This is a genomic window from Prevotella sp. P5-108 (genome assembly GCF_002251385.1).
Lineage (GTDB): Bacteria > Bacteroidota > Bacteroidia > Bacteroidales > Bacteroidaceae > Prevotella.
This window is the reverse complement of sequence record NZ_NPJJ01000063.1, coordinates 1-57,671: the sequence shown is the minus strand read 5'-3', so window position 1 is coordinate 57,671 and position 57,671 is coordinate 1. Positions and strand designations below refer to the sequence as shown.

The 57,671-nt window shown below is 49.8% G+C and carries 45 protein-coding genes (1 of these 45 running past the window's edge); 24 read left to right on the top strand and 21 right to left on the bottom strand.

The window, feature by feature from the left end:
- A protein-coding gene (gene rpmI / locus CIK95_RS12380; protein WP_022311145.1) for a 50S ribosomal protein L35 crosses the window boundary here: on the top strand, positions 1 to 125 show its 3' portion. 73 nt of this gene lie to the left of the window's left edge; the window shows 125 of its 198 coding nt (coding positions 74-198); the start codon falls outside the window, past its left edge; the stop codon is at positions 123 to 125.
- Between the two features lie 38 nt (positions 126 to 163).
- Positions 164 to 508: a 50S ribosomal protein L20 gene (gene rplT / locus CIK95_RS12375; protein ID WP_022311144.1), complete on the top strand. Its 345-nt coding sequence runs from the start codon at positions 164 to 166 to the stop codon at positions 506 to 508.
- Positions 509 to 981: 473 nt separating this feature from the next.
- On the opposite strand, the gene CIK95_RS13250 is transcribed toward rplT, so the two are convergent.
- The 15 genes from CIK95_RS13250 to CIK95_RS12305 all read right to left on the bottom strand — a co-directional run bounded on the left by CIK95_RS13250 (position 982) and on the right by CIK95_RS12305 (position 26,175).
- Positions 982 to 1,158 carry a hypothetical protein gene (locus CIK95_RS13250; RefSeq protein WP_158215140.1) on the bottom strand — a complete coding sequence of 59 codons (177 nt, stop codon included), beginning with the start codon at positions 1,156 to 1,158 and terminating at the stop codon, positions 982 to 984.
- Positions 1,151 to 3,277, bottom strand: coding sequence for a Tex family protein (locus CIK95_RS12370; RefSeq protein ID WP_094467146.1), 2,127 nt, complete (start codon positions 3,275 to 3,277; stop codon positions 1,151 to 1,153). The genes CIK95_RS13250 and CIK95_RS12370 overlap by 8 nt, the downstream gene beginning before the upstream one ends.
- Positions 3,278 to 3,293: 16 nt before the next feature.
- Positions 3,294 to 4,862, bottom strand: a complete 1,569-nt coding sequence (locus CIK95_RS13520) for a DNA/RNA non-specific endonuclease (RefSeq protein WP_254045994.1) — start codon at positions 4,860 to 4,862, stop codon at positions 3,294 to 3,296.
- Between the two features lie 81 nt (positions 4,863 to 4,943).
- Entirely contained in the window at positions 4,944 to 6,263 is a 1,320-nt protein-coding gene (locus tag CIK95_RS12360; protein WP_094388244.1) for an MATE family efflux transporter, read from the bottom strand.
- 6 nt (positions 6,264 to 6,269) lie between these two features.
- Positions 6,270 to 8,702, bottom strand: coding sequence for a TonB-dependent receptor (locus tag CIK95_RS12355; RefSeq protein WP_254046471.1), 2,433 nt, complete (start codon positions 8,700 to 8,702; stop codon positions 6,270 to 6,272).
- Positions 8,703 to 8,794: 92 nt separating this feature from the next.
- On the bottom strand, positions 8,795 to 9,790 hold the full coding sequence (locus CIK95_RS12350) for a beta-carotene 15,15'-monooxygenase (protein WP_094467169.1): 996 nt from the start codon (positions 9,788 to 9,790) through the stop codon (positions 8,795 to 8,797).
- A gap of 7 nt (positions 9,791 to 9,797) precedes the next feature.
- On the bottom strand, positions 9,798 to 11,627 hold the full coding sequence (locus tag CIK95_RS12345) for a U32 family peptidase (protein ID WP_094467145.1): 1,830 nt from the start codon (positions 11,625 to 11,627) through the stop codon (positions 9,798 to 9,800).
- Positions 11,624 to 12,541, bottom strand: coding sequence for a homoserine O-succinyltransferase (locus CIK95_RS12340; protein ID WP_094388246.1), 918 nt, complete (start codon positions 12,539 to 12,541; stop codon positions 11,624 to 11,626). The genes CIK95_RS12345 and CIK95_RS12340 overlap by 4 nt, the downstream gene beginning before the upstream one ends.
- Positions 12,542 to 12,677: 136 nt before the next feature.
- Positions 12,678 to 14,711, bottom strand: a complete 2,034-nt coding sequence (locus CIK95_RS12335) for a M13 family metallopeptidase (protein WP_094388247.1) — start codon at positions 14,709 to 14,711, stop codon at positions 12,678 to 12,680.
- Between the two features lie 22 nt (positions 14,712 to 14,733).
- Positions 14,734 to 16,671 carry an ABC-F family ATP-binding cassette domain-containing protein gene (locus tag CIK95_RS12330; protein WP_094467144.1) on the bottom strand — a complete coding sequence of 646 codons (1,938 nt, stop codon included), beginning with the start codon at positions 16,669 to 16,671 and terminating at the stop codon, positions 14,734 to 14,736.
- Positions 16,672 to 17,269: 598 nt separating this feature from the next.
- Positions 17,270 to 18,727 (bottom strand): DASS family sodium-coupled anion symporter, encoded by a 1,458-nt coding sequence (locus CIK95_RS12325; RefSeq protein ID WP_094467143.1) that lies wholly within the window; start codon positions 18,725 to 18,727, stop codon positions 17,270 to 17,272.
- Positions 18,728 to 18,869: 142 nt separating this feature from the next.
- Positions 18,870 to 20,486, bottom strand: a complete 1,617-nt coding sequence (locus tag CIK95_RS12320; protein ID WP_094467142.1) for an MFS transporter — start codon at positions 20,484 to 20,486, stop codon at positions 18,870 to 18,872.
- 20 nt (positions 20,487 to 20,506) lie between these two features.
- A complete protein-coding gene (locus CIK95_RS12315) occupies positions 20,507 to 22,657 on the bottom strand; it encodes a S9 family peptidase (protein ID WP_094467168.1) in 2,151 nt (716 codons plus the stop codon).
- A 5-nt stretch (positions 22,658 to 22,662) separates the two neighbouring features.
- Complete coding sequence (yidC, locus tag CIK95_RS12310) at positions 22,663 to 24,567, bottom strand: membrane protein insertase YidC (protein ID WP_022311130.1); 1,905 nt, start codon at positions 24,565 to 24,567, stop codon at positions 22,663 to 22,665.
- 3 nt (positions 24,568 to 24,570) lie between these two features.
- Complete coding sequence (locus CIK95_RS12305; protein WP_094467141.1) at positions 24,571 to 26,175, bottom strand: CTP synthase; 1,605 nt, start codon at positions 26,173 to 26,175, stop codon at positions 24,571 to 24,573.
- A 211-nt stretch (positions 26,176 to 26,386) separates the two neighbouring features.
- Here CIK95_RS12305 and CIK95_RS12300 point away from each other — a divergent pair, with 211 nt between their 5' ends.
- Together CIK95_RS12300 and CIK95_RS12295 are read left to right on the top strand one after the other, a co-directional pair.
- On the top strand, positions 26,387 to 27,703 hold the full coding sequence (locus tag CIK95_RS12300) for a DUF3078 domain-containing protein (RefSeq protein ID WP_094388252.1): 1,317 nt from the start codon (positions 26,387 to 26,389) through the stop codon (positions 27,701 to 27,703).
- 119 nt (positions 27,704 to 27,822) lie between these two features.
- On the top strand, positions 27,823 to 29,034 hold the full coding sequence (locus CIK95_RS12295; protein ID WP_094467167.1) for an MFS transporter: 1,212 nt from the start codon (positions 27,823 to 27,825) through the stop codon (positions 29,032 to 29,034).
- A 686-nt stretch (positions 29,035 to 29,720) separates the two neighbouring features.
- Here CIK95_RS12295 and CIK95_RS12290 read toward each other — a convergent pair.
- Together CIK95_RS12290 and CIK95_RS12285 are read right to left on the bottom strand one after the other, a co-directional pair.
- On the bottom strand, positions 29,721 to 30,734 hold the full coding sequence (locus CIK95_RS12290) for a GGGtGRT protein (RefSeq protein ID WP_022311125.1): 1,014 nt from the start codon (positions 30,732 to 30,734) through the stop codon (positions 29,721 to 29,723).
- A 14-nt stretch (positions 30,735 to 30,748) separates the two neighbouring features.
- Positions 30,749 to 31,450: an iron-sulfur cluster assembly scaffold protein gene (locus CIK95_RS12285; protein WP_094386141.1), complete on the bottom strand. Its 702-nt coding sequence runs from the start codon at positions 31,448 to 31,450 to the stop codon at positions 30,749 to 30,751.
- A 298-nt stretch (positions 31,451 to 31,748) separates the two neighbouring features.
- Between CIK95_RS12285 and CIK95_RS12280 the strand changes: the two genes are divergently transcribed.
- The 9 genes from CIK95_RS12280 to CIK95_RS12240 all read left to right on the top strand — a co-directional run bounded on the left by CIK95_RS12280 (position 31,749) and on the right by CIK95_RS12240 (position 38,940).
- A complete protein-coding gene (locus CIK95_RS12280) occupies positions 31,749 to 32,255 on the top strand; it encodes a DMP19 family protein (RefSeq protein WP_094386139.1) in 507 nt (168 codons plus the stop codon).
- A 37-nt stretch (positions 32,256 to 32,292) separates the two neighbouring features.
- Positions 32,293 to 32,772: an SsrA-binding protein SmpB gene (gene smpB / locus CIK95_RS12275; RefSeq protein WP_022311122.1), complete on the top strand. Its 480-nt coding sequence runs from the start codon at positions 32,293 to 32,295 to the stop codon at positions 32,770 to 32,772.
- A gap of 53 nt (positions 32,773 to 32,825) precedes the next feature.
- Positions 32,826 to 35,594, top strand: coding sequence for a methionine synthase (gene metH / locus CIK95_RS12270; RefSeq protein WP_094467140.1), 2,769 nt, complete (start codon positions 32,826 to 32,828; stop codon positions 35,592 to 35,594).
- A 61-nt stretch (positions 35,595 to 35,655) separates the two neighbouring features.
- Positions 35,656 to 36,516, top strand: coding sequence for a type I methionyl aminopeptidase (gene map, locus CIK95_RS12265; RefSeq protein WP_022311120.1), 861 nt, complete (start codon positions 35,656 to 35,658; stop codon positions 36,514 to 36,516).
- 11 nt (positions 36,517 to 36,527) lie between these two features.
- Positions 36,528 to 37,553: a tRNA (adenosine(37)-N6)-threonylcarbamoyltransferase complex transferase subunit TsaD gene (gene tsaD, locus CIK95_RS12260; protein WP_094386134.1), complete on the top strand. Its 1,026-nt coding sequence runs from the start codon at positions 36,528 to 36,530 to the stop codon at positions 37,551 to 37,553.
- A gap of 33 nt (positions 37,554 to 37,586) precedes the next feature.
- The gene (locus CIK95_RS12255; protein WP_094467139.1) at positions 37,587 to 38,114 is read left to right on the top strand and encodes a CinA family protein; all 528 of its coding nucleotides are present in this window, start codon (positions 37,587 to 37,589) and stop codon (positions 38,112 to 38,114) included.
- A 160-nt stretch (positions 38,115 to 38,274) separates the two neighbouring features.
- The gene (rpmB, locus tag CIK95_RS12250) at positions 38,275 to 38,553 is read left to right on the top strand and encodes a 50S ribosomal protein L28 (RefSeq protein ID WP_094386223.1); all 279 of its coding nucleotides are present in this window, start codon (positions 38,275 to 38,277) and stop codon (positions 38,551 to 38,553) included.
- Between the two features lie 24 nt (positions 38,554 to 38,577).
- On the top strand, positions 38,578 to 38,766 hold the full coding sequence (gene rpmG / locus CIK95_RS12245; RefSeq protein WP_004370497.1) for a 50S ribosomal protein L33: 189 nt from the start codon (positions 38,578 to 38,580) through the stop codon (positions 38,764 to 38,766).
- A gap of 15 nt (positions 38,767 to 38,781) precedes the next feature.
- Entirely contained in the window at positions 38,782 to 38,940 is a 159-nt protein-coding gene (locus CIK95_RS12240; protein WP_022311116.1) for a DUF4295 domain-containing protein, read from the top strand.
- Between the two features lie 597 nt (positions 38,941 to 39,537).
- Here CIK95_RS12240 and CIK95_RS12235 read toward each other — a convergent pair.
- The 3 genes from CIK95_RS12235 to CIK95_RS12225 are packed head-to-tail and all read right to left on the bottom strand — an operon-like array spanning position 39,538 to position 41,216.
- Positions 39,538 to 39,987, bottom strand: coding sequence for a DUF4293 domain-containing protein (locus CIK95_RS12235; protein ID WP_022311115.1), 450 nt, complete (start codon positions 39,985 to 39,987; stop codon positions 39,538 to 39,540).
- The gene (locus CIK95_RS12230; protein ID WP_022311114.1) at positions 39,987 to 40,319 is read right to left on the bottom strand and encodes a DNA-directed RNA polymerase subunit omega; all 333 of its coding nucleotides are present in this window, start codon (positions 40,317 to 40,319) and stop codon (positions 39,987 to 39,989) included. Before CIK95_RS12230 ends, CIK95_RS12235 begins: the two co-directional genes overlap by 1 nt.
- Positions 40,320 to 40,355: 36 nt before the next feature.
- Positions 40,356 to 41,216 carry an outer membrane protein assembly factor BamD gene (locus CIK95_RS12225; RefSeq protein WP_094386220.1) on the bottom strand — a complete coding sequence of 287 codons (861 nt, stop codon included), beginning with the start codon at positions 41,214 to 41,216 and terminating at the stop codon, positions 40,356 to 40,358.
- A 125-nt stretch (positions 41,217 to 41,341) separates the two neighbouring features.
- Here CIK95_RS12225 and uvrB point away from each other — a divergent pair, with 125 nt between their 5' ends.
- The 11 genes from uvrB (at position 41,342) to CIK95_RS12165 (ending at position 57,078) form a co-directional block, all read left to right on the top strand.
- Positions 41,342 to 43,366, top strand: a complete 2,025-nt coding sequence (gene uvrB / locus CIK95_RS12220) for an excinuclease ABC subunit UvrB (protein WP_094467138.1) — start codon at positions 41,342 to 41,344, stop codon at positions 43,364 to 43,366.
- 185 nt (positions 43,367 to 43,551) lie between these two features.
- Positions 43,552 to 44,625, top strand: coding sequence for a DUF4468 domain-containing protein (locus CIK95_RS12215; protein WP_094467137.1), 1,074 nt, complete (start codon positions 43,552 to 43,554; stop codon positions 44,623 to 44,625).
- A gap of 234 nt (positions 44,626 to 44,859) precedes the next feature.
- Entirely contained in the window at positions 44,860 to 47,190 is a 2,331-nt protein-coding gene (locus CIK95_RS12205; protein WP_094467136.1) for a putative porin, read from the top strand.
- A gap of 121 nt (positions 47,191 to 47,311) precedes the next feature.
- On the top strand, positions 47,312 to 47,947 hold the full coding sequence (locus CIK95_RS12200; RefSeq protein ID WP_094467135.1) for an HD domain-containing protein: 636 nt from the start codon (positions 47,312 to 47,314) through the stop codon (positions 47,945 to 47,947).
- A 164-nt stretch (positions 47,948 to 48,111) separates the two neighbouring features.
- Positions 48,112 to 49,356, top strand: a complete 1,245-nt coding sequence (locus tag CIK95_RS12195) for an MFS transporter (protein WP_094467134.1) — start codon at positions 48,112 to 48,114, stop codon at positions 49,354 to 49,356.
- 116 nt (positions 49,357 to 49,472) lie between these two features.
- A complete protein-coding gene (locus tag CIK95_RS12190) occupies positions 49,473 to 49,898 on the top strand; it encodes a hypothetical protein (protein WP_144007834.1) in 426 nt (141 codons plus the stop codon).
- A 6-nt stretch (positions 49,899 to 49,904) separates the two neighbouring features.
- Complete coding sequence (locus CIK95_RS12185) at positions 49,905 to 50,627, top strand: 16S rRNA (uracil(1498)-N(3))-methyltransferase (protein WP_094467132.1); 723 nt, start codon at positions 49,905 to 49,907, stop codon at positions 50,625 to 50,627.
- Between the two features lie 21 nt (positions 50,628 to 50,648).
- Entirely contained in the window at positions 50,649 to 51,878 is a 1,230-nt protein-coding gene (locus tag CIK95_RS12180; protein ID WP_094467131.1) for a DUF4836 family protein, read from the top strand.
- Positions 51,878 to 52,522, top strand: a complete 645-nt coding sequence (locus CIK95_RS12175; RefSeq protein WP_094467166.1) for an ATP-binding cassette domain-containing protein — start codon at positions 51,878 to 51,880, stop codon at positions 52,520 to 52,522. Before CIK95_RS12180 ends, CIK95_RS12175 begins: the two co-directional genes overlap by 1 nt.
- A gap of 20 nt (positions 52,523 to 52,542) precedes the next feature.
- Complete coding sequence (locus CIK95_RS12170; RefSeq protein ID WP_094467130.1) at positions 52,543 to 53,763, top strand: hypothetical protein; 1,221 nt, start codon at positions 52,543 to 52,545, stop codon at positions 53,761 to 53,763.
- A 105-nt stretch (positions 53,764 to 53,868) separates the two neighbouring features.
- Positions 53,869 to 57,078, top strand: coding sequence for a carboxypeptidase regulatory-like domain-containing protein (locus tag CIK95_RS12165; protein WP_094388260.1), 3,210 nt, complete (start codon positions 53,869 to 53,871; stop codon positions 57,076 to 57,078).
- Positions 57,079 to 57,140: 62 nt separating this feature from the next.
- On the opposite strand, the gene CIK95_RS12160 is transcribed toward CIK95_RS12165, so the two are convergent.
- Positions 57,141 to 57,389: a hypothetical protein gene (locus CIK95_RS12160; RefSeq protein WP_094388261.1), complete on the bottom strand. Its 249-nt coding sequence runs from the start codon at positions 57,387 to 57,389 to the stop codon at positions 57,141 to 57,143.
- Positions 57,390 to 57,671: the final 282 nt, after the last annotated feature.

Below are 57,671 nucleotides of genomic sequence, written 5' to 3'. Positions count from 1 at the left end.
ATCACGCTTACCACAGTCACATTCTGACTAAGAAGACAAAGAAACAGAAGAGAAATCTTGTTCACCAGACTCTGGTTGACAACTCCAACCTGAAACAGGTACGCGATCTGCTCTGTCTCCGTTAACCGTTAACTTTTTAGTCGAACTTTAAAAGAAAGAAATTATGCCAAGATCAGTAAATCACGTTGCATCTAAAGCAAAGAGAACAAGAATTCTGAAGCTCACCAAGGGTTACTTCGGCGCCAGAAAGAACGTATGGACCGTTGCTAAGAACACTTGGGAGAAGGGACTTACCTACGCATACCGCGATCGCCGTAACAAGAAGCGCACTTTCCGTGCTCTCTGGATTCAGCGTATCAATGCAGCTGCACGCTTGCAGGATATGAGCTACAGCCAGTTGATGGGAGCTCTCCACAAGGCAGGTATCGAGATTAACCGCAAGGTCCTCGCTGACCTCGCAGTCAACAACCCTGAGGCTTTCAAGGCTATCGTTGACAAGGTAAAGTAAATTGAGAATAGGTAAAAGAGCCTCGCTCTTCTACTCATAAGCTATAAAGCGCAAGACTGTAATGGTCTTGCGCTTTTTCTTTATCCCCATAACTGGCGGGACCAATGCCATCTTGATGCGATAGAAAGACGCAATGCAGTTTGGCTTGTCAAAGAGTTTGGCCATTGTGAAAATGTTGGTTTCATGGTTTGAATTTGTGAAATCAAGGTGTGAATTCTCGGTTTCATGGTTTGATTTTGTTATTTCATAATTTGGTTTTATTATTTCGTGGTTTGGTTTTATTTTTAGGTTGGTCTCTGGCGGTTTTGGCCTTTTCCCTTTTCCCGATTATGCCTCTTGCTTATTTCGGTCGGCCATTAGGTTTTGCTGGGGCGATAGTGGAGTGGTGCGTTAGGGCAATGTGAGGGGGGATGGACGGGATGAGATGCGTTAAGGGCTGGATCCGTTTGTGCCGAATCCAGCCCTTGATTGTGCTATGGCAACTGACCCGTATTGTTGACTTTACCTTCAGGCTCGGTGCCTTGTTCCTCTGTTTGCGTGTCTGTATGGATGGGTGCGCTGTGGTCGCTGATGGCTATGTCGGCGGGCTGATGGGGAGTGACAGGAGTGACGGGCTGTGAGATGGAATAGACCTGCGGACACTTAGACATCGCGCATAGACAGCGAGATGCGGTGGCGCTGGTGGTCTATGCCTATCACCTTGACCGTGACGTGCTGCTGCAACTTTACCACCGTGCTCGGGTCGGAGACAAACTTGTTGGCCAGTTGGGAGATGTGGACGAGCCCATCCTGATGGATGCCAATGTCGACGAAGGCGCCAAACTGGGTGACGTTGGTCACTATTCCCGGAAGTATCATCCCTTCCTGCAAGTCGTCTATCGACTTGATCGAAGCATCAAACTCAAAGTTCTCCAATGCCATACGTGGGTCTCTTCCGGGCTTCTCGAGCTCTGCCAGAATGTCGTTCAGCGTGGGCAGTCCCACCGTGTCGCTCACATAGCGCTCAGGCTTTATCTGCTTCTGTATCTCCTTGTTCTTAATCAGTTCGGCAATGCTGCATTTGAGGTCCTTTGCCATCTGCTCCACGATGTGATAGCTCTCGGGATGCACCGCGCTATTGTCGAGCGGATTCTTGGCGCCGTTGATGCGTAGGAAACCGGCACATTGCTGATAGGCAACCGGTCCCAGGCGCGGTACCTTCTTCAATTGGCTGCGGCTTGTGAATGCTCCATGCTCGCTGCGATATGCTACGATATTCTGAGCGAGCGACATGCCCAAGCCACTCACATAGCTGAGCAGATAGGCACTTGCAGTATTGACATTGACGCCAACGTGGTTGACGCAACTCATCACTGTGTTGTCGAGAGCATGCTTGAGTTTGGTCTGGTCTACATCGTGCTGGTACTGACCCACGCCGATACTCTTCGGGTCTATCTTGACCAGCTCGGACAACGGGTCCATGAGCCTTCTGCCTATCGACACGGCGCCTCGCACTGTGACATCCTCGTCGGGGAACTCCTCGCGCGCTATCTTTGAAGCTGAATATATTGACGCCCCATCTTCGCTCACCACGTAGTAGGGGATGTCGCTGAGACTGCCGATTGAACGCAGCCATTCGGTAGTCTCCCTGCTTGCCGTGCCGTTGCCAATGGCGATGGCTTCAATCTTGTATTTGTCTGCCATGTGTTGCAATGCCGCGGCAGCCAGCGCACTCTTGCGCTGTGGCGGGTGCGGATAGATTATCTCGTGGTGCAACAGCGTGCCCAGCTCGTCGAGACATACGGTCTTGCATCCATTGGCAAACCCCGGGTCTATGGCCAGCACGCGCTTCTGCCCCAATGGCGCAGCGAGCAACAGCTGGCGCAGCCCTTCGGCAAACACGGCTATGGCCTCTTCGTCGGCCTTGTCCTTGCTGCTGTGGGCATATTCGGTCTCTATCGACGGCGCCAGAAGTCGCTTGAGGGCGTCGTCCACAGCCTCACCCATCAGTCGCTGACATTCTCCTTGGCCTCTGACGTAGTGACGCTTGAGTCTGTCGGCACACTGGGCGCGGTCTATGTCGATGCTCACACGCAGCACGCCCTTGTCTTCGCCCCTTCGTATGGCGAGAAGCCTGTGGGACGAACACCGACTGAGCGGCTCGCTGAAGTCGAAGTAGTCGCTGAACTTGGCAGCCTCATCTTGGTCTTTCTGCGCCTTGTTGACTTTGGATGTAATGGTGGCAAAGCGTCTGAACTCTCCACGCACCGTATTGCGCGTGCCCTCGTCCTCGCTTATGATTTCGGCTATGATGTCCTTGGCTCCAGCCAGTGCTTCCTCTACGCTGATGCCCTTGGACTTCCAGCGGGCGGCGATGCCCTCTATGTTGCGCTCGCGCTGCATCATGATGATGTTGGCCAGCGGCTCCAGTCCCTTCTCGCGGGCTATCTGTGCCCTTGTGCGCCGCTTGGGACGATAGGGCAGATATATGTCTTCCAGCAGGGTGGCGTCCCAGCAGTCGTCTATGCGCCGCTGCAGTTCAGGCGTCATTGCGCCAGCCTCGGTGATGGTGCGCCCGATGGTCTCCTTGCGCTTGGCGAGTTCCTTCAGTCGGCTATACAGTTCGTCGATTTGTCCAATCTGCACCTCGTTCATTCCGCCCGTCTTCTCCTTGCGATAGCGGCTTATGAATGGAATCGTGGCGCCCTCGTCAATGAGCGCGAGGGTATTAAGCACGTAAGGCTCTCCGATGTGGAGAGCCTTAGCGATGATATTTGAAAAATTGTTCATATTCAATTGTTTGTCTTTAAGGCCTGCCCCAATATGCTGGGTCCCATTCGGCCTCCACCTTGGCTTCGATGTCGTCGGGCAGGTTGCAGAAGAAGTCGATGCCAGTGCGCTTCTCGAGTTCGTCGATGGAGATATATTCGGTCTTGCTTCCTGTAGCGTGGGGGGACCAGATGCCCAATGCGCAGTAGACGCCATTCTTGACACTCAGGATGGCTATATAGAAGTATTTGGGCACAATCAGTCCGCTGGAGGTATGCGTCATGATGTTCTGGTCGTCTATGGTGGCAGCCTTGACTACATAGAGCGTGTCGCGCATTTTGTCTGTGTTCCACTTGTCACGCAGGCGCACCTCCAATGTGTTCCATACTCCACCATTGTGTCCCTGTATCTGTGGCTGCATATTGGAGAGATAGAACGTCTGGCTGTTCTGCTCGCGCGAACATAGTCTGTCTGACGACGGACAGAGGTGGCCGCGGCTGTAACCGCTTCCCTTATAGTCGCCGAGGGTAGATTGGTATCTGGAAGGTATGTTGGGGTCTTCGCGGAAATCCTCACTTCGCTTCACGATCTTCTTGCTGTTGTCCTTGTGCATCTGGTAGCAGGTCCAGCGGTTGGCTCGCTTGTTGCAATCCCATTCCAGAGAGTAGGTGATGCCGTAGGCTGCGGTGCTGTGAGTAATCACGAGGTTCATGTCGTCGCCCTTGATTTTGGGGAACTCCAATCGCCATACCTCCTTGTTGGCAGACTTGGACACATTGTTGCGGTTCTTGTTGTTAGGGTCTTCGGTGCCGGGCTTTTCTTCACCTCCACCACCTCCGCCAGTGCTTCCACCGCCGGTAGAGGTAATCTCCTGGAGCTTCACCTTCATCAGCTCCCATGTCGACGAACTGTTGCCGCATGAGTGGTAGAAGGCGATGGTAACATTGCTCTCGCCGAGGAAGCGCGAGGGAATGTCGCAGTTTACAGTGATGGTCTTGTTGAATGTCATCGGGTTTTCGATGTCATCCTTGAGCGTGGTCCACTCTGTCGTGGCGGCGTCGCCGGTAAAGCAGTCGGTGATGAGCACCTTGACGGTCGAACCGGCGTAGTTCATCTTGTAGCTGAACTCCAGGGAAGCCTCAGTAGTGTTGGTGAAATCAAACTCGGATGAATAGAGATATGTCTCCGAGGGTGTGGTCTTGTTATCCTTGAATCCTGAGGCTAATGCGCACTTGTACTGCGTGCTGTAGTCCCATGATATACCTTTGGGCGTGGAAACCTCGAATACGCCCAAAGAGTTGGAGAAGTCCTCATTGATAAAGAATTTCTGGAAAGCAGGGTAGCCGATGTCCTCATAGTTGGCGGGACGTGTAAAGACAATGCTGTCAATGTTGGCTTTATCATAGATGTGCTCGTCGTCTCCGGTAAATATACGTACCTTGCCGTAGGTGCCGAGATCAACACGGTCAATCTTGCTGCGGTCGTATAGGTGGTAATTGGCAAGATTCTTATTCTGTGAACTGTGTTTGCACACGGCCATTTTCTCCTGTGCGCCTGCGGTGATGGCAAACGCAATCGAGAGGATTAAGAATAATGTTTTCTTCATGTCTGTTTATGCTATAGTAATACTTTGCAAAATTAATGGTTTTATCGCGCGCAACCAAGCAAAAACCTATAATTTTCTATCTCACTGCATAAATGACTTGAAAACAGATGGAGAAAAGCGCAACATCAGCATTTCTACTATGCCGCGCATGGCCAGATAGGCTATCAGCGCCAGCCATAGAGCGTGGTTGTGGAGTGTGGGGGCGAGGGTAAAATAGAGCGTGAAGAACACTATTGCCGCCAGTGCAGTGGACCACAGCATGGGGCGCGTGGCGGTGAGCCCGATGAACAGTCCGTCGAGCAGAAAAGCGGTTACACCGGCGATGGGTATGGCCACAGCCCAGGGCAGATAGGGTAGGGCTGTGCTGATGACAGCGTGCTCGGAGGTAAGTAGGTGGAGCAATGGATTTCCGCCGAAGGCGAAGACGAGGGTGAACACAATGGCGACAATGATGCCCCAGAGAAACAGACGGCGTGTCAAAGTACTGAAAGCCTTGCGGTCGGCGGCTCCGCAGTATTTGCCGCCCAAGGCTTCGGCGGCATAGGCCAGCCCGTCGAGGAAGAAGGAGGTCAGGGTAAACAGGGTGAGCAGCAGGGTGTTGGCAGAGAGCATCAGGGTGCCTTGGCGGGAACCGAAGGAGGTGAAAAACAGGTTGACCATCACCAGAAAGAGCGTGCGCAGGAATATGTCGCGGTTCACTGCAAAGAAGCGGAGCATCCCGTGGTGCCACTTCATGCCTAGCTTGTCGCTGTCGCAGACTTCCACCTTGGCGAGGCTCCTCTTGAGCCACATCAGCGCCATGCCGAAGCCTGTCCATTGGGCTATCATCGTGCCCAAGGCCACTCCCTCGATACGGAGTCCGAATCCGAAGACCAAGATGATGGAAACGAGTAGGTTGGTGATGTTTTGCGCGATGGAGACATACATGGGGATGCGCGTGTTCTGCATGCCGATGAACCATCCGGTAAGGCTGTAGAGTCCCATCACGGCTGGGGCTCCCCATACGCATATAGAAAAGTAGGTGTCGACGGTCGCGCTCACCGTGTCGTCGGGCTGCATGATGAGGGTTGTGGCATGGAAGATTGCCCGCTGGCAGACTATCATTAGCGTGGCTATGATGAGTGCGGCGGTGATGGACTGGCGTAGCAGATGGCGTACCTGCCGGTGGTCGTTTGCGCCCAATGCCTGCGCAGTGAGCCCGCTGGTACCCATGCGTAGAAATCCGAATATCCAGTAGATGACGTTGAACATCATCGAACCTACTGCCACGGCTCCGATATAGACAGCGTTGCCCATGTGTCCCACGATGGCAAGGTCGGCCATGCCCAGCAGGGGTACGGTGATGTTGGTCACCACAGCCGGAATGGCAAGGCCGAATATCTGCTTGTCTATATCTCTCATCGCGGGTTAGAAATTCAACTTGACATCAATGCCCATGTGGAACGGGTTGGCTTGTTGGGCGAAGACAAGTGGTTTGCCGGTTGCACTGCTTTCCACGACGAAGGTGTTGGGGCGGGAATTGGTGATGTTGCGGCCCCACAGACTTACAATGACATTGCCGCACAATGCGTCGCAATGGGCGCCAAGTGTAGCGTCGAATGGCTGGCTCAGGGTGTTGGCCTCGTTCCAGTAGATGCTGCCTTGGGCGGCCATATTGGCACCGATAACCAGGGCATGTATACGTGGGTTGTGCGTGTCGATGCGGTAGTCAATCGTCGAACCCAATGTGTGGCAAGGGATGAAGGGCACGCGGTGATGGCGGTAGTCTATCTGGGTGGTGGTGTTGCCTGTGGTTGCGGCGTCGCGATAGTCTCTGAATGTCGATTGGGTAAAGGCGTAACTGGCTGTCCATGTGAGGTGATTGTCAAGATGACTTCCTCGCAGAGAAAGTTCTCCACCCAGACTGCGGCTACGGCCTGCGTTGACCATCATTCGGCCGAAACCGTAGTTTCCGGCCATCACCGACAACTGCAGGTTGTTCACGTTGGTGAGATAGACGGCCATATCCATCTGGATCTTATTCCCGGGCAGATTGATGTGGGCTCCCAGTTCGTAGTTCCATGTCGTTTCGGGGGCGTAGGCTATGGTTTTCTCGATATCCTTGTAGTCCTCTTCGGTATGGGGTATCTCGTAGTCGCCACGCTGGCTGGAGTTGTTGCTGAGTTCGGTCTGTAGAATGTCTGAAAACATCTGATAATTGTAGCCACCGGCACGATAACCTTTGCTGATGGCACCATAGAGGTTGGAACCGTTATCGCCAAACTTGTAGCTCAATCCTAATTTGGGCAGAAGTTGGTGGAAATCATTGTGGTAACTGTTGCTGAGTTTGGATAAGAGGTGGCTCGAAGCTGCGCTGCCCATCATCATGACGTTGCAGTTCATCTCCGCCCGCGTGTCATAGTCGAGTCTTACCTTGGAGTAATCATAGCGGAGTCCCAAAGTCAGTGTCAGACGGCGCGTGAGGTCGATGTTTGATTCGTGGAATACCCCTTGGTTGAATGTAGGGAGTCGGAACGTGCCTGGGATGACGCCCAAATCGGTGGTAACTGTTATTCCGCCGCGCAGTTCTATCATCTGCTCAGCCATCTGCTTGGCTCTGTCGGGAGCCATGCCAGTTGCCTCGAAGCGTGCCGCCATCGTCTGTACTATAGCTTTATACATGGCGGTTTGGATGGTGGTTCCCAGCATGTTATCCATATCTCCAAAGAACGCAACTGGCGCTTCGGTCTTGTTCCATTGGTATGAGGTAAACGTACCTGTCGTCCACCGCCACGCACGGTTGGTCTCCGGCTCCGTCAAGCCCATCTGCCCCTTGACAACCATCTCGTGCGTAATCGAGTTTTGGTGTTGGCGTTCTTCCATTTGCATGAAGTCGGCAGCCATATAGTCGATATCCATCAGCATGTAGTCCTTGAGATATTGGAAGCTGGTGGTAGAACTGAAGGTGGTGTTTTCCCAACGCTTGGAGATGACTACGCCGGTGTTGAGCATGTTACGGCGATAGTTGGACTGACGGTTGGCGACAGTGGGTTGAGTTTCGCCGTTCCAGAGTCCGTAGGGGAACGCGTTCTGGCGGACGTATTGATAGTCGAGGATATAGTCGACGCTGAAGCCGTTACCTTGCTGATAGATTAGGCGCAGTTTGCCGCCGGCTTCATTGCCTTTATCAGCTCTTTCACCAGTTGTGTTGTTGGTAAAGAAACCTTTCTGACCATTATAGAAACCGGCAAGCGACCAGGCTATGTGTTCGTTGGGCTTCGCATAGTGAGCCACCTCAGCATGACGAGTGAAGTGGGAGCCGACGCCCAGTTTGATTCTTGTGCCTTGATAGTTCATTGGACTGAGGCTATAGGTACGTATCAGTCCGCCCTCAGTGTTGATGCCGTAGAGCGTTCCTTGTGGACCACGCAAGACATCGGCGCGAGCCAACTCATAGTTGTGATAGTTGTACGTACTCTTACTCATCAGCGGCAGACCGTCGGCATAGACGCCCACAGCCGGACTGTTGATGCGTGATCCGATACCGCGAATATAGATAGAGCTGGTATAGCGCGAACCGTAGGAGGGCATCGTAAACGAGGGGACAAAGGCAGAGAGGTCACGTAAGTCGTTCATGGACATACGTTGCAGGTCGTGTGCATCGAACATCGAACTGCTCAATGGCTGCTGACGCAGATAGAATGCCTTTTTAGGTTGTGACACCACTACTACCTCGTCGATATTCACTACTTTTGATGTGTCGTTGGCTACCGGTGTGACGTAGCGCGATTCGCTTGCTGATGCAGCAACGGCCAGCATCAGCGAAATACATGTTGTTACAATTGTCTTGTTATAGTTCATCCTCTTGTATTGTTGTCTTGAACGGCTGCAAAGGTACTCATAATCCTCTGCAATCCCAATCCTCATTTATGAGGAATTGTGCCGCGATGGCGTCATACGTTGAAGGCGCCGCAGTGAGGACATTCGCCTTTTTTGCGTAGCAGTGCGCCACATTTCCCACAGACATAGGTCATGCGGCTATGGGTGCGGTATTGCCTGATGGCGTATATGAAATACAAGACGAGCAGAATATAACCTATAAAATATAAAGAGGTGATGCTGAAGACTATGTAGTCGATGGCGCAAACTGCAGCCAGTCCACTCAGATAGAGTATGGCTTCGCCCGTTGCCAACTGACCGCGCACGTCGTCCAGCACTGCGACACCTACAATCAGCATCGCCCAAACCAGAAGCAGAAATAGCGCCAGTATGGGTGGCACCGACAGCGGGTTGAGTGTCGGGTTGAAGTAGAAGTGCCGCCATACGTCTGGGGCAAATGTCTGGATGCTGGCATAGAGCGTCGCTGCCGACGCCACCAGTAGCGTGAGCAGAGTGGGATAGAAGGAATGGATGTCGCGGAAGTGGACGATGGGTACATCCATACGCTTCAGCTTCCTGATGAGATAAGCGGCAGAGATGACGCATATCACGATAAGGAAAATAAGGAGGTGGGTGTCAGAGAAAGTGGATATGAACTCGGATATGGGATCATCGGGCACGACAGAGCGGAGCAGCTTTCCTTCATGTACCCATCCGAAATGGCGCGAGGCAGTTGCCACCTGTATCCATACAGAGTCTGCCGGGTCCTGTGGCAGTGTGCGATAGTCTGCCACAACCAGATGTTCGCCGTGCCGGACTGTAAATGAGTCGGTGGGCATGTTGCTCAGTACCTCTTCCGGTTGCTGCGCAACGAGCGTAAGCGAGTTTGAGCGTACGATGAAATTATAGTTGACCGTATAATGGTGCAGTGTGTAGAACGACATGGTATCTGTCTGTACGCCAGTGATTTCCCCGGTTACATTCGCGTAACGGTGCGGGCGGTGGTAGCACGACGCCAGCATCGTTATCATCAGCAATAGCAGCGCTGTGTATTTACTCGTTTTCATCATCATTATCCTATTCTTTAGCATAGATATTCATCTGACACTCGTCACAGACAAACTTGAGTTCGAAACATCTTCCGTCGGCAAGGCGCAGGCTCAGAGGCTCTTTCCATTCGGGTTGGCGACCGCCGCGACGCACACAGTAGCCCAGCGCATAGCGCAGACAGTGACGGCACTGCATGATGAGCGGATGTGAGGTCGGCGAGAGCTCGTAGGCAGGAGCCAGCTCATGACGGTGATGCTGTTGGTAGAAGGCGCGGGCTTCGCGGTTGGCTATATTATATAAATAGGTGTGCTGGATGTATTCGCGCTGCCATCCGTTGGGCATCATGGCATCGTCGGCCACCATCTGCTGATTGTCCTGGTTTGAGGTCTGCTCCACAGGAGCCTCTTCGAGTTGTGCCACAACCATTCTTCGCAACTCTGCCAGCAGACTGGACGGGATGAAGAGCATCTCCGCGCCCTCGGCTATGCTCACATCGGCCAGCGTATAGGGCGTGTTGCCCAACTTAGATAGCTGTCTTACGATGTTGTCATGCTGGTTGGTCCGCGCCGGTTGATGTTCAAAGGTCACAGTGGCCCTTGCATGAAGCGCTTCGAGTGCAAAGCCGTCGTCCGTTGTCGATAGGGTCATGTGCAGAGGCAACTTGCGCTCTGCCACAGTTGATGCGAGCAGTTTGGAGAAAGCCACATCGTTGTTGCGGTATAGCGCTGCTCCAGGGCGGAGCGACTGCGGCATGCGCTGGGGGAAGAGACGGTTACCCTCGGCGCGGTTGACGCGGAAGCCCTCAAGCTCGTGATTGCTGTTGAAGAAGCAGAGCCCGTCGCCATTGGCAAACTCAGCCACGCCCGCCACGTTGAACGAGTTGCCGCGTATCTCCTTGACCTTGCCCACATACTCGCCCATGGCCTTGGGGGTGTCAAAACTGGCGATATCTGCCTGGCGGCCGTTGAGGAAGTAATGGGTATAACCTCTATTGAAAGTCTTGCGCAGATTGGGCTCGAAGTGATAGGTCACCTGACCCTTCGAGGCGCGGCAATAGTCGTTGGGACGCTTGCTTACCAGTCTGTCTATCTGCTGCGAGTATGCCGATACAACATTCTTCACATAGTCGGCGTCCTTGAGTCGGCCCTCTATCTTGAACGAACAGGCACCGGCGTCGGCCAGCTGTTCGATGGCATCTATCTGGCACATGTCTTTGAGCGACAGCAGATGGCGCTGGTGCTCTATCTCCCTGCCAGTGGCGTCGACGAGGTCAAACTTGAGTCGGCAGAACTGGGCACACTCGCCGCGGTTGGCGCTTCGGCCGAAGCAGTATTGCGAGGCGTAGCAGACGCCAGAGTAGCTCACGCACAGGGCACCATGGACAAAGACCTCGAGCTCCAGTTCGGGCGAAGCCTTGTGTATCTCGGCTATCTCGTCGAGCGACAACTCGCGAGCCAGCACTACTCTGGTGAAGCCCAGCGACTCCAGCCACAGAGCCTTCTCTGCCGTTCGCGTGTCGCATTGGGTCGAGGCGTGTATAGGCAGAGCCACCCGTCCCACCAGACCCATGTCTTGCAGCAGCAGGGCGTCCACTCCTGCCTCGCGCAGTTGCTCTGCGAGCGCCAGCGTGTCGTCCATCTCGCTGTCGTAGATGATGGTGTTGAGCGTGACATAGACCTTGGCGTCAAAGCGATGCGCATACTGGCACAGCTGGCCGATGTCGTCGACAGAGTTGCCGGCTGCAGCGCGGGCGCCGAAGCGTGCGGCACCGATATACACGGCATCGGCTCCGCAGTCGATGGCTGCGATGCCACATTCCAGGTTCTTGGCGGGAGCCAACAGTTCGAGTTTTCTCATACGTTTATGTTTTCATCTGCCTCTTGACGACAGACATAATGATTGATCCAGTTGTTGTAAAAGAGCGTAGCCGCTGCGCGCCAGTTGCAGTGGGGCTGGGCGCTGGGGTCGTCGTTGGGGTAGTAGTGCTGTGGCAGATTGACATCATCGCGCTTGCCCAGGTCGCGGCGGTACTCGTCGCCAAGTGTCCACACGGGATATTCGAAGTGGCCCAATACATAGAAGTCTCTATGCTGGCGCGAGGCGCAGATGCACAGACCGGCTTCGGCCGACTCGGCGAGGATGTCCACGCCCTCGGTATGCTCGATGTCCGGGCGCCTTATCTCGGTATGGCGGCTGTTGGGCATGCTGAAAGTGTCGTCGAAACCGCTGAATATGGGATGGTGCAGGTCGGCTGGCATTACCGTAAACACGCCGAACCTCTTGGCTGGCAAGAGATACTTGGGGATGCCGTAGAAATGGTAAAGCGCAGCCATTGCTCCCCAGCACAGATAGAGCGTGCTGCGCACGTGGCTGTGGGCCCAGTCCATGATGGCCGTGAGCTCGCGCCAATAGTCTACCTCTTCATAGGCGATGGTCTCTACCGGTGCGCCGGTGACTATCATGCCGTCGAAATGCTCATCTGCCAGTTCGTCGGCATACCGATAGAAGCGTTCCAGATGTTCTGCCGTTGTATTCTTTGAGGTATGCGAGCGCAGCTTCATGAAACTCAACTCTATCTTGTGTGAAGAGTAGGCCAGCACACGCGCCAGGTCGCACTCTGTTTCCTCCTTCTTGGGCATGAGGTTGAGGACCACGATGTGTAGGCGGTCCTCTCGGCGGGCGCAGTCGCGTCCATATCCTTCGATGCCGTCCACGTGTTCGTGGTTCAGGGTCTGGATGGCGGGAATACCTTCGGGTAAATATATGGGCATAACTGTTGTGGAATTACTACTTGTCAATAATGTGGGGCGTTTTACAGTTGCAAAAATAACAAAAACCGATGAAAAACAAGTAGGGCTGTCAAAGTATTTTCTGACAGCCCCCACTTTTATCTTGTCTTACGATGTGTTACCAGAGGTCCAGACGGTTGGCCTTGGGGATATAGAGCTTGTCGCCCTCCTTCACTCCGAAAGCCTCGTACCACGCATCTACATGGGGCAGAGCGCCGTTGACGCGCCATTTACCCAGTGAGTGCGGATCGCGCTTTACGCGGTTGCGTATTTCCTTCTCGGTGATGTTCTGGCCCCAAACTCCAGCGTAGGCGATGAAGAAGCGCTGGTCGGCGGTGAAGCCGTCCTTCTGCTTGAGTGGCTTCTCGGCAGTGGCGTTCTTGTAGGCAGTGAAAGCCAGTTGCAGACCACCGTGGTCGGCGAGGTTTTCGCCCAGCGTGAACTCACCATTGGCGTTGAGGTCGGGCAGTACCTTGATGTTGTTGAAGAAGTTGGCATACATATCGGCACGCTCCTTGAAACCCTCGGCATCCTTGGCGGTCCACCAGTCCTTGAGCATACCGTCGGCATCGTAGAGACGGCCCTTGTCGTCAAACCCGTGGGTCATCTCATGACCTATCACTACGCCGATGGCACCATAGTTGAATGCTTCGTCGGCCTTGGGGTCGAAGAAGGGGTACTGCAGGATGCCCGCAGGGAAGCATATCTCATTGGTGGTTGGGTTGTAATAGGCGTTGACGGTCTGTGGGTTCATAAACCACTCATCGCGGTCAACGGGTTTGCCGGCCTTCTCGGCGATATGCTTGTCGTGGGCGAAGGCGCGACATGCCATCACGTTGTCATAGTAGCTCTTTGATGGGTCTATTGTCAATGCGCTGAAGTCTGTCCACTTGTTGGGATAGCCTATCTTTACGTAGAACTTGTCCAGTTTGCGGTGTGCGTTGGCTTTGGTTTCGCTTCCCATCCACTTCTGGGCGTCGATGCGCTGACCCAAAGCTATCTGCAGGTTGGCCACCAGCTTCTCCATCATCTTCTTTGACGACTCGGGGAAGTAGCGCTGCGTGTAGATTTTGCCCAAAGCCTCGCCCATCTGTGCCTCGACTTGTGCGGTGGCGCGTTTCCATAATGGGTAGTCTTCCTTGCGGCCGCTCATGGTCTTGCCGAAGAAGTCGAAGTTGGCTTCTCTTATCTCGTCGCTGAGGTAGGATGCCGAGCTCATGATGATGTCCCACTCCATGAGCGCCTTGATTTCGTCGGCGGTCTGCAGAGCCACAATCTTGTCCAGGCCCTTCATAAACTCGGGCTGGCCCACGATGAGTGTCTGGATGTAGTCCTTGTTTACGCCCTCTGCCACGCACATTTGCTCGAGTGGGATGTTGGGATAGTGCTCGGCAAACGCCTTCATGGTCATCTTGTTGTAGTTGGCCTCGGGGTCGCGCAGCTCGGTCTCGCTCTTGGAGATAAGGGCTAGGATGGTCTCTTGGCGGAACACGGCGTCGCTCTTCTTCTGGGCCTGGGCGTCGTCAAAACCGTAGAGCCCGAACATGCGGGCGATGTGCTTGCGGAAAGCCTCGCGTATGGCCACCGTGGCAGCGTCGTTGTTGAGATAGTAGTCTTTCTGCTCCAGAGTGAGTCCGCTCTGAGAGATGTGCATGATGTTCATGCTCACATTCTTGGAGTCGGCGCCGAAGTATGAGGCATACTGTACGCCATAGCCCTGGGCGGCATACTTGAGCTGGAGCTCGCGCAGCTGGGCCACGGTAGAGGCGCTCTCTATCTCGTTGAGCAGAGCGGCAACGGGGGCTGTGCCCTCGGTATTGCGTCGCTCTACGTTGAGAGCCAGCTTGTAGAAGTCAGACAGCTTCTGCTCGATGGTGCCGGTGGCATATTTCTTCTTTTCCAGGTCGGAGAGGATAGTGTTGATGCGCTTGCTGTTGTTCTCCTGCAGCTGGTCGAAACTGCCGTAGCGGCTGTAGGCGGCAGGGAGAGGATTGTTCTTCTGCCATCCACCAGTGGCAAACTGATAAAAGTCATCGGCAGGCTTGACGGTTTTGTCAAGGTTTGACATTACCAGTCCCGACTTGTTCTGTCCCATGCCCATGATGGGCGCCGATATCATGAGGACTATCGGAATAATTGGTTTCAGTTTCATTGTATTGTTGTTTGGTTGTTGATTATTCGTTTTTGAGACTCTCGAGCTGTTCGGAGAGTTCCATCCACTGCTCGTTGGCCTGCTCGAGGGCCTGGTGGGTGGTGGTATACTCGGTCACGAGTTCCATGTCGGCTGCGTTCTCAGGCTGCATGAGCAGGGCGTCGAGTTCCTTGAGCCTCGTCTCCATCGTGGCAATCTTGCGTTCGCACTCTTCTACCGACTTCTGCGCCTTACGTATGCGCTTCTGCTGTTCCTTGTGCTCGGCATAGGAAATCTTCTGCTGGCTCTGGGGCTGTTCTACAGGCTTGGACGGTGCCACTACTGGCTGTGCAGCCAGTGCCTCGTGGATGCTGTCGGCATTGTGGGCACGCAGATAGTCGTAGATGCCACCGAGGTGCTCGCGCACATGGCCTTGGCCGAACTCATAGACCTTGGTGACCAGACCGTCGAGGAATTCACGGTCGTGGCTCACGATGATGGCTGTGCCGTCGAAGGCGCGGATGGCCTCTTTGAGCACATCCTTGGACTGCATGTCCAGGTGGTTGGTGGGCTCGTCGAGGATGAGCAGATTGACGGGCTCCATGAGCAGACGTATCATGGCGAGACGGCTGCGCTCGCCGCCGCTGAGCACCTTGACCTTCTTCTCAGAGGTCTCGCCGCCAAACATGAATGCACCCAAGAGGTCGTTGATCTTCAGGCGCATGTCGCCGGTGGCTACGCGGTCTATGGTGTCGTAGATGGTGATGTTTTCGTCGAGCAGCTGGGCCTGGTTCTGGGCAAAATAGCCTATCTGCACGTTGTGGCCTATCTTGAGGGTGCCGTCGAAGGGGATTTCGCCCATGATACACTTGACGAGTGTAGACTTGCCCTCGCCGTTCTTGCCCACAAAGGCCACCTTCTCGCCCCGCTTGATGGTGAGCGTCACGCCCGAGAAGACGTTGTGGTCACCGTAGGTCTTGGCTACCTCGTCGCAGATGACGGGATAGTCGCCGCTGCGCAGACATGGGGGGAACTTGAGGTGCATGGCAGAATTGTCGACCTCGTCAATCTCGATGGGAACTATCTTTTCCAACTGCTTGAGGCGGCTCTGCACCTGCACGGCTTTGGTCGCTTTGTAGCGGAAACGCTCTACAAAGTCCTTGATGTCGGCTATCTCTTTCTGCTGGTTCTCGTAGGCGCGCAGCTGCTGCTCACGGCGCTCGGCGCGCAGCACCACATACTGGTCGTATTTGACCTTGTAGTCTTCGATGTGGCCGCAGGTTATCTCGATGGTGCGGTTGGTGACATTGTTGATGAAGGCGCGGTCGTGGCTCACCAGCACCACGGCTTTGGCAGACTGGGCGAGAAACTGCTCAAGCCACTGTATGCTCTCGATGTCGAGGTGGTTGGTGGGCTCGTCGAGCAAGAGCACGTCGGGCTGTTGCAAGAGAATCTTGGCGAGCTCGATGCGCATGCGCCAGCCACCGGAGAACTCGCGCGTGGGGCGGTCGAAGTCGCTGCGTTGGAAGCCCAAACCGGTGAGGGTGCGCTCGAGGGTGGCTTCGTAGTTGTCGCCGCCGAGCATCATGTAGCGGTCGTGCTCGAGAGTGAACTTCTCGACCAACTGGGCATAGCTCTCGCTCTCATAGTCGGTGCGGTCGGCCATCTCCTGCTGCAGCCGCTCGATGCGCTCCTTCATGCGGGTGGTGTGGATGAAGGCTTTGCGGGCCTCTTCGATGACGGTGGTGTCGTCGGCGAGTTTCATCACCTGGGGCAGATAGCCTATGGTGGTGTCGTTGGGGATGGCTACGGTGCCCGAGGTGGGCTTCTGCTCTCCGCAGAGTATCTTGAGCATGGTCGATTTGCCGGCGCCGTTCTTGCCCACGAGCGCTATGCGGTCGCGGTCGTTGATGACGAAACTCACGTCATGGAAGAGCGGGCGGGCGCTGAACTCTACAGCGAGATTTTCTATAGAAATCATATTTCTGGTCTTCAATATGCTTGCACGGCTCTGTCTTGCTGGGGCGCAGACGGCAGACAGGGCGTGGCGGTATGTTTATATATTCGGTTTAACTATAGTTCGCGCAGCGGGCATGACGCGCAGACCCGTAGGCGCGACCTCTGTTAGTAAGGTGCAAAATTACGCTTTTTTTTTGTTAAAACCTAACTATCACCGCTTTTTCTCCCGACATCGGGGGAGATAAGGTTGTGGCTGTGGGGGATGGAGCTGGTGGAGGGGCTGTATGCTCGCCTATAGTGGAAATCTTCAGCGGTCGGCCTCTGGCATGTAGCATCAATAGCGCCGTCGCGGCAAAGTTTAACGCAATGGCTTTCAAGTAGTTTCCAAACTACGATTTACTTGTTTCAAACTGCGAATTACACTTTTCGCGATGCGAAACAAACAAATCGCACCACGATTTCTCCATTTCCAACCCTGCAAATACTTTGTCGATGGTCAGTGCAGAAATGGAGATGGACTCTCTTCGTGCGAGCGGATGTCTGGTGCGATTGTGCTGGGTCGCGGCAACAAAAAACGGGAAGAGTAGCCCCTTCCCGTTGATAGTTTTTGTAGATAATATTTATCCGATGAGTCCGGCCTTACCGATGAAGTAGAGCACGGTGTAGCCGAGAACCATGCTGATGATGCCCATGGTGATACCCGTCTTGAGCATATCGTTCTGCTTGACCAGTCCGGTAGAGAAGGCGATAGCGTTAGGAGGAGTAGAGATGGGGAGACACATGGCGCTGGATGCAGCAAGGGCAATACCGATGATGATGGTAGAGGTGCCGCCAATGGTGCCCAGCTTGTCGCCCATACCTGTACAAACGACAGCAAGGATTGGAACCAGAAGAGCTGCGGTGGCAGTGTTGCTGATAAAGTTGCTGAGGAAGTAGCAGATAAGTCCAGAGATGAGCAATATGGCGATGGGAGAGAACTCGCCGAAAGGTATACTCTCGATAGCGCGGTCGGCAAGTCCGGTGCCGTTCATGCCCAGTCCGAGGGCGAAACCACCGGCAACCATCCAGATAACGCTCCAGTCAATCTTCTGCAAGTCTTTGCCATTGATGACTCCTGTAAGTGCGAATACACCCATAGGAATGATGGCTACAGTGTTGGCGTCGACACCAGTGACACGGTCGAGCAGCCACATGAGGATGGTGACGATGAAGGTGATGCATACCACCCACATACGCCAGCCGTGAGAAACATGACCCTCAATCTTGAGTTCGATGGTCTTCTGAGTGAAGGGGAAGAACTTGAGGATAAGGCGCCAGCTGATGAACAGGATGATGATGACCAGCGGGAACATGAATGACATCCACTGTCCGAAGCTGATGTTAAGATGCAGCTGCTCATTGAGGGCCTGCAGGGCGATGGCATTGGGAGGTGTACCGATAGGAGTGGCCATACCACCGATATTGGCGGCGATTGGGATGCTCATCGTCAGCGCGATGCGTCCCTTTCCGTTGGCGGGAAGGGCGGCGAAGACAGGGGTAAGGAAGGTGAGCATCATGGCGGCGGTAGCTGTATTGGACACGAACATCGAGAAGACGCCTGTGATGAGTAGGAAGCCCAACAGCACGTTCTCGCTCTTGTTGCCGAAGGGACGGATAAGGTTCTTGGCAAGCAGCACGTCAAGACCCGACTTGGTGGCTGCGATGGCAAGGATGAAACCGCCGAGGAAGAGCATGATGACGGGGTTGGCGAAGGTGGCCATGATGTCCTTGGACTTGAGAAGCTCGCCAAAGGCTTCGCCCTCGCCCTTGAAGCAGGCGATGGAGTTGTCAGACAGAGTGAGACACATTACTGATATGATGGCCAGTGAGGTTGCCCAAGAGGGAATGGCCTCGAACAGCCATGAAAGAGTAGCGAAGACAAAGATGGCTATAACGCGCTGCTGGATAACGGTAAGGCCCTCAATGCCAAAGCAGGTGATTGGGAGGTTCCAGATGAGGGCGGTAACGGCAATGATGCCGAGCAGCTGCCATACCTTTTTCATCTCAATCTTGTTTGAAAGAACATTTTCTTCAGACATAATCTTTAAGTTTTTAGTTGTTATTATTAGTTATTATGATGTTTACGAATGTCAGGTTCAATTGGGTAGGTGTATTTCTGGTATATATATCCATGTGCGGCATCGGCGCAGGGCCGGTGACGCACATGGATGATATGGAGGTTTACTTGATGTTGGGCTCTTCAAGGTGCAGTCCCTTCTTCTTGTCAACAACCTTGAGGACAAGGCCGATGATGAGCGCGGCAACACCCAAGCCAGCCAGCATCACCAATGGGGCGGTGTAGTTGAGCTCGGTAGCATTGGTAACTCCCTTGTTGGTCATGGTGAGGACCTTGCCGATGAGCAGGGGGAACAGCCACAGGCCGATATTCTGTATCCAGAAGATGAGGGCGTAGGCAGAGCCGATGATTTTGGCGTCTACCAGCTTGGGCACGCTTGGCCACAGAGAGGCGGGGGCAAGAGAGAACGATGCGCCGAGAACGAGGATGGTCACGTAGGCCACAATGACTCCGCCTACCTGATTGCCCTTGAACTCGGGCAGAATGAAGGCGAAGGTAAGGTGGCAGGCGATAAGCAGCAGTGAACCCAGAACGAGCATAGAGGCAGCCTTACCCTTATGGTCTACATAGTTGCCCAGGATGGGGGTAATGCCCACGGCAAGCAGTGGGAACACGGCAAAGATAGACTCGGCAGACTGACGCATGTAGCCCATGTAGCAGTAGGTGACAAGGGATACGATGGACAGGCAGAGCACTCCGTACTTGAAGCTCTTGTTCTTGAGGAAGTTGAACATAAACGCTGTAACAGCCACCACAAGCATGATGACATACTGGATGATGGTAACAGACGAGGATGCCCAGAAGGAGTCGGCGGGAACCTCAGTAAATGAGAGGTTGCACTGCAGCATGTTTACAGCGTACTTCTGGAAGGGGAAGATAGCTGAATAGTAGAGTACGCAGAGCAATGATACGAGCCAGAAACCACTGCTGGTGAGTATCTGTCCCAAGTCGCTGATTTTGAAAGGGTCGTCTTTCTCTTCGGCTTCGCCGGTCTGCGCGTCGAGTTTCTTGTCCATAAAGAAATAGACAACGAGCATAATCATGGCGATGCAAAGCAGCACAACGCCGAAAGCCACAGAGCGTGATACGCTAACGACTCCGCCGAGCTTGGCGAAGAAGGGCGAGAATATCATGCAGGTGGCTACGCCCAGGCGGGCCAATGCCATCTCAGAGCCCATGGCCAATGCCATCTCGCGGCCCTTGAACCACTTGACGATACCACGCGATACGGTGATGCCGCCCATCTCGGCTCCGCAGCCGAAGAGCATAAATCCACAGGCTGCCAACTTGGCAGATGCGGGCATACCCTCATAGAACGGCGATACGTTCAACTGCTCGAAGACGGGGATGTGGTTGAGGTTATTGGTAAACCAGGTCTCAAGGTCGCTGCCGATAAAGCTGTCGCTGATGGCATACCACTTGATGATGGCTCCCAAAAGCATCACGCCTCCAGAGAGGAGGGCTGTAAAGCGAACGCCCATCTTGTCGAGGATGATGCCTGCAAAAATCAGGAAGAAGACAAATACGTTGAGGAAAGTCTCCGAGCCCTGCATGGTACCGAAGGCGTCAGAGTCCCAGCCTCGCTGTGTCTGCATCAGGTCTTTAATGGGCGAAAGGATGTCCATAAAGATGTAGGCACAGAACATGGCCAAAGCCAAGAGCAACAGGGCCATCCAGCGGATGGCGGCCGAGTCGCGCAGTGTTTTTTGTGTTGTTGTCATTGCTTATATCTTTTTATTGTTTATTTCTTTAACCAGCGGTCAAGCCATGAGAAAAAGGTGCGCTGCCACAGTACACCGTTCTGTGGTTTAAGAACCCAGTGGTTTTCATCAGGGAAAAGGAGCAGTTCGGCAGGGATACCTTTGAGGCGGGCTGCATTGAAGGCACCGAAGCCCTGATTGGCATTGATGCGATAGTCTTTCTCGCCATGGATGCAGAGGATGGGGGTGTCCCAATTATCGACAGCCTTGTGGGGACTGTTGGCATAAGTGCGGCGTGCACGCTCGGTCTGGTCCTTGTTCCAGTAGGCGTCGTCGTATTCCCAGTTGGAGAACCAGGCTTCCTCCGTATCGGTGTACATGGACTCAAGGTTGAAGGCTCCGTCATGAGCGATGAAGCACTTGAAACGTTTGTCATGATGGCCGGCAAGGTAATAGACAGAGAAGCCACCGAAGCTGGCGCCCACGGCCCCCAGACGGTCTTTGTCAACATAGGGGAGATTGTTGGCGGCATCGTCGATGGCGCTGAGGTAATCTTTCATGCACTGGCCGGTCCAGTCGCCGCTGATATCTTCGTTCCACTTGCTGCCGAAGCCTGGCAGACCGCGGCGGTTGGGGGCTACGACGACATAGCCGTTGGCTGCCATAATCTGCATATTCCATCGGTAACTCCAGAACTGTGATACGGGACTTTGGGGACCGCCTTCACAGAAGAGGAGGGTAGGATATTTCTTGTTGGGGTCGAAGTGGGGAGGAAGGATTATCCATACCAGCATATCTTTGTTGTCAGTGGTTTTCACCCATCGAGGTTCAACCTTTCCGACTGCAAATTGGTCAAAAATATGCTTGTTTTCATCTGTAATCTGTGTGATTTCAGTCTTCTTCTTGGGGTTGATGACAAAAATGTCATCGGGGTGGCTCATCGAATGACGGGTAACAAGCAACTTCTTGGTGTTACCTATCATCTGGAGGCTGCCGTAGTCGTATTGGCCTTCGGTAACCTGATGGACTTCTCCGCGAAGATTAGTCTGGTAGATGTTGGCACATCCATGCCATACGGAAATGAAGTAGATACTCTTGTTGTCAGAGTTCCAGCAGAATGCATCGACATTGGTGTCGAGCTTCTCGCTGACGTATTCTTTCTTGCCAGTGGCCAAATCATACACCAGTAGACGGTTGCGGTCGCTCTCATAGCCATTGTGTGCCATGCTGAGCCAAGCAACATACTTGCCGTCGGGTGAGAAACAAGGTGCAGTGTCATAGCCTACGTTCATATCACCATCCTGATGATTGACGGGCTGGTCCTTCATCGATTTGGTTGGATTAATGGCTGGTTCTTTATAGTCGGCAGGCTTGCAGAGATTGCGGGTGGTGTGGCTGTCGATATCATACAGGTAGATATCGGCGTCGGTAGAAATGGCGTAATGCAAGCCAGTACGCTTACGGGAAGAGTAAGCAATCTGCTTTGAGTCGGGGCTCCATGCAAGTTGCTCAATACCACCGAAAGGAGCAGAGGGACACTCGTAGGGTTCACCCTCCATAATGTCGATACCGTCGGTGATGGCATTGTCGTTGACAGCAGCCATGAAGGGATGGGCGATGGTCTCAACGTAATGGTCCCAATGACGGTAGTTCAGGTCTGTGATGACACGGCCGGTAGCCTTGGGCAAGTCAGAAGGATTCTTCTTGATGATGTCATTATAGGGAATTGACTTGATAAGAATTACCTTGTTTCCGTCGGGCGAGAAACTGAATCCCTCGATATCCAAAGCCGAGTGAGTGAGTTGCTTGCGGTCTGTGCCATCAGGATTCATTTTCCACAGCTGGCCACCAGAAAGGTAGGCAATCTTGCTTCCGCCTTCTATCCAGGCGGCGTCGCTCTCGCTCTTGGCGCCAGTGGTGAGCATACGCTTGGCAGTGCCGTCCACGTTCATTACATGCAAGGTCTGCTGCCCTTTGTTCTTTTCTACGCTGTAGTAACCTACCTGGTATACCACTTGCTTGCCATTGGGCGAAACCTGAGCTCCACCTATGCGTCCCATAGCCCATAAGGCTTCGGGAGTCATGAGGTCTGAACTGAGTTTGATGTCACTTTTACCAATCATGGTCTGTGCGTTTGCAAAATTGCCGCCCATCCATAGGGCGGCAACTAATGCTATAGTTTTGGCTATCATCATAGTTAATACTTTTTTCTTTTACGAGCCAGCTCTTCTCTCTGTTTCTGCAGCTCGGCCTGCTGTTCCTGCATAGCCTGCAGGCGTGCAGCCAGACCTTTCATCTTCTGAGGGTTGTTCTGGTTCTCCTTGTAGCGTGCTTCAAGGATAGCAAGCAGTTTCTCATCATTGGTGGTCTTGCGGAGGGTCCACATGATGGCAGCCGAGAAGAAGAGGCTGACAAAATAGTAGAAGTTAAGACCCGACGAGTAGTCGTTGAAGATGAAGAAGAACATGACAGGCATGAGGAACATCATCCACTGCATCACCTTCATCTGTTCGGCTTGCTGGCCTACCATCTGGTCGCGCTGCTGACGCATAGTCATCCACGAGTAGAGCAGGTTGGCTACGCAGAAAAGTATACAGGTGAGCGAGAGGTGGTCACCTATGATGGGCAGATTGGTGCCCCATTCGAAGATGGGGTCATAGGTTGAAAGGTCACTCATCCACAGGAAACTCTGACCACGCAGCTGAATGGCGTTGGGCACGAAGTTGAACATGGCAATCCAGATTGGCATCTGTATGAGCATAGGCAGACAGCCCGACAATGGACTTACGCCATATTTGGCATACTCTGCCATCATAGCTTGCTGCTTCTGCATCTGGTCTTCGGGCTTGTCAAATTTGGCGGTGGCAGCTTCGAGTTTCGGTTTGAGTACACGCATCTTGGCGCTGCTCATGTAGCTCTTTTTTACCATTGGGAAGGTGATTACCTTCAGTAACAGTGTGATGAGAATGAGTACCACTCCCATGGGGAAGAGCTTGGACAGCCAGTCGAAAACATAAATGGTGAACCAGCGGTTGATGATGCGGAAGAGAGGCCAGCCAAGGTAAACCAGACGCTGGAGCTCGAGGTCCTTGCCGAAGGTGCTTTGCTCCTCTACATTCTGCAAGAGACGGAAGTCATTCGGGCCATAATAGAACTCAAACTCTGATGGCTGCTTGCCTGTTGGGTCAAAGAACGACTTCATCTTGGCCTGATAGCTCTTCAGATAGCCATCGCCAGACTTTTTGTCATAAGGGATGGAAGTCATAAGAGCGTTGGGCTGGAAATCGTTTTTGGCAATCATCACAGCCGAGAAGAACTGGTTCTTGAAGGCAACCCAGTCTATACGTTCTTCAATGGGCTTGTCGATTTTTTCTGATGTCTCGCTCAGATAATCGGTGCCACCTTCGCTTTCGTGGTAGGTCAGGGTAGCGTATCTGTTTTCAAAGTTGAAGCCCTTCTCCTGCTGACGGCATTTCTCCTGCCAGTTGATATCCATTGTGGAGGTATTGGGGGCGAAGAGTCCGGCCATGCCCTCTACGCTAAGACGCATGTGGAGCATATAGTCCTTGCCGAGCAGATAGCTCAGCACGATGTTCTTGCCGGCTGCAGCTTCGGCGGTGAACACGACGGTAGAGTCGGTGAGCGCCGATACGTTGAAATACAGGTCCTGGGTAGAGATATTGGTCTCCTTGGCCACCAAGGTATAATTGAGTGACTGTTCGTTCTTGTCAAACAGCACAACGTCGTTCTTCTCCTTGATGTTGTCCTTGTAACCCTTAATCACGGCTTTTTCTACCGTTGCGCCCTTGGTGTTGAAGGTCAGTTCTACATGCTTGTTCTTAAGTACCACGTTCTGCGCAGTACCTTTGAGGGCGTTATGAAATAGTGCAGTACTGTCTTCGAGGGTCTGCTGCAACGCGCGTTCGCGTTGAGCTTTTACGGCATCTTTCTCGGCTTTGGCAGCCTTGTCCTTGGCGGCTTCCTGTTGGGCGAGCTGTTCCTGCTGAGCCTTAATCTCTTCTTCAGAGGGCTGGCTCCACCAGGTAAACCCGATAAACAGCAGCGCTATGAGCACAATGCCGGTAATTGTATTTTTGTCCATGTCTTATTTCTTGTTCTTTATTGCGTGTTTAACGAAATCTACGAAGAGTGGATGTGGCTTCAGCACTGTGCTTTGATACTCTGGGTGATACTGGGTACCAATGTACCACTTCAGTCCAGGTATCTCTACCACCTCTACAAGGTCGCTTTCGGGATTGCGTCCTACACACATCATGCCAGCGCGTTCATATTCGGTAAGATACTGGTTGTTGAACTCATAGCGGTGACGGTGGCGCTCGCGGATATTCTCCTTCTTATATATATCAAATGTACGCGAACCTTGTTTAAGTATACACTCATATTGACCCAGACGCATGGTACCTCCCATATTGGTGATGTTCTTCTGCTCTTCCATGATGTCTATCACGTTGTGAGTCGTCTTCTCGTCCATCTCGCGGCTGTTGGCGTCGGCATAGCCCAGCACGTTGCGGGCAAACTCGATAACCATCATCTGCATACCCAGACAGATACCAAAGGTGGGGATGTCATGGGTGCGGGTATAGTGAGCGGCAATCAGCTTGCCCTCAATGCCACGCTGGCCGAAGCCGGGACAAATCATGATACCGTCCTGGCCTTTCAGCAGGTCGGCCACGTTGTCTTCCGTAATCTTTTCGGAGTTGATGTAGTTGATGTTTACCTTGTAGTCGTTATAGGTGCCAGCCTGTGAGAGACTCTCGCGAATACTCTTGTAGGCGTCCTGCAGGTCATACTTGCCCACCAGACCGATGTTGACAGTCTCGGTAGCTTTGGCGCGACGCTCGAGGAACTGACGCCAGGGACCCAGTGAAGGCTTCTCGCCAATGGGCTCTTCCACCTTGCGCAGGATGGCGGTGTCCAGACCTTGGTCCTGCATATATACAGGAGCCTCGTAGATGCTTGAGAGGTCTTCGCTCTGGATGACACAGTCGAAGTCGACGTTACAGAAAGCGGCAACCTTCTTTCTTAAACCCTCGTCGAGATACTTTTCGGTGCGGAGGACGAGCACGTCAGGCTGGATTCCCACGCTTTGCAGTTCCTTCACGCTATGCTGTGTGGGCTTGGTCTTAAGTTCGCCCGCAGCCTTGAGGTAGGGCACGTAGGTGAGATGCACATTGACAGCCTTCTTGCCCAATTCCCATTTCATCTGGCGGATAGCCTCCATGAAGGGCGCGCTTTCGATGTCGCCGATTGTACCACCTATCTCAGTGATGACAAAGTCATAGTGGTAGCGCAGGCCAAGCATCTTGATGTTTCGCTTGATTTCGTCGGTGATGTGAGGCACCACCTGGATAGTCTTGCCCAGATAGTCGCCACGACGCTCTTTGTCTATTACACTTTTATATATACGTCCTGTGGTCATTGAGTTGGCTTTCGTGGTCTGGATGCCAGTGAAGCGCTCATAGTGTCCCAAGTCGAGGTCGGTCTCCATACCGTCGGCCGTCACATAGCACTCTCCGTGCTCATAAGGATTCAGTGTACCCGGGTCAATGTTGATGTAGGGGTCAAACTTCTGGATGGTGATGTTGTAGCCTCTGGCCTGCAACAATTTGCCGATAGACGATGAGATGATTCCTTTGCCTAATGAAGAAACCACACCGCCTGTTACAAAAATATACTTTGTGTCTGCCACGATTGTGATAATTTAATATTTGTTCAAGTTGCAAAATTACAATAATTTGGTGAACTCTGCAAAGAAAAGGTGTTATTTTGTTCCACGCTTTTTCCCTTTTGTTCACGACTTTTGCTTTCGCGGACTTCTAAAACAAAAATTCATTGAGATTTATTTTGTATTTTTCACAGCATGCAGTAACTTTGCAAGCACAAATAGCCACTATACAATTATGAGAATTAAGTTTATTGCCATTATCCTTTTAGGTTTGCTGTGTGATGTTACGTCCGTGTCGGCCCAGTCACGACATTCGCAATCGCTGTCGTCATCGCGCCGACATGCCGCACAAGCCCAGCCGGATATGGTGACTCTCTATATGGATTCGCTGTTGCATTTCCGCGTCCACCAGGACTCTGCCCATCTCGAAGAGTTTGTGCCAACCATGACTGTGCCGGCACTGCCCAAACTGGGGATCGAGTACAAGTTGCTCTTTATGCCGACCACGTTTTATAAAGGCGTGTCCCACAACTTCTTTGATATCGACCGCGATGCCAACCTTATCGACGAGAGTCTGCTGGCGCTCTATCTCGGGCGTCCCGACCTCGTGCGCTCTACGCAGAGCCAGTTGGAGCGTGCTGGAGACATACGTAAGGCCGAGGCAATACATGTCGACCATGCTCCTGAAATCGTTGAGAAGGTAGCCCCCAAGCCCCAGGAGACAGTTGTGGCTCCCTTGGATATTGTGGTGCTGAAACCCAACTTCTGGACATACTCCGGCGACTATTATCTCCAGTTCCTGCAGAATTACATTTCTTCCAACTGGTACAAAGGTGGTGAAAGCAACTACTCGATGGTAGGTTCGATAACCCTCAATGCCAATTACAACAACAAGCAGAAGGTGAGATGGGACAACAAACTTGAGATGAAGTTGGGATTCCAGACCTCCAGACAGGATACGTTGCACACCATGCGAGTAAGCGAGAACTTGCTGCGTCTGACGAGCAAGTTGGGATTGCAGGCATCCAGAAGCTGGTATTATACCATCCAGATGATAGCCGCTACCCAGTTCGTCAGACAGTGGAACAGTAACTCCAATGTCGTTACCACCGACTTCTTGGGCCCGTTGAATGTCAACCTCTCTGTCGGTATGGACTACAACGTCAAGTGCTTGAAGGATAGGCTTACCGGTTCCATCCACTTGGCTCCGCTGGCTTACAATTTCCGTTACGTCAACCGTCTTGAGCTCGCCTCTCGTTACGGTTTGGACGAAGGCAAGCACCAGCTGCACAACTTTGGTTCGCAGTTTACGGTCGATTTGTTGTGGAAGTTTGCCGACAACATACGTTGGAAGACCCGTCTCTATGGTTATACTACCTACGAGCGTGCCGAGCTTGAGTGGGAGAATACGTTTACCTTCCAGTTCAATAAGTATATATCCAGCAACATATTCGTTTATCCCCGTTTTGACGACGGAACCAAGCGCAGTGACCGTCATGGCTATTATCAGTTGAAGGAGTACGCCTCTTTGGGCTTCGCCTATTCCTTCTGATGATGCTTTCTTCGGCGTGCTCAGCCCCTCTGCTACTGTTGCGGTGAGCCCGCGTGCAATGTTCGCCTGCCATATTGGCAGGCGGTTACTATATATAATAGGTATTAAGACTAATGATGATGAAATCTATAGGCAGCATAATCAAGGGACATCCCACCATGACCGAGAGTACGGTCTATTCCATGTTGGTGATTTGTGGCATATCACATTTCCTCAACGATATGATTCAGTCGATTATCCCGTCTATCTATCCCATCATCAAGGACAAGTTTGAGTTCTCGTTTGCGCAGATAGGCATTATCACTCTGGTCTTTCAGATGACGTCTTCCATCCTGCAACCATTCACCGGACTCTATGCCGACAGGCATCCACGCCCCTATGCCTTGTCCGTGGGCATGTGCTTTACGTTGATAGGACTTCTGCTGTTGGCTTTTGCCGAGAATTATCTGCTCATTCTTTTGGCTGTGAGTGTGGTCGGCTTTGGTTCTTCAATCTTTCACCCCACGGCATCACGCGTAGCGCAGTTGGCATCGGGAGGAAAGAAAAGCCTGGCACAGTCTATATTCCAGGTCGGAGGCAACGGAGGTTCCGCCCTCGGCCCCTTGCTGGCTGCTGTCATCATCTTGCCTTTCGGCCAGTATGCCATATCCTGGTTCGCCCTTGCAGCACTGCTCGCCGCATTGATTATGATGCGTTTGGGAGCTTGGTATAAGGCGCGCCTGGTCTATGCCCAGCACCATCATCTGCCCACTCCGGCATTGAACGACCACATCTCCCGTGGAGCCAAGTACCGTGCCCTGGCGATACTCATTCTGCTTGTATTCTCCAAGTATTTCTATACGTCGTGTATCACGAGCTATTTCACCTTTTTTCTTATCGACAAGTTTGGTATCAGTGTACAGGCGTCGCAGATATGCTTGTTTGTATTCCTGTTGGCCTTTGCCATCGGCACCTTGGCAGGTGGCGTCTTTGGCGATAGGTATGGCCGCAAGTATGTGATATGGTTCTCCATCCTCGGAGCTGCTCCTTTCGCGATAGCCATGCCTTATGCCAGTCTGCCTTGGACCATCGTCTGCACATTTCTCTCTGGCCTCATCATCGCGTCGGCTTTCTCGTCGATTGTGGTCTATGCCACAGACCTTATGCCCGATAAGGTGGGACTTATAGCCGGCATCTTCTTCGGACTTATGTTCGGTTTGGGCGGTCTCGGCTCCGCGTTCTTCGGTTGGCTTGCCGACAGGACCAGCATCGAGTTTATCTTCCAGGTCAGCGCGTTCCTTCCCTTGTTAGGAGTCATTGCCGGCTTCCTGCCGAATACGCAGAAGAAGTAATTCGTCCATATCTTTATCAGACGGCAGCAATCCTTAGTGTAGCCGCCAGACACCATTGCCTTGCCCGTGTTCCCTGGTAGTCAGCTGGACTTTCCCGACAATCTACTGCACTTCCAAATCAGTCAGCTGCTCGTCCCTATCAGTCAGCTGCTCGTCCCCGTCAGTCAACTGCTCGTCCCCGTCAGTCTGTTGCCCTTCCAAACCAGTCATCTCCACTTCCAGGACAGTCTGCTGCTCTTCCCCGATAGTCAAATGTTCTTCCCCGATAATAGGTTGTTCTTCCGCAACATTTTGCAGTTCTTCCCCGACAACCTAAAGGTGTTTAGCCCAAAGTTGATTTCAAACTGCGAATTTGTCAAATCAAACTCAGCAACGTATAACTCAAACTTTTAATTCCGCATTTCCCGCTCCGCCTTCATCCCTAACGCCATCTCCAGCGCTATCAGTAGATTTCGTACCCTTTACGGTATCAAGGCTACGGCATCGTCAGTAGCGCCAAATGATGTGTTTGCACATATACATTCTTCATCATTGAGTCCGACTGTTACCAACCCCACTTTGCGTACATCCTCGAGGCGAATATGTGTTCCAATAGTAATGCTTGTGATGACAAGGGTACAAAAAAATCCCTGTGACATAGAAGTCACAGGGATAAACTTATGTTTGAAAAATGTATAGCTCGTGATTTACTTCTTGTTGAGAGCCAGGTCGATAGCTACAGCGATAGCCACTGTTGCACCTACCATTGGGTTGTTACCAATACCCAAGAAGCCCATCATCTCTACGTGGGCAGGAACTGAAGAAGAACCTGCGAACTGAGCGTCAGAGTGCATACGGCCGAGAGTATCAGTCATACCGTAAGAAGCGGGACCTGCAGCCATGTTGTCTGGGTGCAGTGTACGGCCGGTACCACCACCTGAAGCTACAGAGAAGTAAGGCTTGCCAGCGAGCACGCGCTCCTTCTTGTAAGTTCCGGCTACGGGGTGCTGGAAGCGTGTGGGGTTGGTAGAGTTACCAGTGATTGAAACGTCTACATCCTCGCTCCAGTTGATAGCAACACCCTCGCGTACATCGTCAGCACCATAGCAGTTAACCTTGGCACGAGGACCGTCGCTGTAAGGAATGCGCTTTACAACCTCGAGCTTGCCACTGTAGTAGTCAAACTTGGTCTGTACGTATGTGAAACCGTTGATACGGCTGATAATCTGGGCAGCGTCCTTGCCAAGACCGTTGAGGATGACGCGGAGAGGATTCTTGCGAACCTTGTTGGCCATCTCGGCAATCTTGATAGCACCCTCGGCAGCAGCGAAAGACTCGTGGCCAGCCAAGAAAGCGAAGCACTGTGTCTCCTCACGGAGCAGACGGGCGGCGAGGTTGCCATGGCCGAGACCTACCTTGCGGTCATCAGCTACAGAACCGGGAATGCAGAAGCTCTGCAGACCGATACCGATGGCCTCGGCTGCATCAGCAGCTGTCTTAACACCCTTCTTGATGGCGATAGCGGCACCACAAACGTATGCCCACTTAGCATTCTCGAAGCAGATACGCTGAGTCTCTTCGCACATCAGATAAGGATCAACACCAGCCTCTTCGCAGATCTGATTAGCCTCTTCTACGCTACTGATACCATTTGCATTCAGAGCAGCCAGCACCTGCTTCTCGCGGCGCTCCTGGCTTTCATAACTTACTTTTCTAATCATAGTTGTGTATCTCCTTATTCTTTACGTGGATCAATTGATTTAACAACACCCTGCTCAGCAGTTGTACGACCGTAGCGGCCAGTGAACTTCTTCACAGCCTCGTTGGCGTCCATACCGTCCTTGATGGCTTCCATCATCTTGCCGAGGTGTACATATTCGTAACCGCATACCTGGCTGTCCTTGTCAAGGAACATCTTGGTGATGTAACCCTCGGTGAGCTCGAGATAGCGAGTACCCTTGGCAACGGTACCATAGAGAGTACCAGTCTGTGAGCGCAGACCCTTGCCCAGGTCCTCGAGACCGGCACCGATAACGAGACCACCCTCAGAGAAGGCGCTCTGGCTGCGGCCATAGACAATCTGGAGGAAGAGCTCACGCATAGCTGTGTTGATGGCATCACAAACGAGGTCAGTGTTCAGAGCCTCGAGGATGGTCTTGCCAGGCAGAATCTCAGAAGCCATAGCAGCTGAGTGGGTCATACCAGTACAGCCGATGGTCTCAACGAGACATTCCTGGATAACGCCTTCCTTGATGTTCAGAGACAGCTTGCAAGCACCCTGCTGAGGAGCACACCATCCCACACCGTGAGTGTAACCTGAGATATCCTTAATCTCTTTGGCTTGAATCCATTTTCCCTCTTCGGGGATTGGAGCTGGTCCGTGGTTCGGGCCTTTGGCGACAACGCACATGTTGTCAACTTCCTTTGAATAAATCATGTTGTTCAAAAATAAATATAAAGTACTGTTACTTATTCACGCTTGTCAAGGGCGATACGTTGGTCACGGGCATCCCCTTTTTCAAGCGCAAAGTTATAAAAAACTAAACAAACTACCTAATAATGATGAGGGTTTTTTGTTCTGCCTCATGATTTTTTAGATACCTCAATGGCAAATGCTGCCGTTTTGTCATTCTGAGTTGGCAAACATGACCGCCGCAAGTCAAATCTCAAGGGCAAACACTATTTTCTTGTACCTTACATATTCTTTTTCCGTTTTTTTTGTCTAATTTTGCATCATTATGATAGTAAAAGTCAAAGACGCCGCTCTGGCCAAAGCTGCCGGCGAAGGCATGGATGAGTTTGTGCAGGTAATAGTGGATGCCACCTATGAGGCTATCGGTGGAGAACTTACAGCCGAGACAATGGGGATGCTCAATGCCGACCAGATTACGCTGCTGGCATATATTGCCATGCGCGAAGAAATGATGGATGGTGGCTTTGTCCAGCTTATCCACAACGGTTGGGGACACTTTATCTTCCACAATCCGTTTGACAAGGCTGTGCGTGGTTGGGGGTTGCCTGAACTGTGCAGTCTTATACGCCGTGCGCACAAACTCTATTCCAAGTATCATGAAGAGATAGAGCGTGAGTGTGACGACGACGAGTTTATGGCCATGTTTGAGCGCTTCCCCGAGTTTGACGACCTTGATGACAAGTTTGTTGAGGGCGAAGAGGGATTCACTTCTGCCATAGCCCACTATGTGGATGAGCATCTGGACCGTTTCTGCGAGATAGAGGCTTGACAGATGGCGGTAACGAGTAAGAAAGGAGAATGAAAAAATGAACAAACAAGAACAGGATATACGCAAGAAGAGCCCTGTGCAGATACGCAACAAGAAAGCCTCGTTTGAGTATTTCTTCGTTGATACCTATACGGCAGGCATGGTACTCACCGGTACGGAGATTAAGTCTATACGTGCCGGCAAGGCTTCGCTTGTCGATAGCTACTGTGTGATAGACCGTGGGGAAATATGGGTCAAGGGTATGAACATCAGCCCTTATTTCTATGGCTCTTTTTCCAATCACGAGGCTAAGGGTGACCGCAAACTTCTGCTCAAGAAGCGCGAGATACGTCATCTCGAGGCCGCTGCCAAGGATGTGGGTTTTACCATCGTCCCTATTTTGATTTTCATCGACGAGCACGGTAGAGCCAAGATGGATATCGCCCTTGCCCGAGGTAAGAAAGAGTTTGACAAACGCCAGACTCTCAAGGAAAAGGAAGACCGTCGGGAGATGGATCGTGTAAGAAAACATTTCTAATTGATTTTATTTGAGACAGGAGTAGGCCGAGGCGTATTCCTGTCAGATTGTTTATGGATATAAGCCAACTTGTCAAGCAACGCATACTGATACTCGATGGTGCCATCGGCACGATGATACAAGGCTACGGTCTCTCGGAAGGCGACTTCCGCGGAAGGTTGGACTTGCGCGATGATGTACTGTATGCAGGCAACAATGATATGCTGTGTCTTACCCGTCCCGATATCGTGCAGGATATTCACCGGCGCTATCTTGAGGCTGGTGCAGACATGATAGAAACCAATACTTTCTCTTCGCAGCGTATATCCCAGGCCGATTACCACTTGGAGCATCTGTCGGGGGAGATGGCGTTGGCCGGTGCCCGGCTTGCCCGTGAGATGGCTGACCGCTATGCAACGGCAGAGCACCCTCGGTTTGTACTGGGCTCGATAGGTCCCACCAACCGCACGTGCTCGATGTCGCCGGATGTGGCTGACCCTGCTGCACGTGACCTTGACTATGACACACTGCTTGACGCCTATATGGAGCAAGTCGATGCCTTGGCTGAGGGTGGGGTAGACGCGTTTCTGATAGAGACAATATTTGACACCCTCAATGCCAAGGCGGCCATGGATGCTGCGGTGAGCGTGATGGAGCGCCGTGGCATAGAACTGCCCATCATGCTGAGTGTGACGGTGAGCGACCTGGCTGGTCGCACGCTGAGCGGACAGACGCTCGATGCCTTCTTGGCGAGCATCAGTTCGTATCCGGTATTTTCAGTCGGACTGAACTGCTCGTTCGGTCCATCTCAAATGAAACCGTATCTGGAGGAGCTCGCCCGCAAGTCACCTTATTATATATCAGCTTACCCCAATGCCGGTTTGCCCAACTCTATGGGACTATACGACGAGACTGCCGACACTATGGCTCCCAAGATAGGCGCTCTGATAGATGAAGGCATACTCAATATCGTCGGTGGCTGCTGTGGTACCGATGACCATTTTATCGCCCGCTACGTGGAACTTGCTCGTGGCAAGCAGCCCTATGTCCCCTGCGATAGAAGTGAATATCTGCAACTGAGTGGACTGGAGCCGCTGGAGGTTCGGCAGGGTATGTTTGTCAATGTCGGCGAACGCTGCAATGTGGCTGGCTCTCGCAAGTTTCTCAGACTTGTCAAGGAGAAGAACTACGAAGAGGCGCTCACGATAGCCCGCCACCAGGTAAGTGACGGTGCTATGGTGGTAGACGTCAATATGGATGATGCCCTCCTTGATGCTGAAGCCGAGATGAGCCATTTCCTGCGGCTATTGGCATCGGAACCCGACGTGGCACGCGTTCCGGTGATGATTGACTCGTCGAAATGGAATGTCATCCTTGCTGGCCTCAAGTGTTGTCAGGGAAAGTCGGTGGTCAATTCCATCTCGCTGAAGGAAGGAGAGGATGTGTTTGTCAGCCACGCCAAGGATGTCAAGCGCTTCGGTGCAGCCGTGGTAGTCATGTGCTTCGACGAAGAGGGCCAGGCTACTACCTATGAGCGGCGTATCGAGATAGCTCAGCGCGCTTATCACATTCTGACGGAGCAGGTGGGCATGAATGCGTGTGACATCATCTTTGACCCCAACATACTCTCGATAGCTACGGGGCTGGAAGAGCACGACCGATATGCTCTGGACTTCATCCGTGCTACCCGATGGATAAAGGAAAATCTGCCAGGAGCCCACGTAAGTGGCGGAGTGAGCAATCTGAGTTTCTCCTTCCGTGGCAACAACTATATCCGTGAAGCTATGCATGCCGTCTTCCTCTATCATGCCATTCAGGCTGGTATGGATTTTGGTATTGTCAATCCCTCTACGCGTATCACCTATCAGGATATCCCCGAAGACCATCTGCGTATTATAGAAGATGTAGTGCTCTGCCGCCGTAAGGGAGCTGCGGAAGACCTCATTGAACTGGCTGCCCGTCTGAAGCAGGAGCAGGATGCGCTCAAGGCCGGTGGCGCTTTGCCGTCAGCCAATGTGCAGCAAGAGGCTTGGCGAAAGGAACAGCTGGAAGCCCGTCTGCAATATGCACTGCGCAAGGGCATAGGCGATTATCTGGCTGAAGATTTGGCAGAAGCCCTTGAGAAATATCCACGGGCTGTGCAGATAATAGAGGGGCCGCTGATGGATGGAATGTCGGAGGTAGGCAGGCTGTTCGGTGAAGGCAAGATGTTTCTGCCACAGGTCGTGAAGACGGCACGTACAATGAAACAGGCTGTGTCTATACTCCAACCGCATATCGAAGCGGAACGTGACGAGAACCAGACATCGGCAGGGCGGGTAATCTTGGCTACTGTCAAGGGAGATGTACACGATATCGGCAAGAATATTGTTGGCGTGGTGATGGCGTGCAACAATTACGAAGTAATCGACCTCGGTGTGATGGTGCCTGCCGACCAGATAGTGAGCAAGGCTATCGAACTCAAGGCAGACATCATTGGCCTGTCGGGACTTATCACGCCGTCACTGGAAGAGATGGTCTGTGTGGCCCACGAGATGGAGCGGGCGCACCTGGATATACCTATAATGATAGGCGGTGCTACCACCTCAGAGATGCATGTTGCCCTCAAGGTGGCTCCGGTCTATGACGGTCCGGTGGTGTGGATGAAGGATGCATCGCAAAACTCGCTCGCAGCTGCGCGTCTGCTTAATCGTGAAGAGCGTGAGGCGTATAAGGCGGAGCTGGACCATCGCTATGATGAACTTCGGAAGAGTTATCACGATGAGCAGCAGAGACTCTTGTCTATAGACGATGCACGGCGGCAAAAGTTGTCATTGTTCGACAGTCACAGTGATAAAAAATAGCCTTATCTTTGGCAGTTTCTTGATTTTGAAGTAATTTTGCAGTGATTTAATAACATAGGATATGTTTCATAAGAAAAGACGTTGGCACTGTCTGTCTGGACAGGAGCCTACTGAACTTGATAAAAAGGTAATGTATTGGGAGCAGAAAGGAAAGCTGGTGCCAACCCGCGATTTGATTAAGACTCCCGAACAGATAGAAGGCATACGCCGTAGCGGTGTGGTCAATACGGGCTGTCTTGACGAAGTGGCCCGCCAGATACATGCAGGTATGAATACGCAGGAAATTGACGATATCTGTATGCAGTATTGCAAGGACCACAATGCCATCCCAGCCTGTCTGGGCTATGAGGGCTTTCCCAAGAGCGTATGTACTTCAATCAATGAGGTTGTGTGTCATGGTATCCCTAAGGAGGAAGATGTCCTGGAAGAGGGGGATATTGTCAATGTCGATATGACAACTATTGTGGATGGCTATTATGCCGATGCTTCACGTATGTTTGTTATCGGTAAGACTACGCCTGAAAAGGAACGTCTCGTGCGTGTTGCCCGTGAGTGTCTCGAGGCAGGTATGGAGGCTGCCAAGCCTTATTGCTTTGTCGGGGATATAGGCCATGCAGTGCAGCGTCATGCCGAGAAAAATGGCTATAGCGTGGTGCGCGACTTGTGTGGACATGGTGTGGGCCTGAAATTCCATGAGGAGCCCGAGGTGGTGCATTATGGCCATCGCGGTCAGGGTATGTTGATTGTGCCTGGCATGGTGTTTACCATCGAGCCCATGATTAATATGGGAACCTATGAGGTGTTTATAGATGCGGATGATCCTTATGAGTGGGAGGTTATTACTGGTGACGAACTGCCCTCTGCACAATGGGAGCATACATTCGTAATGACAGAGAATGGCGTCGAGATACTTACTTATTAAATCTGCATGATATGAGCGATATATATATATTAGGTATAGAGTCTTCGTGTGATGATACCTCGGCAGCTGTGTTGCGCAACGGAGTGTTGCTGAGCAATGTCACCGCTTCGCAAGAGGTGCATCGAGCTTATGGAGGCGTGGTTCCTGAGTTGGCTTCGCGTGCCCATCAACAGAATATAGTCCCGGTTGTGGACCAAGCTCTTCACCGTGCTGGTATTACCAAGGAACAACTGTCAGCCATCGCGTTTACCCGTGGCCCAGGATTGATGGGGTCATTGTTGGTAGGTGTCAACTTCGCAAAGGGATTGTCACGTGCTTTGGATATACCTCTGATAGATGTCAACCATCTTCAGGGACATGTTATGGCTCATTTTATCAAGGAGAGCGATGATGATACCTCCTGTCCGCCGCTGCCATTCCTTTGTCTGTTGGTGTCAGGTGGTAACTCTCAGATTGTACTTGTCCGTGCCTACAATGATATGGAGGTATTGGGGCAAACTATCGATGATGCTGCTGGAGAGGCCATAGACAAATGCTCAAAGGTTATGGGTCTGGGTTATCCTGGAGGGCCTATAATCGACCGTCTCGCACGCCAAGGCAATCCCAAGGCATATCAGTTCTCCGAACCTCATATCCCTGGGCTGGACTATAGTTTCTCAGGTCTGAAAACATCGTTCTTATATAATCTGCGTAAATGGATAGAAGATGAGCCCGACTTTGTGGAAAATCATAAAGAGGATATTGCCGCCAGTCTCGAAGCTACAATCGTAGATATACTGATGATCAAACTGCGCAAGGCTGTACGGCAGACAGGCATAACCCATGTGGCTGTTGCTGGCGGCGTTTCTGCCAATACCGGTCTTCGCAATGCTTTTGAGGAACATGCCCGTCGTTTTGGTTGGACCATCTATATTCCTCGGTTCAGTTATACCACCGACAATGCTGCTATGATTGCCTGTGTCGGCACCTTCAAATATCGTGACCATGATTTTGCCGATATATCTCTGCCGGCTTTCAGTAAAGTGACGTTTGAGTAAGTATTGATTATCAACCCATAAATATAATATATAGTGGAATTAGAAAGCAAAATACTCAGCAAGGAAATACTGCAGTATCTCTATGCTGGAGGAAAGACACTGGGAACCGCCGAGAGTTGTACAGGTGGTCGTATTGCCCAAGTGATTATAGCGGTACCTGGTGCCAGTAATTATTTCAAAGGTGGTATCGTTTCATACAGCAATGACGTCAAGGAACGTCTGCTTCATGTCGATTCCAAATTGATAGAAGAACAGACAGCTGTGTGTCAAGGAGTGGCAGAAGCTATGGTCAAAGGGGCTTGCGATTCCTTGGAGTGTGATTATGCTATCGCTGCTACTGGTATCGCTGGTCCTGGTGGCGGCACTTCACAGATACCTGTAGGTACAATTTGGATTGGATATGGTTCTAAAGACGATGTGCGTACGCTCAAGATAGAAGAGGATAATGGTCGTGACATTAATATAGCCAAGGCAACCAATATTGCTTTGCGTCTTTTCCTCGACTATTATAAGGAGAAGAACCCCATCGTTGATGATGCGGATGCCGAAGAGGTAAAGTAAGCCCATGTCTATGAGTATCACCATCGTGGATGCAAAAACAATAAAAAACCTTAATTTTGAAAAAGTTTAGGGATTTATTTTGTTTATTCCGAAAAAAATTGTAATTTTGCACCCTGTTTGGAATAAGTATCTAATTAAGAATCAAAAATTAAGGATAGAAATGTCTAAGATTTGTCAAATCACAGGTAAGAAGGCACAGTTAGGTTGCAATGTGTCTCACTCAAAGCATCGCACAAAGCGCAGCTTTGACGTTAACCTTTTCAGCAAGAAGTTCTTCTATGTAGAGGAGAATTGCTGGATTAGCCTGAAGATTAGTGCCGCTGGTCTGCGCCTTATCAATAAGGTTGGACTTGACGCCGCTCTTAAGATGGCTGTACAGAATGGTTACTGCGACTGGAAAGATATCAAGGTAATCGCCGAGGGTAACAATGTAGATTAATTTTAAGGTTAGGAGATATAACAAATGGCAAAGAAAGCTAAAGGTAACAGAGTTCAAGTCATTCTCGAATGCACCGAGATGAAGAACAGTGGTCTGCCAGGAACAAGCCGTTACGTGACTACCAAGAACCGTAAGAATACTCCTGAGCGCCTTGAGTTGAAGAAGTATAATCCCATCCTGAAGAAGATGACTCTTCATAAGGAGATTAAGTAATAGGAGATTTAAGCAATGGCAAAAAAAGCGGTAGCTACCTTGCACGAAGGTTCAACTGACGGACGTGCATATACCAAGGTAATCAAGATGGTTAAGAGCCCCAAGACTGGTGCTTACGTTTTTGATGAGCGCATGGTTCCTAATGAGGATGTTAAAGCTTACTTCAAGGACTAATATCGGATAATTACGATAACAATATGGATAGAGCTGTAAGACAAGTTGCTTACAGCTCTTTTTTTGTCCCTAAGTTTCAGACGGATTGTTAGCGTATTCTTGTTATGCGTGGTGAATATAGTTGGTCGGTTTGGGGTTGCTAATCCGTTTTTTCGTTGATTGTTGGGTTATAGAGTGAAGGCTTTATGAATATGCTAATGATTGAAGATGTTGTAGACCATTCATGAGCAAACATGCTATCCGGAGGTAGATTGTGTATGTTTCCTCTTATACCGACTGTTGTTGTCGTTATTATAGGTACTTTTGGAGGCGCGCTGGTTGTTAGTTGCCTTCTTGTCTTTTGTGACATGCTCACGTAGTGTTTGATACGTGTCTACGTGATGTTTGATGCGTGCCTACGTGTCATTTGATACGGGCTTGCAATGTGGCTCAAGACAGCTCTGTGGCATAGTTGTGTTTATTGGTATGTGTCGTTGTGAGTCGTAGCAAGAGTGTGGTTAATCAATTTATCGGCTATTTAGCTGTCGCTTAGTGGCAATAAAAAAGGAGAATAATGTGACTTAATCTCCTTGATTGGGTTATATTTCAAATCGTCTTTTATCTTATTCTGTCTGCCGAACGCACAAGCCTTTCGTCATCCAAAATTCCTTTTCTTGCCAAAAGGTAGCAACCTATAGCGAGAGCGGGAAGCAGCGCAGTGATGTTGATATGGAATGTGCCCATTTTGCTGAATGTGGTTAGGATGGACATAGCATAATAGGCATACCATATTATATTAATGATCACAGCAACCATACACATCTTAGCCTGCTTCTTGCGTGTCTTGTACATGGCGATAGCCATAATTGCCACGGGATATGTGCATAGCATAATGGCGAACAAGGGCCATGAACAGTAGCTGATATTATCTCCTTTTACGAATAATGAATATATACTCATTTCTGTTCCCATACCTTGGGGCTCGATAGTGCCAAGGGGAAAGGTAGAGCAGATGACGGAGACAATAATGGCGAGAAGCAGAAATAATGTTTGTTTGCGTTGTAGCATTATTCGTCTTCCTTTTCTTGTGATGGATCACGCCAGTAGATATTGCCGTCAACAAACTCTTGTGTGGCGAGAAGTGTCGGCTTGGGTAATTTTTCATAGTAGCGTGATATTTCTATCTGCTCTCTGTTTTCAAACACCTCTTCCAGTGTGTCTGTATATGAAGCAAATTCTTGAAGCTTTTTATTCAAATCTTGTTTGATTTCTGCAGCAATCTGATTTGAACGCTTTGAGATGATAGCAACGCTCTCGTAGATGTTGCCAGTCTCTTCGCAAAGATCCATAATGTTGCGAGTTACGGTGTTAACCGGGGCTTTTGATTTCTTGTAATCCATTTCTAATTATTAAAAATATTAATAAGTCATTGTTTTTTATCTGTCGAACGTTGGGATGTTTTCGTCGTTGATATGTGCCTTGATGTATTCCTTGCACTTTGCAATGTATTTCTCCGCAGTGGCACGCTCTTTTGAATCTGGGTATTCATTGATGAAACCATAGCATTCGTCTTCTGCATCTTGATAACGCTCAAGTTGCTTTGATGCCACGCTCTGCTGAGCCAACTCATATTTGCTTTTCATGAGCAAAGTGGCAAATTCTTCTCTGAGCTTGCTATAGGGATAATCTTTTAGTGCGTTTTGCGCCGTAATAATGCAAGCCTCGTAGTTGTTCTCACCAGGACCGCAATTTCCGAAATATGGACCGAGGTCATAATAAAGCTGGGCGTTATACAATTCTTTGCGAACCAATTTGTCCTGCAATTCAAAGAGGCGCTGCTGGGCGCTGGCTTTGTGCTTGGCGTCTGGATAAAGGTCGAGGTATTCCTGGAAAGAAGATATAGCTGAAACTGTTGCCGACTGGTCGAGTCGTGGTTCAGGTGTGCTTTCGTATAGGCTTTGACCTATATAAAACTCGGCATTCTCTGCAAAATCACCTTTGGGGTATGACGAGTAATAACGCTTGAAAGTGGCAGCCGCTCCTTCATAGTCTTTACTGTTGTATTGGGCCATCGCAAGCATATAAAGGCTTTCTTGCGCATTCTCAGTTCCCTTGAGTACTACTATCAAGTCGGTCAGCAAAGTTGTAGTGCGTGTCCACTTGCCTTTAGCAAAGCATTCTTTGGCATATTCGTACTTATATGGAACATTGTTGGTCGTGTAGACCTTGTTGAATTCGTTAGCGCATCCTGTAAAAAGGAGTGCTGCGATTATAGCAGCAAAATGTATTTTGTTCATAATCAAAAAATTGTCATGCAAAATTACAATTATTTCCTCTATGGGCAAAGTAAAAAATACAATTTTTAGGAAAAAAACTCTATTATTAGAGATAGTGGTGACATTTTTTATTTAATTTTGCAATTATGAATTATGATTTGGTATCAGATTATGCTCCCACGGGCGATCAGCCCCATGCGATAGAGCAACTTACTGAAGGTATAGACCGCGGTGACAAAGCCCAGGTTTTATTGGGTGTGACGGGATCGGGAAAGACCTTTACGATAGCCAATGTTATCAAGAATGTGAACAAGCCGACCCTGATATTAAGCCATAACAAGACTCTTGCAGCTCAATTGTATCAAGAGATGAAGGGTTTCTTTCCTCATAATGCCGTTGAATATTATGTCTCTTATTATGATTATTATCAGCCCGAAGCCTATCTTCCCTCCACTGATACTTATATCGAGAAAGACTTGGCTATCAACGAAAACATTGACAAACTTCGGCTGAGTGCAGTTAGTGCATTGCTCTCAGGAAGGCGCGACGTAGTGGTGGTGTCTTCCGTGTCGTGTATCTATGGTATGGGCGGACCTGCTTCCATGACCAACAGCATTGTTTCGGTGAAGCGCGGCGAGGTTAAGGACCGCAATGTCTTTTTGCGGCAGTTGGTGGATGCACTATATATTAGAAATGATGTTGATTTGGCGCGAGGTTCCTTTAGGGTAAAGGGTGATACGGTTGATGTGGCTATTGCCTATAGTGACAATATACTTCGCATCAGTTGGTGGGGAGATGAAATTGACAGCATCGAAGAACTCGACAGTGTAGACCTTCATCGGCTGGCTGACTTTGATGATTATCAGATATATCCAGCCAATATATTCGTTACATCCAAAGAGCAGGTGGATGGCGCTGTAAGGGCTATTCAGGACGATTTGGTCAAACAGATTGATTTCTTCACCCAAATTGGAGATGATATCAAAGCGCAGCGTATCAAAGAACGTGTCGAGTATGATATGGAAATGATCAAGGAACTGGGTCATTGCAGTGGAATTGAGAACTATTCCCGCTATTTTGATGGTCGTCAACCTGGCGACAAACCTTATTGCTTGCTTGACTTCTTTCCTTCAGACTATCTGATGGTTATCGATGAAAGTCATGTGACAGTTCCTCAAATCAATGCAATGTATGGAGGCGACAGAGCGCGCAAACAAAATCTGGTTGAATATGGCTTCCGCCTTCCTGCAGCTTTCGACAATCGTCCGTTGCGTTTTGAGGAGTTCCAAGAGATGACCAACCAGGTCATTTATGTCTCTGCTACCCCTGCTGATTATGAACTCATGGAGTCGGAGGGTGTTGTGGTCGAGCAGATAATACGTCCCACGGGGCTGTTGGACCCTGAAATTGAGGTCCGGCCGAGTGAGAACCAGATAGACGACCTGTTGGATGAAATCCTTACGCGCACCAGTCGTCATGAGCGTGTACTCATCACTACCCTTACCAAGCGTATGGCAGAAGAACTTACCGAATATCTTCTGAATCATGATGTGCGTGCCAACTACATTCATAGCGACGTAGCTACTCTCGATCGTGTGCAGATCATGAACGACTTGCGTGCCGGTGTCTATGACGTGCTTGTTGGCGTCAATCTGCTGCGTGAAGGTCTGGATTTGCCAGAAGTCTCACTTGTTGCCATACTTGATGCCGACAAGGAGGGATTTCTGCGTAGCCACCGCTCCCTTACCCAGACGGCAGGGCGTGCCGCTCGTAATGTCAATGGCAAAGTGATAATGTATGCTGACCATATCACCGAGAGTATGCAGCGCACGATAGATGAAACTTCAAGACGGCGCTCTATACAGATGAAATATAATGAGGACCATAATATTAAACCACAACAGATAAAGAAAGAAATCAAGCAGACATTGTCCAAGGAAAAGGCTCAGACAACGCGGCCGACAATCACCTACAAACCATACGTGGAATCGGAAGAGCCAGCATTTGCGGCGGACCCAATTATCATAAAGATGACCAAGGAGCAGTTGGAAAAATGTATAGAACGCACAACTTCACTTATGAAAGAGGCTGCAGAACAGCTTGATTTCATTCAAGCCGCCCAGTATCGTGACGAGGTCATCCGCTTGCAGAAGGAATTGGAAGAAAAATGAAATAGCTGTAGGTATAGAACTGTCAAAAAGCGTCATGTGGGCTTTTACTGTCATCGAAAGATGTTCCCCATACTGTCCTTTCAATGATGAAGATGTAAAAAATATAGTTAAATACATACATTTGTTTCACGGAAACATATCTTTTTTGTACTTTTGTCATACAAAAATATGTAAATCTTAAGATTATGAAGAAAATACTGATTGCGATTATCGCTCTTTTCCCCTTGCTGTGCTCTGCGCAGAATGTTAAGCCCTTGACGCCTGAACAGCAGTTGGAACAGGCTCAAAAGCAACTTGAAGAAGCCCAAAAGGCAGTAGAGGCAGCTAAAGCCAATGCTCAAAAAGCCAAGCAGGCAGCTGAGCAAGCCAAGGCCAAGGCTGATGCAGAAAAGGCCAAGGCCGATGCAGAGAAAAAACGCAAAGAAAAGGAGATAGCTGAGAAGCAAGCAGCGATTCAAGCTCAGATAAAAAAGGCTCAGGAAGAGGCGGCTCGGCTCAATGAAGAAGCTGAGAAACTGAATGCCGAAGCCAAGAAGATGAATGCAGAGTCATCTTCTTCAGCTCCACAGCAGAAAGTGGTGGTAACATCTGACCAGACTAAAACTGTAAAGAAGGAAAGTGTGACTCCCGCACCCAAGCAGGAAAAGCCTGCTCAGTATGGCAGTGTCAATGGATGGTCGGCGATCTCTGCTCCTACTCCAACGGTTCGTCAGGAAGTCAAGCCCGAAGTCGATGTAAATACTGAGGTGAAATATCTTGCGGGCGCGGTGCCATTGGTGGATGGCAAGGTCGTTTTTGAATTAAACCTCGATGTTCCTGGTCAGACCGCGAGTGAAATCTATGATAAGGCTTTCGAATATGTCAACAATCTTACCGTAGACGAGAATCAGAAAGATGATTCCCAGTTGCGCAGCAAGATAGCTATTGTCAATACAAACACTCACTCCATTGCCGCAAAGATGTATGAGTGGTTGGTGTTTGCCAATACCATATTGATGAGTGACAAGGCGGAGTTTTCTTATACATTGATTGTAAATTGTGCCGACGCCCATCTTAATGTGAGATTGGAGCGAATCTCTTACACCTATGAGCCCAACCGCTCGACAGGATTTACCGAATCGGCCCATAACATCATAGCCGATAAATACGCACTTAACAAGAAGCAGACAAAGGTCGTGCGTCCTTATGGCAAATTCAGAATCAAAACGATTGATCGCAAGGATGAAATCTTCAACGGATTTGTCAACCTGTTTAATTAATCCGATACATTTATGATCATTAATGATAATATCGATCACAATAACCATTTGAAGACTAAACGCCAGTTGCGACTTTTCAAGATACGTAACGTGCTGAATATCCTTTTTATGGTTATTGCGATTGTTGGTGTAGCAATCTACTTTTTGTCAAGTCACAATGTCGGCATTTATGTAATACTGGCAGCTTGTGTATTTAAGTTCGTTGAATGTAGTCTCAGACTTATTCGCTAAGAGATGAAGAAAAAGCTCGTTTTAGCTCTTTTTTGCGCAGTCAGCATATCACTGTCTGCGCAAATAGATAATAATCAATTTGATCAGATTAATCGTGATGTAATGTTGGATAATTCCAACCCGCGTAAGGTCAATCCCGATAGCCTTGGCTCTGATAAGGAAATTCCTAAGGGTATAAAAGTATGGACGGTTGACAAGCGTTTTGGTGATATTGTCCATACTACGCCCGATACGCTGTCTCATATGTTTATGAACAGTATTTTTACTACAGGATTGAGAGGCGAGTTCAATACTACCGGCAATCTTGGAGCACCGCGTATCAACCGCATATTCATTGACCGCAGTCTGGATGGTAACTTCATCTTTACCAATCCATACGATTTCTTCGTCACGGATGTGAGCAATTTTCATTTCACCAATACCTTATCGCCGTTTACCAACCTGACCTTCAATACCTGTGGTGACCGACTTACAGGCGAGGACCATTTTACGGCTAAGTTTGGTGTCAATGCTGGTAAGCGCCTTGGTTTCGGCTTCAATTTTGATTATATTTATGGCCGTGGTTATTATTCCAGCCAAAGTACGTCACATTTCAACTATACGATGTATGGTTCTTATCTTGGCGACCAATATCAGGCGCATCTTCTGATGTCGACCAATCACCAGAAAGTGACCGAAAATGGTGGTATCACCAATGACGACTACATCGTTCACCCTGAGTTGTTCCCCGAGAGCTTCGCCACACCAGATATTCCTACGGTGCTCAATCGAAATTGGAACCGTAATGACAATCAGCATCTGTTCTTTACCCATCGTTACAGCCTTGGCTTCCATCGTACCGTCAAAATGACGGAAGATGAGATTGCGGCCAAGAAGTTTGCCATGGCAGCCAAGAAAGACCAGGAGGCACGTGAAGCCCGTGAGAAGGCTGAGCGCGACGACGAAGACTTTGATGAAGAGGAGTTTGATAAAAACCGTAAGCAAGGGCAGAAGTTTGCCGGTCGTCCTGACAATGCCCGCATTGCAGGCAACGAGCCGACAGATACGCTGAAGACCCAAACCCAAGAGCGGCTTCAGATTACAAGTAAAGCTCAGGCAGACAGCCTGCTCGCAGCGCAGCAACAGTTGGCTGAAGATACTTTGTGGACCAAGAAAGAGTATGTTCCAGTGACCAGTTTCATCCATACAGTTGAGCTTAACAATTACAGCCGTATTTATCAAGCCTATGAGACCCCCGAGTCTTATTATGCCAATGATTATGAGATGGATGAAAAGTATACAGGAGATTCCATCTACGACAAGACTCGCCATCTTGCATTGCGTAATACCTTCGCCCTGTCGCTACTTGAGGGTTTCAACAAGTGGGCCAAGGCAGGCGTGAAGTTGTTTGCCGCCCACGAAATGCGCCGTTATGTCCTGCCTGAAAAAGTTGGAACCTCTTCTTGGAGTGAGAACAATATATATATAGGTGGACAGTTGAGTAAATTCCAGGGTAGGACATTGCATTATTGTGCATTGGCTGAATTTGGTATGACAGGAGAGGATGCCGGAAATCTGAAGGTGGATGCTTCGGCTGATTTGAACTTCAACCTCTTTGGAGATACTGTGACTCTTCAGGCTAATGGCTTCTTCCATCGCAACACACCTTCATTCTATTATCGCCATTACCATAGCCGTCATTATTTATGGGATAATGATGGCTTGTCCAAGGTCATCCATTCTCGCATTCAGGGTATGCTCAGTTGGGAAAAGACCAAAACCAAACTGCGTGTTGCCTTCGACGAGATTTCCAATTACACATACTTCGGATTGAGTTATCAGATAGGGGAAAATTATAACCGTTTGAACAATGATGTTCATGTGCGTCAGAGCGGTGATGCCATAAGTTTGCTTACCCTTCAGTTGTATCAGGACTTCAAGTTCGGTCCCTTCAACTGGGAGAATGTCCTTACTTATCAGAAGTCGAGTGCCGAAGATGTATTGCCCGTTCCTCAGCTTAATGTATACTCCAATCTCTATCTTCGCTTCAAAATCGCTAAAGTCCTGAAGTGCGACTTCGGCGCTGACGTAAGATATTTTACCAAGTACTACGCACCTGACTATGCTCCTGGTCTGGGCCAGTATGCTGTTCAGGAAGGGCCCAATCGTGTTGAGGTCGGCAATTATCCCATCCTCAATGTCTATGCCAACTTCCATCTTAAGCAGACGCGCTTCTTTGTGATGATGAGTCATGTCAATGCCGGTAGTGGCAATAAGATGTATTTTCTTGCCCCTCATTATCCTCTCAATGACAGCATCTTGAGATTTGGACTTAGTTGGAATTTCTATAATTAACCATATAAGTCCAGTAGTTAGCATAGGTATTGTCACACCAGATACGATATCAAACTTGCACCTCGATAGTGGGTTTGATATCGTATCTATCAACCAATAAACAATCTATTTTGTAACCATCATGCAGCAGTTGAACCTCGACATCATGGAATATGTAGAGAATCATATTCTCCCGCGTTATGCTGATTTCGGCAAAAGCCATGGCTTGAGCCACGTTATGCGTGTTATCAAAAACAGTATGGAACTGGCTCGGTTCACCGGTGCTGATATAGATATGGCTTATGTGGTTGCCGCTTACCATGATTTAGGCATGAATGGGCCTCGTGCCATACATCATTTAACTGGCGGTAAAATACTCGCCAGTGATGCGCGGCTCAAAAAGTGGTTCAGTCCAGAACGTATTGTTATCATGAAGGAGGCAGTGGAGGACCACCGCGCGTCAGCCAGTCGCCAGCCTCGCTCCATTTATGGCAAGATTGTCGCCGAAGCCGACCGCGACCTTGATACCGAGGTGGTCTTCAGGCGGGCAATACAGTTTGGACTTGAGAAATATCCCGATATCACCCCAGAGCAACAATGGGAGCGTTTTGTCTTGCATATGACCGAAAAGTATTCCGTCAACGGATATATTAAGCTGTGGATACCCAATTCTCCCAATCGAAACAAGTTGAAGCAGATTCAGACCATCATTGAAAGCAAGTCCATGCTCCGTGAGTGGTTTGACATGATTTATCAGCAGGAAGTGTCCAAAACCTAAACCGTTCTTGGGAGTAGATACGCCCGGCACAACGGACATCCACATTCTTCTACATGCTGCTACATCTACTTAAAAAGCGAATAGCGAAAGCAAAAAAACAGACAATTATTTTGTATTATCTATGGTTTACATTACCTTTGTATTAAACTAAAAATTTAAGATCGATGAAAGTGCGTTTATCTTTGATGAACTTCTTGGAGTTCGCGGTGTGGGGTTCATACCTCACCTGTATGGGAATCTACCTCGGTAATATTGGCATGGCCGGACATATTGGCGCCTTTTATGCCATGCAGGGTATCGTTTCTATTTTCATGCCCGCTTTGATGGGAATTATTGCTGACCGTTGGATTCCGGCACAACGCCTTTTGGGTATTTGTCATCTTCTGGCAGCCCTCTTTATGTTTGCTGCAGGATGGTATGGTATGGTTAATGGTGAAGGGGCAAGTTTTGCCATTCTCTTTACATTCTATTCATTGAGCGTTGGCTTCTATATGCCCACCTTGGCGCTCACCAATTCCGTTGCCTATTATTGTCTTGAGCTCAAGGGCATGGACACCGTCAAGGAGTTCCCGCCTATTCGTGTCTTCGGAACCGTAGGCTTTATCGTTGCCATGTGGTTTGTCGACATCATGGGCTTCAAGAGTACATACGAACAGTTCTTTGTGTCTGGTGCTTTCAGTCTGATTCTCTTCCTTTATACCTTCAGCATGCCTACCTGTCCGCTGAGTGATGATGACAACAAGCAAAGTCTGGTAGACGCTTTCGGATTGCGTGCCTTTGCTCTTTTCAAGCAGAAGCGCATGGCTATCTTCTTTGTTTTCTCCATGCTCTTGGGCGTCAGTCTGCAGATTACCAACGGCTTTGCCACCCCATTTATCGAGAGCTTCAAGTCGCTGCCCGAATATGCCGGTACCTTTGGCGTGAAGTATCCCGTCATTCTCTACTCTTTGTCCCAGATTAGCGAGACCCTTTGCATCTTGATGATTCCATTCTTCATGAAGCGTTATGGCATCAAGAACGTTATGCTTATTGCCATGTTTGCTTGGGTAGCCCGTTTCGCCCTTCTCGGCGCCGGCAATCCAGGTGCGGGTGTCTGGATGTTCATCCTTTCGATGATTGTTTACGGTGTGGCTTTTGACTTTTTCAATATCTCTGGTTCGTTGTTTGTCAACGACAATACCGATTCAAAGATTCGTTCAAGTGCGCAGGGCGTGTTTATGCTTATGACCAATGGTATCGGTGCAACCCTCGGCTCTTTCGCTGCCCAGGCTGTAGTCACTGCCTATACAGACTCCAATGGCGTCACCCAGTGGGCCACCTGCTGGTACATCTTTGCAGCTTACGCTCTGGTAGTTGGTGTGGCATTCGCCTTTATGTTCAGACCACGTAAAACAGGAGTTAAGGCATAATGGACAAAACCCGCCTATACATAAAGGGAGTGACGCAGTTGAGACAATTCGGCAATATAGGGTTGATTGTCCTCACTGACGCCGACCAGACAAAGCATCTTAGCATGCCTTGCAATATGGATAGACTTTATGATTTGGAGGGTTTCTTCAAGAAGCGACATACGTCTGTAGATGCGTTGATATCCGTCTTATGGACCATTATCAGAGACCACACCGGCACGCCCTACGAGGTGCATGTTACCGATGTGAGCCGTGGCAAATACAGAATGGAATTACAAGATGTCGATAAATCAATTGCATACAAGTTGGAACCTACGGCTGCCATCACATTGGCAGCCGTAGCCGATTTGCCTATATACATAAGCCCGCAGCTGTTTGACATACAGGGCGTGGATTACAATCCCGACACCGAGAAGATGTCTTTGCCACTCAATGTGCTCAGTTACGAGTTGTTGGAGAATGCACTTCGTCGGGCAGTCAAGGACGAAGATTACAGGATGGCGATGGCCATCAAACAAGAGATGGATAACAGAAAAAAATAAGAAATTATGAAAGAAGCACGGTATTTTTATGTACCCCAGGCGTCTGTTCAGAACGAACTGCCTGCCGATGAGGCAGTACATGCCTTGCGTGTGTTAAGATTGGCTTCAGGTGACGAGATGTTTCTCATGGATGGAGATGGTGGCATTTACAGAGCCAAGGTCACTATGACTTCGTCCAAGCATTGCTTTTATGAGATTGTCGAGACGCTGCATCCCGGCAAGGCTTGGCTCGGAAACATCCATTTGGCCATTGCCCCAACCAAGATGATGGAACGTATCGAGTGGATGGCCGAGAAGGCCACCGAGATTGGTTTTGACGAACTTTCCCTACTCAAGTGCGCTTTTTCCGAACGCAAAGTTGTCAACACCGCGCGTTTGGACAAGATAGTCGTTTCGGCCATGAAGCAGAGCCGAAAGCCATTCAAGCCAGTCGTACACGAAATGGCTGACTTCAACACCTTTATCCAGCAACCACGAACCGGCCGCAAGTTTATAGCGCATTGCTATAATGAGGTGCCACGACTCGATTTGTTTACCCTGCTTACAGCCGACGAGGCGGCTGAAGACTGTACGGTTCTTGTTGGCCCCGAAGGCGATTTCTCTATCGATGAGGTTCGCGCCGCCATCGCCAACGGTTATCAGTCTATATCCCTTGGAGACTTCCGCTTACGCACCGAAACGGCTGGTCTCATGGCCGTAACCATGGCTCTGTTGTCTCTTAGGAAATAGACACCTTATTAATATATAACAATGAAGAAGCTCGCATTTTTATTTATTTTGCTGAGCACGTTGATTGTTTCGTGTTCAGACAGCGATGATTATATGGATGCCGTTCCCAAGAAAAGTCCCTTGGTGGTATCCGTTGATTTGATGAAATACAAGGGTATGGATAGCAATGTCTTTATGCGTTCTCTTTTCCATATCCACAATATGACTACCCGCGGCATAGACCTTGCCCAAAAGGTTTATGCCTTTGAGTCTCCCGAAGGTTTTTATGGCCTTTGTTGCTGTGTGTCCGATGAGGACAACCTCAAGGAGCTTATGGGCAAAAACGGTTTCAAACTCACCGATTTCCGCGAATGTACATTCTCCGTTTTGGGCAATTCCTGGGTAGTGGGTTTCAATGCCAAGTCTCTGCTTGTGATGGGTCCCGTCACTGCGAGCGAGCAGCGCAATCTTATGGTTAAAATGGCCAGCTGTCTCAAGCAGGATGCTGACAAAGGTTTGCGTGCCTCCGACTTGGTTCATCAGCTCGACTCCATTCAGGAGCCTATGGCTATGGTTGCTGCCATGACTTCCCTTCCCGAACTGATGCGCTCGTCACTTATGCTTTGTGCGCCCAAGGATATGGATGCCAACCAACTGTATTATCGTGCAGGCATTTCTGTCGGCAGCGATTATGTTCAGGTCGATGGAACCATATTTGCAAAGAACCACAAGGATGATGAGACCATCAGAGATTACCAGCTCCGCCAGATGGATATTCTTCGTGGCAAATATGCGTCATATATAGACGAGCATAACTTTGTGTCAATCCTCTTGAACAGCAAGACAACGATGACGGAGCTTACCCAGGGGAAAAACGATTTTGACAAACTCTTCTCCGCCTTGAACGTTGGTTCTGATATCAATTACGGGAAGATATTTGACACATCTTCGGGAGAGATGCTGGTCAGTGTTCCTACTCATTCCAGCCAACTTCATCTGCTTGTCTCACGGCTGACAGCCGACTGGCATCAGTTTGTACCTGCTGATATGAGCGAGAAGCCTATCGGCGTAGCCGAAGATGGAACTTTCTTCTTGGGCATTCCATATAAGGATGTTGCACAACACGGGAAATGGGATGCAGTGATAAAGGGGAAAAGGGCTGCTATGCTCGTGAACCTTGCCGAATTGCAGCGCGTAGCACCGCTGCCATTGCTTCAGAGTGTCCACACGGCATTGGGCAACAGACAGTTGATGGTTTTAACAGTAAAATGATGAAACAGATTCGGTTAAAAAGCGTCGTTCCTCATGTCTTTTCCAGTTGTGCTGAGCTGAAATCCGATGTGTGGAACCAGGATGTGACCTTGGAAAAGGGCAAGACTTATTTGGTGGAAGCCCATAGTGGCAGAGGCAAGAGCACCTTCTGCAGTTATCTTATCGGTTATCGCCAGGATTATACCGGCGAATTGCTGTTTGACGATACACCCACGACCACCTTCAGTATGCAGCAGTGGGTTGATGTGCGCCGTTCCGGCATTAGCCATTTGTTTCAGGAACTCCGGTTGTTTCCCGAATTGTCTGCCCATGACAATGTGATGATTAAAAACTCTCTTACCCATCATGTTACGGCCTCTCAGGTAAACCAGTGGTTCGAGATGTTAGGCATATCAGACAAGTTGGATACCCCTATTGCCAATATGTCCTTTGGGCAACAGCAGCGTGTGGCTCTTATGCGAGCCTTGGCCCAACCGTTTGATTTCCTTGTCGCCGACGAACCCATCAGCCATCTTGACGACGAAAATGCTGCGGTTATGGCATCGCTCATGATGGAGGAAGCACACCGCCAGGGGGCTGGCGTCATCGTTACCAGTATTGGCAAGCACATGGATTTGGATTATGACAAGGTATTCTGTTTGTAGATTTCTAAAGATTGCTGAAAATGAATTTGATTTGGAAGTTACTGAGCAAACATATAAGTAAAAGCCAACTGTTGGGATTCTTCTTTGCCAATCTCGTTGGCTTGACCATCATTCTTTTGGGATTCCAGTTCTATATTGATGTGCTTCCCTGTTTCACAGGCGAAGACAGTTTCATGAACGATGACCAGGTGGTATTGACCAAGGCCGTCCGCTCGTCAAGTGTCGTTTCTGGCCAGACCAATCTCTTTTCTCCAGATGACGTCGAAGACCTGCGAAGCCAGCCGTTTGTAGAATCTTTGGGCGTGTTTTCATCCAACGAGTATCATGCCAATGCGACCATGTCGATTGAAGGCAACACAATTTTCAATTCCGAAGTATATTTCGAAAGCGTACCCGACGAATTTGTTGATATCGACAAGAGTCAGTGGAATTATGCTGAGGGCGATAGGGTAGTGCCCGTACTTCTGCCGAGGTCATATATAACAATGTATAATTTCGGCTTTGCCAAGTCCCATTCGCTGCCTACGCTCTCCGATGGCGTTCTTGGTATGGTCGACATCTCTCTCTTTGTTCAGGGAGATGGCAAGAAAGAGGTGTTCACGGGCAAACTGATTGGTTTCTCTAATAAGATCAGTTCCATACTTGTGCCTCAGTCGTTTATGGATTGGACTAACCGCAACTTCAGTTCTCAATCCCACTCCCAGCCATCACGTATTCTTGTCCATTTTGACAATCCTGCCAGCAAGGAGGTTACCTCATATCTCGAAGACCACGGCTATGAGGTCGACAGCGATCAGATGAACAATGAGAAGACTGCATATTTTCTCAAGTTGGTTGTAGCTCTCGTTATGGTTGTCGGCGCTCTCATCTCTGCATTGAGCTTCTACATCCTCTTGTTGAGCATCTTCTTGCTCGTCCAGAAGAATGAGGACAAGCTGGAGAACCTGCTGTTGATAGGATATACCACGCGCTCCGTGGCATGGCCCTATCAGATGCTTACCCTGGTGCTCAATGTCGGCATACTTCTCGTTTCCATCTGTGCAGTGTTCATATTGAGGGGGTATTATTATGATTATTTGTTGGCATTGTCACCCTCGTTGGACAAGTCGTCACCGATGCTCATGATTGCATTAGGTGTAGGTGTCGTTTTGCTGCTTTCAATGCTCAATTTTATCGTCATTCATAACCGTATCCAACAGATCTGGTATAGTAAAAGGCGAAATAACGGCGTTGTATCATAATTTTAACGCGCTCTTTATGATTAATTAAAAAAAAATACCTATATTTGCACCAAATATTAACAATAGTTACTACGCTGAGTAGTATTTTAACTTAACTTTTATAATATGTTGAGACGTTTAACCATTATTGCTTTAATGATGTTGGCCTTTACAACATCGATTATGGCACAAATTACGACTTCAGGTATTAATGGTAAGGTTACCTCTCAGGGTGATGAGGTTATCGGTGCTTCAGTTACCGCAACCCACCAGCCATCTGGTACCGTGTATCGTGCCGTTACTAATGTTCACGGAAGATTTAACATTCCGGGTATGCGTCCTGGCGGACCCTATAAGGTAGAGATATCTTATATCGGCCATCAGACCAAGACTTTCAACAAGGTTAGCTTGTTGTTGGGTGAATCACAGAACCTTTCTTGTTCGTTGGAAGAAGATGCCAAGATGCTCGACGAGGTTGTCGTTGCTGGCAAGGCAGGTCTTAATGCCACCAAGACAGGTGCGGCACAGAGCATCAATGCTACACAGATAGCCAATATGCCTACCATTACCCACAGCATCGCCGACATTGCGCGCCTTAATCCCCAAATCAATTCAAATGAGCAGGTGGGTTCTATGTCTTTTGCCGGTACAAATACCCGTTACAATGCTTTCCAGATTGACGGTGTAATGAACAACGACGCTTTCGGTCTTACCTACAATGGTAGTAACGGCGGCCAGGCCAACACTCAGCCTGTTTCGATGGAAAGCATTGAGCAGATTCAGATCAACATCGCTCCCTTTGACGTTCGTCAGAGCGGTTTCACCGGTGGCGCTATCAATGCCATTACTAAGAGTGGTACCAACACCTTCCATGGTAGTGCCTACATCTACGGCAACAACGAAAAGCTCGTAGGTCGTCACTTTCTGAACCATGATGGAACTTACGCTGCACCTTATTCTAAAGAGAGCGAGTCATTGTTCGGTTTCACTTTGGGCGGTCCCATTATCAAGGACAAGCTGTTCTTCTTCGCTAACTTCGAGAGCTCAGACAAGTCATATCCTAATGACTATGGACTGGGTACCGGTGGCTCTAAGGTAGATGCCGACCTGGCTGTGAAGATTCTTGACGCTGTCAAGGATATGGCACAACGACAGGGTTATGACTACAATGGTATTTATGCCAACCCCGATATGCGCACTTGGAGCAACAAGGCAAGTGTCAAGTTGGACTGGAACATCAACGACTTCAATAAGTTGTCTGTTCGCTGGAGCTATGTTAACGCCCGTTCTATGAAGGGTGGTGGCGGTATCGCTACTCTGAACACTGGCGACCACATCTATGAGTACAAGTCCAATACCAATACCATCATGGCCGAGCTCCAGTCTCGTCTCAGCCCTGTGTTGAGCAATGAGCTTCGTGCTTCTTATGTAATGGTTCGTGATGCCCGTACTTCTGGTACTCCATTCCCAGCCATCCAGATTTCAAAGGTAGGTAATAACAATGGTTCTGTAAACATCGGTAATGAGTACAACTCAATGGCCAATGGTCTTGACCAGGACGTATTTACCTTCGAGGACAACCTGACATGGTATAAGGGCAACCATACCATCACTATGGGTACACACAATGAGGTGTATAGCTTCTCAAACCTCTTTATCCCAAATCTCTTTGGCTCATATTATTTCCAGAATCCCGATGATTTCTTCAGCTATTATGAAGGTTTCAAGGCTGGCACTCCCGGTATCGGTAAATATATCAACCAGTATTACTTCCAGCAGGCCAATGTAGACGTTACAGGCAATGCCCGTTGGAGAGCCAAGTTCGGTTCTGCCCAGTTAGGTTTCTACATCCAGGACAAGTGGGATATCTCAAACTCTCTGCAGCTTACCTATGGTCTGCGTATGGACCTCCCCTTGTTCTTTGATACTCCTTCTGAGAATGCTCCATTCAACGCGTGGGCTGCCCAGAACGGCTATGGATACAGAACCAATAACAAGCTCAACTCTACACCTATGTGGAGCCCCCGCGTAGGCTTCCGTTGGGATAAGGACAACAAGCACAAGCTCATCGTACGTGGTGGTGTGGGTATCTTCACCGGTCGTGTACCTTTCGTATGGCTGAGCAACAGCTTCTCCAATACCGGTATCCAGATGTCTTCTTACAATGTAAAGCGCAACGATAAGATTACGTTGATTCTGGACCCCAACAAGCAGGCTGAGAACGGTCAGCTGCTCAACGCCAGCAGCGGTAACCAGACCATCAACGTCTTTGACAAGGACTTCAAGTTTGCCCAGAACCTTCGTGCCAACCTCGGTGTAGATTTCAAGGCTCTTGGCATCGACTGGACTGCGGAGGCAATCTACAGCAAGACACTGAACGATGTATATTATCAGAACATTGCTTATGCTGAGACCGGCAAGACATTCGGCGACGTGACAGGTATGTATTGGGACAATCGTCCTATGTACGAGCGCGTGACCAAGGGTCTGCCTTTCTCTAATATCTATGCTCTTAAGAACAGCAACAAGGGTTATTCTTACAGCCTCTCACTGAAGGCAGAAAAGAGCTTCGACTTCGGTCTTGACCTTGCTGCTTCTTACACCTTCACACAGTCTAAGAGCCTTTGTCCTGCCACTTCTTCTCAGGCTGCCAGCAACTGGAACAACACCTCTACATATCGTTTCTCCAATGCTCCTGAGTTGGGTTACAGTGCCTACAATCTGCCCCACATGATCAAGGCATCTGCTTTCTACCGTTTCCACATTGCCAACAATAAGAACTTCACCACTACTATCGGTGTTATCTACCAGGGCAGAAGCGGTTCACCTTATTCTATGCTGTATAGTGGTGACCTCAATGGCGACAACGGTCGTGGCAATGACCTGATGTTCATTCCTACTGACGAGCAGATCGACCTGATGCCCTTCAAGGCTCAGGGCAACTATACCGAGGAACTGCAGCGTCAGAACCTGAAGGCATGGTTGGCCAAGACTCCTTATCTCAAGGATCATCGTGGCGAATACTTCAAGCGCAACGCAGACAACCTGCCTTTCGAGAACCACTTCGACTTCCACGTAGCTGAGAAGATGAGCGTGAAGGTGGGCAAGCAGGTACACTCTCTCGAGTTGTCTCTTGACATCCTCAATGTGGGCAACCTCCTCAACAAGGATTGGGGCCGTACCTACGGAACAACTTATTCTAACGAGTTGATTTCTCCTCTGACCTACGATGGTGGCAAGTTCCAGTTCCTCAGCACTCCAGACTATGTCATCAAGTATCCTCAGTCTTACTACAGCCGTTGGCGTGGTCAGCTTGGTCTGAAGTACACATTCTAACGCATAAGACTAACTTCATTATAAATAAGCCTTTCGGGAGCCAGTTTCCTGAAAGGCTTATTTTATTCTTTCATTGTCGAATAAGCGTCGCGCTTTGCCCCTATCTTCTTCGCTTCTCGTGACAATAATGCCTCGATGGCAATAATCTTGTTTTCAGGGTTTGAAATTGTTGTTGCCAATCGCGCAACATGTGATGCTAACCTTGATTTCCTGATTTCATGCTTTGCGTTTACTTTATAACTGTCCACGGCATACTTTGATGTCTTTACGGTCATTGGCTTGCAGGTTTGCATGGTGTCGGCTATAGCCATATCCAGTCCGGTGGCAGCGGAAAAGCAAGCGAAGTCGGTCTTGCGCCGTCCACTATTTAGCATTTTAGTTGATACGTTTGAATATTAATTAGTTTTTTGTTTTGTTGTTATCTTCAAATATAGTAATTTTGCATGAAGAATTAATATATATCTTTACCCCAATTCGGGATAAGATAGCGATTAGTTGCATGTTAAGAGAGATACATGAATTCTCTTCCCATGCCATCAGACATGGGCTATATATAAAGAATCGAAAGAGATTATTCTGTCCTTAGAACATTG

Bases quoted from the DNA above. Each gene is read 5' to 3' on its own strand.
- CIK95_RS12355 (WP_254046471.1), bottom strand. From the start codon at position 8,702: ATGAACTATAACAAGACAATTGTAACAACATGTATTTCGCTGATGCTG.
- CIK95_RS12300 (WP_094388252.1), top strand. From the start codon at position 26,387: ATGAGAATTAAGTTTATTGCCATTATCCTTTTAGGTTTGCTGTGTGAT.
- smpB (WP_022311122.1), top strand. From the start codon at position 32,293: ATGAACAAACAAGAACAGGATATACGCAAGAAGAGCCCTGTGCAGATA.
- CIK95_RS12190 (WP_144007834.1), top strand. From the start codon at position 49,473: ATGGATAGACTTTATGATTTGGAGGGTTTCTTCAAGAAGCGACATACG.
- CIK95_RS13250 (WP_158215140.1), bottom strand. From the start codon at position 1,158: ATGTCTAAGTGTCCGCAGGTCTATTCCATCTCACAGCCCGTCACTCCT.
- CIK95_RS12360 (WP_094388244.1), bottom strand. From the start codon at position 6,263: ATGAGAGATATAGACAAGCAGATATTCGGCCTTGCCATTCCGGCTGTG.
- CIK95_RS12290 (WP_022311125.1), bottom strand. From the start codon at position 30,734: ATGATTAGAAAAGTAAGTTATGAAAGCCAGGAGCGCCGCGAGAAGCAG.
- CIK95_RS12205 (WP_094467136.1), top strand. From the start codon at position 44,860: ATGAAGAAAAAGCTCGTTTTAGCTCTTTTTTGCGCAGTCAGCATATCA.
- CIK95_RS12180 (WP_094467131.1), top strand. From the start codon at position 50,649: ATGAAGAAGCTCGCATTTTTATTTATTTTGCTGAGCACGTTGATTGTT.
- tsaD (WP_094386134.1), top strand. From the start codon at position 36,528: ATGAGCGATATATATATATTAGGTATAGAGTCTTCGTGTGATGATACC.
- rpmB (WP_094386223.1), top strand. From the start codon at position 38,275: ATGTCTAAGATTTGTCAAATCACAGGTAAGAAGGCACAGTTAGGTTGC.
- CIK95_RS12170 (WP_094467130.1), top strand. From the start codon at position 52,543: ATGAATTTGATTTGGAAGTTACTGAGCAAACATATAAGTAAAAGCCAA.
- CIK95_RS12335 (WP_094388247.1), bottom strand. From the start codon at position 14,711: ATGAAACTGAAACCAATTATTCCGATAGTCCTCATGATATCGGCGCCC.
- CIK95_RS12285 (WP_094386141.1), bottom strand. From the start codon at position 31,450: ATGATTTATTCAAAGGAAGTTGACAACATGTGCGTTGTCGCCAAAGGC.
- CIK95_RS12370 (WP_094467146.1), bottom strand. From the start codon at position 3,277: ATGAACAATTTTTCAAATATCATCGCTAAGGCTCTCCACATCGGAGAG.
- map (WP_022311120.1), top strand. From the start codon at position 35,656: ATGTTTCATAAGAAAAGACGTTGGCACTGTCTGTCTGGACAGGAGCCT.
- CIK95_RS12330 (WP_094467144.1), bottom strand. From the start codon at position 16,671: ATGATTTCTATAGAAAATCTCGCTGTAGAGTTCAGCGCCCGCCCGCTC.
- CIK95_RS12160 (WP_094388261.1), bottom strand. From the start codon at position 57,389: ATGGCTATAGCCGACACCATGCAAACCTGCAAGCCAATGACCGTAAAG.
- CIK95_RS12235 (WP_022311115.1), bottom strand. From the start codon at position 39,987: ATGCTACAACGCAAACAAACATTATTTCTGCTTCTCGCCATTATTGTC.
- rplT (WP_022311144.1), top strand. From the start codon at position 164: ATGCCAAGATCAGTAAATCACGTTGCATCTAAAGCAAAGAGAACAAGA.
- CIK95_RS12345 (WP_094467145.1), bottom strand. From the start codon at position 11,627: ATGAGAAAACTCGAACTGTTGGCTCCCGCCAAGAACCTGGAATGTGGC.
- CIK95_RS12325 (WP_094467143.1), bottom strand. From the start codon at position 18,727: ATGTCTGAAGAAAATGTTCTTTCAAACAAGATTGAGATGAAAAAGGTA.
- rpmG (WP_004370497.1), top strand. From the start codon at position 38,578: ATGGCAAAGAAAGCTAAAGGTAACAGAGTTCAAGTCATTCTCGAATGC.
- CIK95_RS13520 (WP_254045994.1), bottom strand. From the start codon at position 4,862: ATGAAGAAAACATTATTCTTAATCCTCTCGATTGCGTTTGCCATCACC.
- metH (WP_094467140.1), top strand. From the start codon at position 32,826: ATGGATATAAGCCAACTTGTCAAGCAACGCATACTGATACTCGATGGT.
- CIK95_RS12230 (WP_022311114.1), bottom strand. From the start codon at position 40,319: ATGGATTACAAGAAATCAAAAGCCCCGGTTAACACCGTAACTCGCAAC.
- uvrB (WP_094467138.1), top strand. From the start codon at position 41,342: ATGAATTATGATTTGGTATCAGATTATGCTCCCACGGGCGATCAGCCC.
- CIK95_RS12215 (WP_094467137.1), top strand. From the start codon at position 43,552: ATGAAGAAAATACTGATTGCGATTATCGCTCTTTTCCCCTTGCTGTGC.
- CIK95_RS12185 (WP_094467132.1), top strand. From the start codon at position 49,905: ATGAAAGAAGCACGGTATTTTTATGTACCCCAGGCGTCTGTTCAGAAC.
- CIK95_RS12165 (WP_094388260.1), top strand. From the start codon at position 53,869: ATGTTGAGACGTTTAACCATTATTGCTTTAATGATGTTGGCCTTTACA.
- CIK95_RS12175 (WP_094467166.1), top strand. From the start codon at position 51,878: ATGAAACAGATTCGGTTAAAAAGCGTCGTTCCTCATGTCTTTTCCAGT.
- CIK95_RS12195 (WP_094467134.1), top strand. From the start codon at position 48,112: ATGAAAGTGCGTTTATCTTTGATGAACTTCTTGGAGTTCGCGGTGTGG.
- CIK95_RS12240 (WP_022311116.1), top strand. From the start codon at position 38,782: ATGGCAAAAAAAGCGGTAGCTACCTTGCACGAAGGTTCAACTGACGGA.
- CIK95_RS12340 (WP_094388246.1), bottom strand. From the start codon at position 12,541: ATGCCCATATATTTACCCGAAGGTATTCCCGCCATCCAGACCCTGAAC.
- CIK95_RS12200 (WP_094467135.1), top strand. From the start codon at position 47,312: ATGCAGCAGTTGAACCTCGACATCATGGAATATGTAGAGAATCATATT.
- CIK95_RS12320 (WP_094467142.1), bottom strand. From the start codon at position 20,486: ATGACAACAACACAAAAAACACTGCGCGACTCGGCCGCCATCCGCTGG.
- CIK95_RS12350 (WP_094467169.1), bottom strand. From the start codon at position 9,790: ATGATGAAAACGAGTAAATACACAGCGCTGCTATTGCTGATGATAACG.
- yidC (WP_022311130.1), bottom strand. From the start codon at position 24,567: ATGGACAAAAATACAATTACCGGCATTGTGCTCATAGCGCTGCTGTTT.
- CIK95_RS12295 (WP_094467167.1), top strand. From the start codon at position 27,823: ATGAAATCTATAGGCAGCATAATCAAGGGACATCCCACCATGACCGAG.
- CIK95_RS12225 (WP_094386220.1), bottom strand. From the start codon at position 41,216: ATGAACAAAATACATTTTGCTGCTATAATCGCAGCACTCCTTTTTACA.
- CIK95_RS12315 (WP_094467168.1), bottom strand. From the start codon at position 22,657: ATGATAGCCAAAACTATAGCATTAGTTGCCGCCCTATGGATGGGCGGC.